Source organism: Nitrospira sp. (assembly GCA_015709715.1).
Classification (GTDB): domain Bacteria; phylum Nitrospirota; class Nitrospiria; order Nitrospirales; family Nitrospiraceae; genus Nitrospira_A.
The window spans coordinates 2572150-2629820 of the sequence record CP054184.1; the positions used below are offsets into that span (position 1 = coordinate 2572150).

General features: G+C 58.3%; 59 protein-coding genes, 1 tRNA gene and 1 pseudogene (1 of these 61 running past the window's edge). 48 read left to right on the forward strand and 13 right to left on the reverse strand.

Annotated features, from left to right (window positions below; all coding sequences use genetic code 11):
* From HRU82_12400 to rlmB, 11 genes are all read left to right on the forward strand, one after another.
* Positions 1-26 carry the end of a threonine synthase gene (locus HRU82_12400; protein QOJ35695.1) on the forward strand. 1033 nt of this gene lie to the left of the window's left edge, so the window shows 26 of its 1059 coding nt (coding positions 1034-1059); its start codon lies off the left edge, out of view; it ends in the stop codon at positions 24-26.
* Between the two features lie 18 nt (positions 27-44).
* Positions 45-1295, forward strand: coding sequence for a hypothetical protein (locus HRU82_12405; GenBank protein QOJ35696.1), 1251 nt, complete (start codon positions 45-47; stop codon positions 1293-1295).
* Between the two features lie 5 nt (positions 1296-1300).
* Complete coding sequence (locus HRU82_12410; protein ID QOJ35697.1) at positions 1301-2536, forward strand: aspartate kinase; 1236 nt, start codon at positions 1301-1303, stop codon at positions 2534-2536.
* A gap of 132 nt (positions 2537-2668) precedes the next feature.
* Positions 2669-4219 carry a citramalate synthase gene (locus HRU82_12415; GenBank protein ID QOJ37197.1) on the forward strand — a complete coding sequence of 517 codons (1551 nt, stop codon included), beginning with the start codon at positions 2669-2671 and terminating at the stop codon, positions 4217-4219.
* Between the two features lie 141 nt (positions 4220-4360).
* On the forward strand, positions 4361-4636 hold the full coding sequence (locus tag HRU82_12420; GenBank protein ID QOJ35698.1) for an integration host factor subunit alpha: 276 nt from the start codon (positions 4361-4363) through the stop codon (positions 4634-4636).
* 41 nt (positions 4637-4677) lie between these two features.
* Positions 4678-5028, forward strand: a complete 351-nt coding sequence (locus HRU82_12425) for a MerR family transcriptional regulator (GenBank protein QOJ35699.1) — start codon at positions 4678-4680, stop codon at positions 5026-5028.
* 62 nt (positions 5029-5090) lie between these two features.
* Positions 5091-5167 (forward strand) — tRNA-Pro (locus HRU82_12430).
* A gap of 75 nt (positions 5168-5242) precedes the next feature.
* Positions 5243-6082, forward strand: coding sequence for a 5'/3'-nucleotidase SurE (gene surE, locus HRU82_12435; protein QOJ35700.1), 840 nt, complete (start codon positions 5243-5245; stop codon positions 6080-6082).
* On the forward strand, positions 6079-6714 hold the full coding sequence (locus HRU82_12440) for a DedA family protein (GenBank protein ID QOJ35701.1): 636 nt from the start codon (positions 6079-6081) through the stop codon (positions 6712-6714). Before surE ends, HRU82_12440 begins: the two co-directional genes overlap by 4 nt.
* Positions 6715-6720: 6 nt before the next feature.
* A complete protein-coding gene (locus tag HRU82_12445; protein ID QOJ37198.1) occupies positions 6721-8184 on the forward strand; it encodes a cysteine--tRNA ligase in 1464 nt (487 codons plus the stop codon).
* Positions 8159-8941, forward strand: a complete 783-nt coding sequence (gene rlmB, locus HRU82_12450; GenBank protein QOJ35702.1) for a 23S rRNA (guanosine(2251)-2'-O)-methyltransferase RlmB — start codon at positions 8159-8161, stop codon at positions 8939-8941. Before HRU82_12445 ends, rlmB begins: the two co-directional genes overlap by 26 nt.
* A 14-nt stretch (positions 8942-8955) precedes the next feature.
* Here the strand turns inward: rlmB and HRU82_12455 are convergent, their stop codons facing one another.
* The gene (locus tag HRU82_12455; GenBank protein ID QOJ35703.1) at positions 8956-9246 is read right to left on the reverse strand and encodes a response regulator transcription factor; all 291 of its coding nucleotides are present in this window, start codon (positions 9244-9246) and stop codon (positions 8956-8958) included.
* A 215-nt stretch (positions 9247-9461) separates the two neighbouring features.
* Here HRU82_12455 and HRU82_12460 point away from each other — a divergent pair, with 215 nt between their 5' ends.
* The 21 genes from HRU82_12460 to HRU82_12560 all read left to right on the forward strand — a co-directional run bounded on the left by HRU82_12460 (position 9462) and on the right by HRU82_12560 (position 32333).
* Complete coding sequence (locus tag HRU82_12460) at positions 9462-10235, forward strand: prepilin peptidase (GenBank protein ID QOJ35704.1); 774 nt, start codon at positions 9462-9464, stop codon at positions 10233-10235.
* A 291-nt stretch (positions 10236-10526) separates the two neighbouring features.
* Positions 10527-10961, forward strand: a complete 435-nt coding sequence (locus tag HRU82_12465) for a type II transport protein GspH (GenBank protein ID QOJ35705.1) — start codon at positions 10527-10529, stop codon at positions 10959-10961.
* Positions 10958-11482, forward strand: a complete 525-nt coding sequence (locus HRU82_12470) for a hypothetical protein (protein ID QOJ35706.1) — start codon at positions 10958-10960, stop codon at positions 11480-11482. Before HRU82_12465 ends, HRU82_12470 begins: the two co-directional genes overlap by 4 nt.
* Before the next feature lie 11 nt (positions 11483-11493).
* Complete coding sequence (locus HRU82_12475; protein ID QOJ35707.1) at positions 11494-12006, forward strand: prepilin-type N-terminal cleavage/methylation domain-containing protein; 513 nt, start codon at positions 11494-11496, stop codon at positions 12004-12006.
* A 69-nt stretch (positions 12007-12075) separates the two neighbouring features.
* Positions 12076-12258 (forward strand): hypothetical protein, encoded by a 183-nt coding sequence (locus HRU82_12480; protein ID QOJ35708.1) that lies wholly within the window; start codon positions 12076-12078, stop codon positions 12256-12258.
* Positions 12259-12280: 22 nt separating this feature from the next.
* Positions 12281-13756, forward strand: coding sequence for a hypothetical protein (locus HRU82_12485; GenBank protein ID QOJ35709.1), 1476 nt, complete (start codon positions 12281-12283; stop codon positions 13754-13756).
* A 41-nt stretch (positions 13757-13797) separates the two neighbouring features.
* A complete protein-coding gene (locus tag HRU82_12490; GenBank protein QOJ35710.1) occupies positions 13798-15588 on the forward strand; it encodes a type II/IV secretion system protein in 1791 nt (596 codons plus the stop codon).
* A gap of 168 nt (positions 15589-15756) precedes the next feature.
* Positions 15757-16260 (forward strand): prepilin-type N-terminal cleavage/methylation domain-containing protein, encoded by a 504-nt coding sequence (locus HRU82_12495; protein ID QOJ35711.1) that lies wholly within the window; start codon positions 15757-15759, stop codon positions 16258-16260.
* Positions 16261-16312: 52 nt separating this feature from the next.
* Positions 16313-16792 carry a type IV pilus modification protein PilV gene (gene pilV, locus HRU82_12500; GenBank protein ID QOJ35712.1) on the forward strand — a complete coding sequence of 160 codons (480 nt, stop codon included), beginning with the start codon at positions 16313-16315 and terminating at the stop codon, positions 16790-16792.
* Between the two features lie 63 nt (positions 16793-16855).
* Entirely contained in the window at positions 16856-17917 is a 1062-nt protein-coding gene (locus HRU82_12505) for a PilW family protein (protein QOJ35713.1), read from the forward strand.
* A gap of 45 nt (positions 17918-17962) precedes the next feature.
* Complete coding sequence (locus HRU82_12510) at positions 17963-18547, forward strand: hypothetical protein (protein ID QOJ37199.1); 585 nt, start codon at positions 17963-17965, stop codon at positions 18545-18547.
* 25 nt (positions 18548-18572) lie between these two features.
* On the forward strand, positions 18573-18893 hold the full coding sequence (locus HRU82_12515; protein QOJ35714.1) for a hypothetical protein: 321 nt from the start codon (positions 18573-18575) through the stop codon (positions 18891-18893).
* 513 nt (positions 18894-19406) lie between these two features.
* The gene (locus HRU82_12520) at positions 19407-23375 is read left to right on the forward strand and encodes a hypothetical protein (protein QOJ35715.1); all 3969 of its coding nucleotides are present in this window, start codon (positions 19407-19409) and stop codon (positions 23373-23375) included.
* Between the two features lie 146 nt (positions 23376-23521).
* The gene (locus tag HRU82_12525; GenBank protein ID QOJ35716.1) at positions 23522-24397 is read left to right on the forward strand and encodes a hypothetical protein; all 876 of its coding nucleotides are present in this window, start codon (positions 23522-23524) and stop codon (positions 24395-24397) included.
* A gap of 114 nt (positions 24398-24511) precedes the next feature.
* Positions 24512-25567, forward strand: coding sequence for a PhoH family protein (locus HRU82_12530; GenBank protein ID QOJ35717.1), 1056 nt, complete (start codon positions 24512-24514; stop codon positions 25565-25567).
* 53 nt (positions 25568-25620) lie between these two features.
* Positions 25621-26082 (forward strand): rRNA maturation RNase YbeY, encoded by a 462-nt coding sequence (gene ybeY, locus HRU82_12535; protein QOJ37200.1) that lies wholly within the window; start codon positions 25621-25623, stop codon positions 26080-26082.
* Complete coding sequence (gene ftsY / locus HRU82_12540; GenBank protein QOJ37201.1) at positions 26066-26998, forward strand: signal recognition particle-docking protein FtsY; 933 nt, start codon at positions 26066-26068, stop codon at positions 26996-26998. The genes ybeY and ftsY overlap by 17 nt, the downstream gene beginning before the upstream one ends.
* A gap of 131 nt (positions 26999-27129) precedes the next feature.
* Entirely contained in the window at positions 27130-27915 is a 786-nt protein-coding gene (locus HRU82_12545; protein ID QOJ35718.1) for a response regulator, read from the forward strand.
* A gap of 386 nt (positions 27916-28301) precedes the next feature.
* Positions 28302-30140: a hypothetical protein gene (locus tag HRU82_12550; GenBank protein QOJ35719.1), complete on the forward strand. Its 1839-nt coding sequence runs from the start codon at positions 28302-28304 to the stop codon at positions 30138-30140.
* Entirely contained in the window at positions 30127-31251 is a 1125-nt protein-coding gene (locus HRU82_12555) for a PD40 domain-containing protein (GenBank protein ID QOJ35720.1), read from the forward strand. Before HRU82_12550 ends, HRU82_12555 begins: the two co-directional genes overlap by 14 nt.
* Positions 31248-32333: a phosphatase PAP2 family protein gene (locus tag HRU82_12560; GenBank protein ID QOJ35721.1), complete on the forward strand. Its 1086-nt coding sequence runs from the start codon at positions 31248-31250 to the stop codon at positions 32331-32333. Before HRU82_12555 ends, HRU82_12560 begins: the two co-directional genes overlap by 4 nt.
* Before the next feature lie 21 nt (positions 32334-32354).
* On the opposite strand, the gene HRU82_12565 is transcribed toward HRU82_12560, so the two are convergent.
* The 6 genes from HRU82_12565 to HRU82_12590 form a co-directional block, all read right to left on the reverse strand.
* A complete protein-coding gene (locus HRU82_12565; GenBank protein ID QOJ35722.1) occupies positions 32355-34151 on the reverse strand; it encodes a glycosyltransferase family 39 protein in 1797 nt (598 codons plus the stop codon).
* The gene (locus HRU82_12570; GenBank protein ID QOJ35723.1) at positions 34151-34450 is read right to left on the reverse strand and encodes a lipid-A-disaccharide synthase N-terminal domain-containing protein; all 300 of its coding nucleotides are present in this window, start codon (positions 34448-34450) and stop codon (positions 34151-34153) included. The genes HRU82_12565 and HRU82_12570 overlap by 1 nt, the downstream gene beginning before the upstream one ends.
* Complete coding sequence (locus HRU82_12575) at positions 34447-35220, reverse strand: glycosyltransferase family 2 protein (protein ID QOJ35724.1); 774 nt, start codon at positions 35218-35220, stop codon at positions 34447-34449. The genes HRU82_12570 and HRU82_12575 overlap by 4 nt, the downstream gene beginning before the upstream one ends.
* Before the next feature lie 117 nt (positions 35221-35337).
* The gene (locus HRU82_12580) at positions 35338-36921 is read right to left on the reverse strand and encodes an ABC transporter ATP-binding protein (GenBank protein QOJ37202.1); all 1584 of its coding nucleotides are present in this window, start codon (positions 36919-36921) and stop codon (positions 35338-35340) included.
* 313 nt (positions 36922-37234) lie between these two features.
* On the reverse strand, positions 37235-37963 hold the full coding sequence (locus tag HRU82_12585) for a hypothetical protein (GenBank protein ID QOJ35725.1): 729 nt from the start codon (positions 37961-37963) through the stop codon (positions 37235-37237).
* Positions 37964-37970: 7 nt separating this feature from the next.
* Complete coding sequence (locus tag HRU82_12590; protein ID QOJ35726.1) at positions 37971-38540, reverse strand: hypothetical protein; 570 nt, start codon at positions 38538-38540, stop codon at positions 37971-37973.
* Between the two features lie 128 nt (positions 38541-38668).
* Here HRU82_12590 and HRU82_12595 point away from each other — a divergent pair, with 128 nt between their 5' ends.
* From HRU82_12595 to HRU82_12620, 6 genes and pseudogenes are all read left to right on the forward strand, one after another.
* Positions 38669-40147, forward strand: a complete 1479-nt coding sequence (locus tag HRU82_12595) for a class I SAM-dependent methyltransferase (protein ID QOJ35727.1) — start codon at positions 38669-38671, stop codon at positions 40145-40147.
* A gap of 278 nt (positions 40148-40425) precedes the next feature.
* Positions 40426-40710, forward strand: coding sequence for a twin-arginine translocase TatA/TatE family subunit (gene tatA, locus HRU82_12600; protein ID QOJ35728.1), 285 nt, complete (start codon positions 40426-40428; stop codon positions 40708-40710).
* Between the two features lie 89 nt (positions 40711-40799).
* Positions 40800-41099, forward strand: a complete 300-nt coding sequence (locus tag HRU82_12605) for a twin-arginine translocase TatA/TatE family subunit (protein QOJ35729.1) — start codon at positions 40800-40802, stop codon at positions 41097-41099.
* 253 nt (positions 41100-41352) lie between these two features.
* Positions 41353-43023, forward strand: coding sequence for an alginate export family protein (locus HRU82_12610; GenBank protein ID QOJ35730.1), 1671 nt, complete (start codon positions 41353-41355; stop codon positions 43021-43023).
* A 74-nt stretch (positions 43024-43097) separates the two neighbouring features.
* On the forward strand, positions 43098-43526 hold the full coding sequence (locus HRU82_12615; protein QOJ35731.1) for a hypothetical protein: 429 nt from the start codon (positions 43098-43100) through the stop codon (positions 43524-43526).
* A gap of 211 nt (positions 43527-43737) precedes the next feature.
* Positions 43738-45243 (forward strand): annotated as a pseudogene (locus HRU82_12620) (ATP-dependent DNA helicase RecQ).
* A gap of 15 nt (positions 45244-45258) precedes the next feature.
* Here the strand turns inward: HRU82_12620 and thrH are convergent.
* Positions 45259-45879 (reverse strand): bifunctional phosphoserine phosphatase/homoserine phosphotransferase ThrH, encoded by a 621-nt coding sequence (gene thrH / locus HRU82_12625; GenBank protein ID QOJ35732.1) that lies wholly within the window; start codon positions 45877-45879, stop codon positions 45259-45261.
* A gap of 58 nt (positions 45880-45937) precedes the next feature.
* Entirely contained in the window at positions 45938-46732 is a 795-nt protein-coding gene (locus HRU82_12630) for a YkgJ family cysteine cluster protein (GenBank protein QOJ35733.1), read from the reverse strand.
* A 130-nt stretch (positions 46733-46862) separates the two neighbouring features.
* On the opposite strand from HRU82_12630, the gene HRU82_12635 reads away from it, so the two are divergent.
* Positions 46863-47234, forward strand: a complete 372-nt coding sequence (locus HRU82_12635; GenBank protein ID QOJ35734.1) for a hypothetical protein — start codon at positions 46863-46865, stop codon at positions 47232-47234.
* 45 nt (positions 47235-47279) lie between these two features.
* Here HRU82_12635 and HRU82_12640 read toward each other — a convergent pair whose 3' ends face one another.
* Complete coding sequence (locus tag HRU82_12640; protein ID QOJ35735.1) at positions 47280-48092, reverse strand: YdcF family protein; 813 nt, start codon at positions 48090-48092, stop codon at positions 47280-47282.
* A gap of 76 nt (positions 48093-48168) precedes the next feature.
* Between HRU82_12640 and HRU82_12645 the strand changes: the two genes are divergently transcribed.
* Positions 48169-48654 (forward strand): EVE domain-containing protein, encoded by a 486-nt coding sequence (locus tag HRU82_12645; protein ID QOJ35736.1) that lies wholly within the window; start codon positions 48169-48171, stop codon positions 48652-48654.
* Between the two features lie 4 nt (positions 48655-48658).
* Here HRU82_12645 and HRU82_12650 read toward each other — a convergent pair whose 3' ends face one another.
* Complete coding sequence (locus HRU82_12650; protein ID QOJ35737.1) at positions 48659-48904, reverse strand: ImmA/IrrE family metallo-endopeptidase; 246 nt, start codon at positions 48902-48904, stop codon at positions 48659-48661.
* A gap of 176 nt (positions 48905-49080) precedes the next feature.
* Here HRU82_12650 and HRU82_12655 point away from each other — a divergent pair, with 176 nt between their 5' ends.
* The 7 genes from HRU82_12655 to HRU82_12685 all read left to right on the forward strand — a co-directional run bounded on the left by HRU82_12655 (position 49081) and on the right by HRU82_12685 (position 55576).
* Complete coding sequence (locus HRU82_12655) at positions 49081-49833, forward strand: hypothetical protein (protein ID QOJ35738.1); 753 nt, start codon at positions 49081-49083, stop codon at positions 49831-49833.
* A gap of 81 nt (positions 49834-49914) precedes the next feature.
* A complete protein-coding gene (locus HRU82_12660) occupies positions 49915-51006 on the forward strand; it encodes a saccharopine dehydrogenase NADP-binding domain-containing protein (GenBank protein ID QOJ35739.1) in 1092 nt (363 codons plus the stop codon).
* A 7-nt stretch (positions 51007-51013) separates the two neighbouring features.
* Positions 51014-52570, forward strand: coding sequence for an aldehyde dehydrogenase family protein (locus HRU82_12665; protein ID QOJ35740.1), 1557 nt, complete (start codon positions 51014-51016; stop codon positions 52568-52570).
* A 10-nt stretch (positions 52571-52580) separates the two neighbouring features.
* The gene (locus HRU82_12670) at positions 52581-53153 is read left to right on the forward strand and encodes a VOC family protein (GenBank protein ID QOJ37203.1); all 573 of its coding nucleotides are present in this window, start codon (positions 52581-52583) and stop codon (positions 53151-53153) included.
* Between the two features lie 125 nt (positions 53154-53278).
* Entirely contained in the window at positions 53279-54349 is a 1071-nt protein-coding gene (locus HRU82_12675) for a c-type cytochrome (protein ID QOJ35741.1), read from the forward strand.
* Positions 54350-54522: 173 nt separating this feature from the next.
* Positions 54523-55041: a DUF1264 domain-containing protein gene (locus HRU82_12680; GenBank protein ID QOJ35742.1), complete on the forward strand. Its 519-nt coding sequence runs from the start codon at positions 54523-54525 to the stop codon at positions 55039-55041.
* A gap of 91 nt (positions 55042-55132) precedes the next feature.
* Positions 55133-55576, forward strand: a complete 444-nt coding sequence (locus tag HRU82_12685) for a cytochrome c (protein QOJ35743.1) — start codon at positions 55133-55135, stop codon at positions 55574-55576.
* A 68-nt stretch (positions 55577-55644) separates the two neighbouring features.
* On the opposite strand, the gene HRU82_12690 is transcribed toward HRU82_12685, so the two are convergent.
* Entirely contained in the window at positions 55645-56022 is a 378-nt protein-coding gene (locus HRU82_12690) for a PilZ domain-containing protein (GenBank protein QOJ35744.1), read from the reverse strand.
* A gap of 783 nt (positions 56023-56805) precedes the next feature.
* Here HRU82_12690 and HRU82_12695 point away from each other — a divergent pair.
* Positions 56806-56946, forward strand: coding sequence for a hypothetical protein (locus HRU82_12695; GenBank protein ID QOJ35745.1), 141 nt, complete (start codon positions 56806-56808; stop codon positions 56944-56946).
* Between the two features lie 47 nt (positions 56947-56993).
* Here the strand turns inward: HRU82_12695 and HRU82_12700 are convergent, their stop codons facing one another.
* Entirely contained in the window at positions 56994-57602 is a 609-nt protein-coding gene (locus HRU82_12700; GenBank protein ID QOJ35746.1) for a redoxin domain-containing protein, read from the reverse strand.
* Positions 57603-57671: the final 69 nt, after the last annotated feature.

Sequence of the window (57671 nt, forward strand, 5' to 3'; positions counted from 1 at the left end):
ATGTGGCCCGCCTCCTTGATGTGTGATTATCTCGAGACCATCGCATGAAATACGTCATTCTCCATGCCGACGGCATGGCTGATATTCCCTGTTCTGAACTCGGCGGAAAAACGCCGCTGGAGGCGGCTGCGACGCCACACCTGGATCGGATTGCGCAGAGCGGAGAATTCGGGCTGCTGAGTTTCCCGTTTGATACGGGTCCGGCGGCGAGCGAAGTTACAAGCGTGGCTATCCTAGGATATGATCCCCGGAAATACTATCCGGGACCTGGTCCGCTGGAAGCCGCCGGATTGGGCGTGACGGTCGGCGAGCAGGATGTGGTCTTTCGCTGCACGATGGTGACGGTGCGGGGCGAACACACGGCCGGTTCGAAGGATCGCGTTGCCGATATCAAGAAATTAGGGCCGCATGTAGTGATGGACGATGCCACAGCCGGTCTGATTGAGACAGAGCAGGCGCGTGAGTTATTGGAGGCGGTCAACGAGCAACTCGGTTCGGAATCGATTCAGTTCTATCCCGGCTCGGGCCATCGGCATTTGATGGTGTGGGTCGGGGGGAAAGCCCGTTCCCTCTGCGTCGATCCGCAGCAATTGGTCGGCGCGTCGATTGCCGATGCGCTGCCCGGCGGCGACGGGGCTGATGTCTTGCGCAAGATCATGGATGCCTCGCTGTTTATCCTGCGGGGTCATCCGGTCAACGACGAACGGGAACAGGAAGGGTTGAAACCGGCGAATTGTCTGTGGCTCTGGGGGCAGGGGCGCGCATCCCTCTGGCCGCCGCTTCCGGAGCGGTATGAGGTGACCGGCGCGGTCGTAGCGTTCAGCGATGTCCACCGGGGAGCCGGTGTCTGTGCTGGGTTGGAGCCGGTGGAACTTCCGAGCCATGACATGACGGAAGCGGAAAAATTTTCGGCCTGCGTCGAGGCGGCAGAGCGAGAGCTGGGGCGGAAGGATTTCGTCTATCTTCATGCGGGACTTTCCGATGACGTGCTCCATGCCCCTGATGTGCAGGACAAGGTGCGAGCGATCGAACGGTTCGATGCAGCGGTCGTGGGGCCGATACTTACGGCCTTGGCCGCCCATCCGTCTTACCGACTTTTGCTGGTCTGTGATCCCGGTTTGGCGAAGGCCAAGGGATCGGACGTTCCGCCGATTCTCTACGCCCTGTGCGATAAGGTGGCCCCGGCTCAAGCGGAGGCCGGTAAGCGATTCCATGAACGAGACGCGTCGGCTTCCGGAGCGGGGCCGCGCGATGCGACCAAATTGTTGGCGCGCCTGTTTCCTCGCGGAGCCTAACGGTCGTGGCATTGATCGTTCAGAAATACGGCGGGACCTCCGTCGGAACTATCGAACGGATTCACCGGGTGGCCGAGCGGGTTGAGCGGGCCCACAAAGACGGCCATGGTGTGGTAGTTGTGCTGTCGGCGATGAGCGGTGAGACGGATCGGCTCATCAAGCTGGCCCATGAGGTCACCGGCACGCCCGACGAGCGTGAAATGGACATGCTGCTCTCGACAGGGGAGCGGGTGACCATTGCGCTGTTGGCCATGGACTTGCGTGGGCGCGGAGTGAACGCCCGCTCCTTTACCGGTCGGCAGGTCGGCATCCATACCGACAGCGCCCATACCAAAGCCAGAATTTCCCGCGTGACCGCCGATCGTATTCGGAATGCGTTGGCGGAAGGTATTGTGCCTGTCGTGGCCGGGTTCCAGGGCATTAATGCCAGTTCGGATGTGACCACCCTGGGGCGCGGCGGGTCGGATTTGACTGCGGTCGCCCTTGCGGCGGCATTGAAGGCCGATCGATGCATCATTTACACGGATGTGGACGGCGTCTACACGGCCGATCCGAATATCGTGCCTGCCGCGCGGCGCCTCGAGAAGATTTCTTATGAAGAGATGCTCGAGATGGCGAGCCTCGGGGCCAAAGTATTACAGAGCCGATCGGTGGAGTTTGCGGCCAAGTATGCGGTGCCGGTCGAGGTCAATTCGAGTTTCAAGGAAGGAAAGGGAACGCTCGTGACACGTGAAGATGCCGATATGGAAGGGGTCATGGTATCCGGGGTCACGGGCGACCGTAATCAGGCCAAGATTACGATTGTCGGCGTGCCGGATCGTCCGGGCATCGCCGCGCGGGTGTTCGGCGCGGTGGCCGCAGCCAACATCGTGGTCGACATGATCATCCAGAACGTGAGTCAGGCCTCCATGACGGACATCTCGTTCACGGTCCCCAAGCCGGACTTGCGCAAGGCCGTCGACCTCGTACAGCAGTTGGCGCAGGAAGTTGGTGCTCGGTCGGTGGCGGTCACGGAAGCCATCGCCAAAGTTTCATTGATCGGCGTGGGGATGCGCTCTCACTCCGGCGTGGCGGCAAAAATGTTCGAGGTGTTGTCCCGCGAAGGCGTCAACATCATGATGATCAGTACGTCGGAGATCAAAATCTCCTGCGTGATCGAGGAAAAATATCTGGAGTTGGCGATGCGGACGCTCCATACGGCATTCGGGCTTGATCGGGTGTCGGCTCCTGCGTTGGGCTAGTCTCGACAGTTCGACCGCATCCCTGATACGCTCAGTACACTCATGACCACCCGGCGTACGAAACAACGGCCTCCCAAAGCCGAGCCTGTCACCGTACCGACCTTAACGGCTGCGCAGACTGCCACGCTCGAAATTTACGACACGACGTTGCGCGACGGTGCTCAGGCGGAAGACGTAAGTTTCTCCGTCGAAGACAAGATCCGTATCGCGCAGCAACTGGATGATCTTGGCGTACAGTACATCGAGGGGGGATGGCCGGGCGCCAATCCCAAGGACATCGAATTCTTTCGACAGATCAAAACCCTGCCATTTCGTCATGCGACGGTGGTCGCGTTCGGCTCGACGCGGAAGGCCAGCAACCCGGTTCGCCAGGACAGAAACCTCCAGGCGTTGCTTGCGTCCGAGATGCAGACCATTACGCTGTTCGGCAAGAGCTGGTCGTTTCAGGTAACGGATGCACTGAACATCTCGCTCGCCAAGAATCTGGAATTGATTGAGGACTCCATTCATTATTTGCGTTCGAAGGGGCGCCGCGTTTTCTATGACGCCGAGCATTTCTTCGACGGCTATAAGGCCAACCCGGAGTACGCCCTGCAGACCATACGGCGAGCCATCGCCGGTGGAGCCGAGCGCGTGGTCCTGTGCGATACCAACGGCGGCACCATGCCGTGGGAAATTCGCGAAATCTGTCGCGTGGTCAAGCAGGAGTGCCCGGTGCCGCTGGGGATTCACGCACACAATGACAGCGAAATGGCCGTCGCCAATTCGCTTGTGGCGGTCGAATCCGGCATCCTGCAGGTCCAAGGAACGATCAACGGCATCGGCGAACGCTGCGGGAACGCCAACCTGTGTTCGATCATCCCCAACTTGCAACTGAAGATGCAGCGTCCTGCGCTGGGGAAAAATCTTACGCGTCTCAAGGATGTCTCGGGGTTTGTCACGGAAATCGCCAATTTGATGCCCAACAAGCACCAGCCGTACGTGGGGGATGCGGCGTTCGCACACAAGGGTGGGGTGCATATCCATGCGGTGTTGAAGAACGCCGCCACCTATGAGCACATCGACCCGGAAGAAGTCGGGAACCGCCGAAGAATTCTCGTTTCGGATTATGCGGGACGGAGCGGACTGCTCCAAAAGGTGGAGGCCTACGGTATTTCCCTGGACAAGAATCACGCGAAGCTTCAGGAGCTGGTTGAAACGCTGAAGGAGCGAGAAAGTCAGGGCTATCAGTTCGAAGGCGCGGAAGGCTCGTTCGAACTGTTGATGCGCAAGGCGATGGGTCATCATCGTCCGTCGTTTGAGTTGCTGGGCTTTCGGGTCATCGTGGAGAAGAAGCAGGAACAGGGGCTGTTGTTGTCGGAAGCGACCGTGATGGTGAAGGTGGGTCATGTCGTGGAACACACAGCCGCCGTCGGGACCGGCCCTGTGAACGCACTCGACCATGCGCTGCGAAAGGCGTTGGAAAAGTTTTATCCGCAACTTCGCGAGGTGAAGCTGCTGGATTACAAGGTGCGGGTGTTGTCTGCCAGCGAAGGGACAGAATCCAAGGTGCGGGTCCTGATCGAATCGGGTGATCATAAAGAGAAATGGGGAACAGTCGGCGTGTCGGAGAACATTATGGAGGCCAGCTGGCAGGCCTTGGCTGACAGTATTGAGTATAAATTGTTGCTCGCGGATCGGTAGGTCTCGACCCCCGAGAGGTGCACATAGTCCTTGACAGGGCAGGTAACCTCACGTAACTTATGGGAAAATTCTTTTCTTGGACGCTCGACACCAAGAAAGACTTCCTAAGGAACGACTCTAGTGGACGGCGGGGGGAGAGGCATGAGAAAGGCGGATATTGCGAACGAAATCTTCAAACAGGTTGGCGTGTCCAAGAACGATGCGGCTGATATCGTCGAGCTCGTACTCAACCTGCTGAAGGAAGTGTTGCAGAAAGGCGATGCGGTCAAGATCGCCGGATTTGGAAATTTCGTGGTTCGGAGCAAAGGAGCCCGCAAGGGACGGAACCCCCGCACGGGTGAAGAGATCGGGATCACTCCTCGTCGAGTGGTGACCTTTCGGCCCAGTCAGGTCTTTAAGAAGTACGTCAATTCCTAGTTGCCACCTTGCCACGAGTCACCGCAGCATGAGGACCGGTCATGGGGAATGATCCCAGACTGGGAAGTAAGGTTTTTTATAAGATCGGAGAAGTCAGCAAGATTGCCAAATTGCCCGCGTATGTCCTGCGGTTTTGGGAGTCGGAGTTCAGTTTCTTAAAACCACGGAAGAGTCGCGGGAATCAGCGACTGTATGTGCAACGAGATGTGGAGACGGTGCTGGAGATCAAGCGGATGCTCTATGATGAGGGGCATACGCTGGCCGGAGTGAAACGGTACTGGGCCCGTCGAGGCCGGGTCAACCAGAAGCGCGGTTCACGGAAAGAGCTGGCGCAACGCGTTAGGGGAGATCTCCAGGCGATCATTCGGTTGATCGACTCATATCCGTCTTGAACCGTTCCAGTGATGCGGGCGGCTGCGTCCTCACCACGCAGGTACATCGATGTCGTGTATGTCGGGGCGTAGCGCAGCCTGGTAGCGCACTCGCTTGGGGTGCGAGTGGTCGTGGGTTCAAATCCCGCCGCCCCGACCATCGACATGATGAGGTTCCGCAATCGGTTCCGTCCTCCCTCCCTCAGCCCTACCCCGCCGAAGTCCCGTTCTCACAATGTTCTCGAGAGGAGAAGCGATTGTGGCACGTCCGCGCATCCTGGTGACCAACGATGACGGTATCACCTCCCCGGGCCTCCATGCGGTGGCAGGCGCGCTTCGTGCGCTCGGGGATGTGTGGGTAGTGGCACCTGATCGTGAGCGAACGGCGGTGGGGCATGCCGTGACCCTGCATAAACCGCTTCGGATTACCAAGCTCGCCCCGCGCGTCTTTGCGGTGAACGGGACGCCTGTGGACTGCGTCAACTTGGCGTTGGTCAAGGTTTTGCCGGCGTCGCCTGCCCTGATCGTGTCCGGCATCAACCGCGGTGTCAACCTTGGGGATGACGTCATGTACTCAGGCACCGTGTCGGCTGCGCTGGAGGGAGCAATCTTGGGCGTCCCTTCCATGGCCGTTTCACAGGAAGGCGACGAGACCTTTCGCTTCGAGGTGGGGGCTCTCTATGCGGCACGGGTAGCCCAAGAAGTTCTTACGGAGGGATTGCCGCCGGAAACCATTCTCAATGTGAATATTCCGAACCGGTCACTGGGGATGATCAAGGGGGTCAAGATCACGTGCCTGAGTCGGCGTCGATTTGAAAATCCCATCGTGGAAAAAGTCGACCCTAGAGGACGTACATATTATTGGATCGCCGGAACCCGCCAATCATGGGGTCGCCGGGAGAATGCCGACCATGAGGCCTTGGCGCGGCGGATGGTGTCGGTCACGCCGATTCATCTCGACACGACGCATTACGGCGTGCTGGATCGCTTCAAACGGTGGGAATCGGCCCTGTCGCGGCCGCCTGTGCGTCGCCGGGCCACCACTCGAAAGGTGCGAAAGAGAGGACGCGCATGACCGGCCTCATCGAATGGCTGATCGAGCAACTCGGCCGATTCGTCATCGCGACGATTTCGGCCTTTGGTTACACCGGCATTGCCATTACCATGGCGATTGAGAGTGCCTGCATTCCACTGCCCAGCGAAATCATCATGCCCTTCTCCGGCTACTTGGTGTCGACCGGCCAATTCTCGATGGTCGGAGTGACGCTGGCCGGGGCGATCGGCAACGTGTTGGGGTCACTGGTGGCCTATTATGTCGGCGTGTGGGGGGGGCGTCCCTTCGTGGAGCGCTACGGCCGGTATTTCCTGATCTCTCAGCATGATTTGGAAATGGCCGATCGGTGGTTTACGAAACATGGAGACGCGGCGGTGCTGGTCAGTCGCCTCCTGCCGGTCGTGCGAACCTTCATCTCGCTGCCGGCAGGAATCGCTCGGATGAATGTGACGAAGTTCGTAGTCTTTTCCTTCATCGGTGCCGTGCCCTGGTGTTATGCACTCGCCTACGTGGGGCTCAAAATGGGTGAGCACTGGAATCAGTTGCGGGAATACTTTCATCACGCCGATCTGGCGATCGGACTGGTCCTGGCTGCCGGGCTTGGGTACTTCCTATGGTCGCACTGGCCGAGGCGCCGAACCTCCATGGAGTAACCGTTCATCATGTTGCGTCTCTACAATACGTTGACTGGAAACAAGGACCAATTTGAACCTCTGGTGCCCGGAAGAGTGCGCATGTACGTTTGTGGCGTCACGGTCTATGATTACTGTCATCTGGGGCATGCCCGAAGCGCCCTCGTGTTCGATGTCCTCCGACGATTTTTGGAATATGCCGGGTATGCCGTCGAATTCGCGAAGAACTTCACTGATGTGGATGACAAGATCATCAAGCGGGCCAACGAGCAGGGGGTCAGCTGCGACCGGATCACGGCCACCTATATCGACGCGTACTATGAGGATATGGGCAAGCTTGGCGTGCGCCGGGCCACGGTGGAGCCGCGAGCAACCGAACACATCGGCGACATTGTCGCCCTGGTCGACCGCTTGGTATCGAAGGGCCTGGCCTATCGGGTCGATGGGGACGTGTATTTCCAGGTCGATCGTTATCCGATGTATGGTCGACTGTCCAAACGCAAACTGGAGGATTTGCAAGCGGGGGCACGAGTGGATGTGGATGAACGCAAACGGCATCCGATGGATTTTGCACTCTGGAAGGGCAGCAAACCCGGGGAGCCGGCTTGGGACAGTCCCTGGGGGCCGGGACGGCCAGGCTGGCACATCGAATGCTCGGCCATGGCTATGCGGCATCTCGGTGACACATTCGATATCCATGGCGGCGGCATGGATTTGATTTTTCCGCACCATGAAAATGAGATTGCCCAGTCGTGCGGAGCCACAGGAAAAGAGTTCGCACGTTATTGGGTTCACAATGGATTCGTGCAGACCAATCAGGAAAAGATGTCTAAGTCGTTGGGGAATTTCTTCACGATTCGCGACATCCTCAAGCAATCCGAATGGCCTGAGGCAATTACCGGCGAAATACTGCGGTACTTCCTCCTCTCCACGCATTACCGGAGTCCGCTGGAATTTTCGGATCAAAGTCTGCGGGAAGCCAAGTCTGCCTTGAATGGATTCTACGACCTGTTCGAGCGGCTGAAGGAGTCGACTCCGGCCCAAGGGGCTGCCGATAACCAGCTGCAGAAAGAAATCGTGCGGTTGCGACAGGAGTTCGTGGAGGCGATGGAAGATGATCTGAACACCCCTGCGGCGGTGGCGGCTCTCCAGAAGCTGCGTGGGGAGGCGAACAGGTGCCTTGAGGCGGGGGTGGGAGAAGAGGCGCGATCGGCGGTCCGCCAAGAGTTTTGCAAGCTAGGTGATGTGTTGGGGCTGTTGCAGATGCCCAACTGGCAATTTAAGAGTCAGGTTCCGCAAACGCCGGATGGACAGGGTGCGGAAGGGCACATGACCCTGTCGGACGAAGACATTGCAGCGCAAATCGCGGCGCGGATCGAGGCCAAGAAAGCGAAAGACTATGGCCGCGCCGATCGGATCAGGGCGGAATTGGCGTCCTTCGGCATCACGATCGAGGATCGGCCTGATGGCACGAGTCGATGGAAACGATAACGGCCCGGAATTGATCTACGGCCTCCATGCCGTTCGGGAAGCGTTGAGAGCAGGCGGCAGGCCTCTGCAGCGGCTGCTGGTGTTGGGGACCGATCGGCAATTCCGGGACATTGTCCAGCTCGCGAGGGAGAAGCGGGTGCCCGTGCATCTTGAGCCACGGTCGGCGTTCGATCGTTTGGTGCCTGCCGGCCGCCATCAAGGGGTTGTCGGAGTGGCGGCGGCCAAGGCCTATGCGGAGCCGGGTGCCATTCTGGAACGAGCGAAAGCGGAGGGGCAGGTGCCGCTTCTGGTTTTGCTGGATGGCGTCGAAGATCCGCACAATCTCGGCGCGATCCTGCGTACGGCTGAAGCTTCTGGTGCTCAGGGCCTGTTCATTCCCGAGCGACGGGCCGTCGGTCTGACCAGTGTCGTTGCAAAGGCTTCAGCCGGTGCGGTCGATTACATTCCGGTGGGGCGCGTGACCAACTTGACCCGCTTGATCGAGCGGTTGCAAGCCGAGGGCCTGTGGGTCTATGCCTTAGCCGCCGAAGCCCCCAAGCTTTACACGATGTTGGACCTCCGTGGGCCGGTTGCGCTGGTGTTGGGGGGGGAAGGGCAGGGGGTACGCCCGTCAGTGTTGAACGCCTGCGACGATGCCGCTCGCATTCCCATGATGGGGCACGTCGGTTCGCTGAACGTCTCGGCAGCGACGGCGGTCATTCTGTATGAAGCCCTGCGTCAGCGACGAGAGAACCAGCCTGGGGGGGAGCGAGCCTGAGTTCGAAAGGGAGGCTACCGCAGGCGCAGCAGCTTGCCTTGGATTGCGGCCTTCAGCAGCTGAGCGGTGTTGGAGACGCGGATTTTCTTCATCATGTTTGCTCGATGCGCTTCCACCGTCTTCACGCTGATTTTCAAGCGCTGGGCGATTTCCTTGTTCTTGAACCCGGTCCAGATCAGTTCGAGAATTTCCTGCTCCCGGGTGGTGAGCGTTTCCGGCCGCCGCTTGGGCAGCGAAGGGGCGACGTCCAATGGGGAGAGTTTTTTTCGGCTCTTGATGGTCTTGCCCGTTGTGGTCATGTGCATCTGGCTCCGCTACGAATCCGTCCAACCGTTCGGGTGAGCTCTGCGACGTTCGGCGTCAGAGTACGTACGAATTATACGCAGTTCTCCTAGCTTTTGCAAATAGGGCGCCGGAGAAAATATAGTCGTGAGAATGGTGAAAAACTAGTAGGCAATTATACATATGTTATATGCCGCCCATGCCGTCGGCGTGTGAAACGGGGCCGTCAGGAACGGAAATGACGTCGTATCTGATCATATTTCTGTTTGGAGCCGTGATCGGCAGTTTCCTCAATGTCTGTATCTATCGATTGCCTCGTGGAGAGTCGGTCGCGTGGCCGGCTTCGTCATGCCCTTCATGTAGGCAGGGAATCGCTTACTACGACAACATTCCGATTGCGAGCTACCTATGGCTTCGGGGGCGATGCCGCGTCTGCGAAGTCACCATCTCGCCTCAATACCCGGTGGTGGAAGCGGTGACCGCGTCGGCCTACGTCCTGCTGTTCTGGTGGTTCGGGTTTACAGCGGAGGCCTGGGCCTATGCCTTGCTGACTTCGGGCCTCATCGTGATCACCGGCACGGACCTCTCGCACACCATGATTCCGGATGTCGTCACGCTGCCGGGTATCGTGGCTGGGCTGCTCTGTGCCGCCATTGTCCTTCCCATCAGTGTCGTCGACTCGTTGCTGGGCCTCCTCGTAGGAGGGGGGATTCTGTGGTTTCTCGCGTGGATCAGCCCCTATCTCTTCGGAAAGGAAGGGATGGGCGGCGGTGACATCAAACTCATGGCTATGGTGGGGGCCTTCCTCGGCTGGCAACCGGTGTTGTTAGCTATCATGCTGGGCTCACTTCTGGGCTCGCTGGTCGGTGGGGGATTGATGATGTCTGGAGTATTACGTCGCGGTCAGTATATTCCGTTCGGACCGTTCCTCGCACTCGGATCACTGCTTGCCTTGTTTTTTCATCAGCCGCTGTTCACCTGGTACTGGACACTGCTCGACTTGCCGCAGTGAATTCCTGTAAACAGGCTGCCAGTAATGATTTGCAGCCACTCGTCTGTCGACTGACTGTATCCGAATGGATGAGCGGTTGTATCCGATTCGTGACAGTTCAGAAGTGTCCACTCCGCCGGTTGTGACCATCCGTCCGCATCTCCCGCTGACAGTCTGCCATATTCTCTCGACATCTCCATAGGTTTGCGGATCTCACGTCTGCGCGGTGCCGGTGATGGCCCTTGCCGCCTGGATAGAGCCGAACGGCATAGAAATTGGAAATGCCTTACGCGCCGACGAAAAGGAGCTTCTATGAATGAACGTGGTGTGAGTCTCATTGAATTGTGCGTGGTCACGGCCATGATCGCGATTGTGGTCGGCGTGAGCCTTCCGAGTTGGGCGACCTTGGTAGCCAAATATCAACACCGCGCGATTGAGTCGGAAATAGCCTCGGAGTTACGCATGGCTCGTCAGCTGGCGATCGTGCGCCGGGAGCGGATCCGGGTCGTCGTAGACGTCGATCGGTCGGAGTTGCGGACCGAGTGCGTGGACTGCGGCATGGGACCCCTCCGTCGGTATGACTTTTCTCGCAAGGGGACGGTGATCAGTTCCATGACGACGGGTCCTGAGGTCGTATTCCAGCCCAGTGGGCGGTCTGCTACCGCGACCACCATCATTCTCTTTGACCGAAATCAGACGCCTCATCGTCTGACGGTGAGCATGACCGGGCGGGTGGTCCTGTCATGATCGGGAAGAAGAAAGGGATCGGCCGGCCATGGAACGGTTGGAAGAAAGCCGACGGGTGTACCCTGGTGGAGAGTATGGTGGCGTTGGTGGTTCTTTCCATCGGTGTGATCGGAGGCATGGGAATGTGTGAGTGGGCGGAACAAGGGCTGCAGCGAGGCGTGCTGGCGAATCGGGCGTTGAGCGCCGCTGAATCGTGCTTGGAGGCGAAACGTAGCCTCCCATGGGAGGGGCTGTTGTGGGACGACCTGGATCAAGATGGAGTGCTGGAATCCAGGATGCACGACGACGGGTTGCAAGGCGATGAGATCGCCGGCGACGGTATCTTCACAGGCAGTCTTACGAAAGGCGATATGCGGTTGCTCTGGACGGTGGAGTTCAATCGCAGTGGGCAGGGTGCGTTTGCCAGCCTGGCGACGATCGAAGCGCGGGCCATGTTCACGACGATCCGTGGCCGCGAACATGCCATCAGACTGCGGACGATTGTGGCGAATCCACGTTACGTAGGAGCGTCTTCATTGTGAGGAATCAGGCCGTGAGCGGACAGAGTTCAACGGTCCTGCCTTCGCAACGGACCGTCGACATGGGGTGTCGCGGGTTCAGTCTGATCGAGCTGCTTATGGCGCTGACGATCGGGGGCGTCGCAGTAGCCGCGGCTCTTTATATGTTCTCGGCATATGGAGGGCGGTTTCATGCGCAGCAGTCGGCTATGGTGAGCAATCAAGAACTACGGCTCGCCATGGACGTACTCTGCAACGAGGTTCGTCTGGCGGGCGCCGGCGTGATGGGCGGTGACGTGCCGCTTACGACGATGAGGCCCGATGAAATGGAGTTTTTCGCGAATCTGAACGGCACCGCGACCGTGCTGACTCGCCTCGCCCTTCCGGGCGAGGCGGAGTTATCGGTGGAAAACGCTGCCGGTTGGTCCAAAGGAAAGCAGGTGCTGCTCTGTACGGCGGAGTCCTGCATGTGGAACCGTCTGGCTGCCGAGGGGCGAAAGCTGGCATTGCCGCTGACGACGCCCTTGGCTGCGGCTCTACCGGCGTGAAGTGCGGCGTTCCTTCTAAATCGAGTTCACTACTATCTGAAGGTCGACGAGGATGGGACCACGCGCTTGATGCGAGCGGTGGATGGCGGAGCCAGTACCTTGGTGGCCGACGTACGAGAATTTCATCTCCAGTATCTCGATCGGCACGGTCGCGAGACGGCAGCGGCCGATGAGGTGGTGCGCGTGCGCGTGCGTGCGCAAGTTGGAGTGTCAGGAACGCCGTTTACGCAGGACATTGCGATCAGGGCTTGAATGTAACAGAAGGAACAGAACGATGAGCAACAATCGAATGCGGTTCAGGTATGCAGAGAATGAACGCGGCGTGGCCTTATTGGCCGTGTTAATGGTGGTTTTCTTGATGACGCTGTTGGGGCTGACGTCCGCCCAGCTGGCGGGACAGGAAATGATCATCGCCGGCGCATTGCACGAGGAACGGCTCGCGCAGCATGCCGTCGATGCTGCCGTGGACGTTGTGACGGGGTGGTTCCACGATCCCGCACTCGTGCCGCACGACATCGCCTCGACGTTCTTGGCCAAACGTACTGCGAATGCGCAAGGCGCACCGTCCTATGTTGATGCCCAAGGCCGGTCACAATTCATCGGGACCGCGGAGCAGCCGGATCTGGTGTTCGACGCGGCTGTACCCGCCCAAGACCGCCTGCTCAATGATCCTCTCACCGGCTGGTTTCGGTCGCTCAAGGGCCTAGCCCGTATCCTGAAATTGCGTGTCTATGGTCCGACTAGGCCTGGGCTGCTCTGTACCGTCGAGGTGATGGCAGGGGCGGGGCGCGTGACGAAATCGGTGGCGATGGAATTGGGAGCCTATGCGATTCCGTCTCTCCATGCACCGATACAAACCGGCGCATTGGGCAGCGATGTCGAAGGATCGCGTCCCGGGTCGGTCACGGCCCATTGGGGTGATCTGGTTGTGCGCGGCCATGCGTATCTGTCTCGAGCCGATGAGATTCCAGCGAAAAGCTCCCTGGCGTCCGTGACGGGGCAATCCTATGCCGAAATGGGCTATCGGGAGGATCGATGGGTGGATCTCTGGATCGGTGGAGAGGTGTTTTTTTCTCAGGTCCCATCTGAGACTAAAACGGAGGTTCCGGCCAATGTACATGTACGACAGATGCCCGTTCCCGGTATCAAAATGGATCAGTGGGAGTATGAGGCACTGAAGCGGATGGCTAAGCAGTTTGGACGGTATTACGGAATAGATCGTGATGGCTTTCTCTATCTCGGTGGGGTGATTCAGCCGGGTTCGGGAATCCGAGCGGCCGAGGTGTTCGCCTCGTCCGGAGTCGGCAACCATCAAGGGCTGGTCTTTATCGACACGCTCGATGCCCAACCGCCACGTGCGGACAATTTGGGAACGATTGTGCTCGACCAGGAGTATGCGGAGGGCATGTTCGTGGTGAATGCTCATGTGCACTGGAGGGTACGGGAGAAAGGCCAATCTGTTCCGGCACTCAGTCCTCCGCCCGAAGGCGAGACATCCTTGGGCACCCGAGTGCCGGCGCAGCTGAGCGACATCCATCTGCAGGGCGTGCTGTATACGGCCGGTGATCTGCGGTATGCAGGGCACGTCAAAATTTACGGTGGCATTGCCGCCCAGGGAGCGCTTGTCGATGAGACGAACGGATTTGGTGCATTGGAGGTGTGGTTCAACCATGAATTGCGGGATGGGTTCGTGCAGGGAGTACCGGTGGTTTTCCAGGCACCGGGTAGTCGTCAGGTGCGAATAATGTAATGTGAGAGTGTCGGCGAGCGAATGGAAGAAAGGAAGAAAGCATGATTCGGGGAGCCGTATCGGGGAGTGAAGCGCTGCAGGGTGTCGCACGTGTGACGACAAGGGCGGTGACCGACGCCTATCACAAATTGGTCGACCAGGGCTTTCTTCGGAAGGAAGAATTGATGACTGCGAAAGGAGAGGCCGTTCGCCGAACGGTCGATCTCGCGACAGTGTTGATGGATCGGTATCGAATTCCTAAACCAGCGATCGGCGCAGTCCTAACCGAGTTTTACGGTTGTCCCTTTCAGCCCTATGACGAGCGCATCGTCATTGACCGGGGGTTGGTGAAGAATCTGAACGTAGACTATCTTCGCCTGAACCACTGGGTGCCTCTCGCACGTCATGGGTCTGTGGTCGAAATCCTCATCGATGATCCGCACAATTCGGAAAAGGTGCTCGATGTGCGTCGCGCCTTCCCCGGAGCGGTGCTGTCGTATCGAGTGGGATTGCCGCGCGATATCGAGCGGTTTCTCCTTATGGGGCAGGCCCGGCAACCGGATGACTTGATAACAGACATTTTGGGAGAGCTGGTCAGCGAGGCCCAAATCGAAGACCAACAAAATGCGACGATTGCCGCGATTACGGAAAATGACTCCGCGATTGTGCGTCTCGCCAACCAGGTTATCGCTGAGGCCTATCGACAGGGAGCTTCTGATATTCATATCGAGCCCTACTCCGACCGAAAGGAAACATCGGTACGTTTTCGGGTGGATGGCACGTGCTTTACCTACATGAAGATTCCGGCGGCGTATCGTCGGGCGATCGTGTCTCGCATCAAGATTATGGCGAACCTGGACATTGCGGAGCGACGCAAGCCACAGGACGGCAAGATTCGATTCAAACTGACGACGGGGCAAGAGATCGAGTTGCGAGTGGCGACGCTGCCGACAGCTGGGTTCAATGAAGATGTGGTGATTCGCCTGCTGGCAGGAAACGGTCCACGTCGTATGGAGGACTTGGACTTCAGCACAGAGACCCTGCAACTGCTGACCGAGTTGGCGCAGAAACCCCACGGGATTGTGTTGTGTGCCGGGCCAACCGGCTCGGGCAAGACCACGACACTGCACGCTCTCCTGGCGTCGATTAATAACGAGGAGCGAAAGATCTGGACGGCCGAGGATCCTATAGAGATCACCCATGATGGGTTGCGGCAGGTTCAGGTGCATCCCAAAATCGGTCTGACGTTTGCCGCGACTATGCGGGCATTCCTCCGAGCGGATCCGGACGTCATCATGATCGGAGAAATGCGTGATAAGGAAACGGCCGATATTGCGATCGAGGCGTCTCTCACCGGGCATTTGGTCTTCAGTACTATTCATACCAACAGTGCGGTGGAAACGGTGGTGCGGCTCCTGGATTTGGGGTGCGATCCCTTCAATTTTTCCGATGCCATGCGAGGAGTGTTGGCGATGCGTCTATGCAAACGGATCTGTCTCAACTGTCGAGAGTTTTATCAGCCGAATCAGGATGAGTGCGACGAGTTGGCCCGCGCGTACGGACGGCCGGAATGGGAATGTCTAGGCAAGGTGAATGGCCATCCCCTCCGACTCGCACGAGGCAGGGGCTGTCCGGCGTGTAATCAGACCGGTTATCGGGGACGGATTCCTATCCATGAGTTGATGGTCGGATCTGAACCTCTGAAAGAATTGATTCAAAGCCGGGCTCGAACCGCTGAACTGTTGAAGCAGGCCAAGCAAGATGGGATGAAAACGCTGTTGCAAGACGGAATAGAAAAGGTGGTTCGAGGTCTCACGACCTACAAACAGGTTCGCGCGGTGGCCATCAAGTGAAAGGCAAGCCGTTGTCGGCCCGTTATATATTCGTCGCTGGGAGTTCGCAGGGCGACAAAATTTGTCAATGTCAGGAGGTCTGAACGCTCGGAATTGTACTGCCCCTCGCCAGATCCCTAAGAAAAATATCAAAGAATTAGAGTGGGATAGGGAGACCATCATGACGGCATGGCATTTGCTCCCCTCCTGCTCGCCATGGAAGCGCCTGCGTGTTCGCGACAATCTCCTCTTGCCTTGAGGCAACAGGGTTTTACTCTGGTGGAGGTCATGATTGCGGTCGCCATCGTCAGCATTCTCACGATGGTGGCCATTCCGAATTACCTTCAGTGGAACGCCCGCTATCAACTCAAGCAGGCCACGACCGAACTGGCTGGAAGCCTGACCCTGGCTCGATTAGCGGCGATGAACAGAAACCTTACCGTTAGCGTTCAACTGACATTGGTTGCCGGGAGGGTCACAGTCGACTTCGGAGGCGCACTGGCTCCAGTGACCCTTCCGCCCCAAATTGTCTCCTTCGCCGGCGGCCCGACGATCCAATTTACGCCCCAAGGGTTAAGTGGAGCATCCACCACACAAACCGTGATCCTCACATCCGAACAGGGAACGATGTACGCGGTCGTCGTCACTCCGGCCGGCAAGGTGAATTGGTGTGCCAAGTCAACCTGCCCCTAAGTCGCGCATGAACGCTATGAGTTATGGTCGACCCACGTCAGTCGAAGGCCCTATGCATCAGCGGGGCTTTACTATTCTAGAAGCGATGGTGGCCGCTGGGGTGCTTTCGGTGGGGTTGTTGGGACTGGCAGGTCTTCAAGGAATGTCGCTCGGGAAAAATGTCGATGCGAATGATGTAACTCGCGTGACAAATCTCGCGGCCGACATGGCCGAGCGAATCCAAAACAATCGGCAGTACGTTTTGGATTACCACAACACGGATACTGGCGTTGCCTGCCCGCAGAATGTGAGCACGCAACGAATGGCTCTCGGAGATTGCGCCCAATGGCAGACGCTTGTGGCAAATTCCAGGCTTGCTGGAGCTCGTGGGGTCATCACGGTGACCAGTCTGGATCCAAACCCCACAGCGAATCCAGTCACAATGAACCGATTCTTGGTCACGATCACCGTAAGCTGGCAAACCATGCGTACTGATGTCAGTACAGCGCGAACCAAGACCGTGACCTTCACCAGTTTGGTTGCACCCGAATAATTGAAGAGGGTGGAAGTTATGAGAATGCGTCAATGCGCAGCGAGCGAGCATGGGTTTACGCTTGTGGAATTGATGATCGCCGTTCTGATCACGGTAGTCATTGTGGCGGCCACCCTGACGATGGTCGTCACATCGAATCGCGCCAATGTCGTCAATACTCAAGTTGCGGATGCGCAACAAAATGTTCGATTGGGCATTGATCTGATCGCGCGTGACATCAAGCTTGCCGGTTATAACTACAACGCCACCGATCCAGGGACAGCAGCTGTGGGTGCGTGTAACACTACGATCGGCGCTATCGTAAGGCCAGTCGGTTTGCTGCCTCAGGACCAGGCTCCGGCAGCCGCTGATACCGGCCCGGACGGTGTGTCCATGGTGCTTCCAATCAACGCGACCGGATGGACGCTGACTGCGGCGGTAGGGGGGACGCAGAATGCGCCTGCTCAGGACAATTCGATCACTCTCTCGAGCACGGCCATTGCCGAAATGAGTGCCCGCGGGCTTGGCGTCGGATCAACAATTTCGATCGGAGGGGCGCTGTCCAAGACTGTGGCATCTGTGGGCGCCACCTCAATCGGCTTTGGAACAAACAACTATGTCGATGGGAAGTTTCCCATCGGCACACCTATTTATCTCATGCAATGCGTTCGGTATCAAGTCGTAACCAACACGCCGGCGACGTGCGGGGGTGATGCGCCATGCCTGGTCAGAGACAATGTGCCGATAGTCGACGGGGTTGAAGATCTCCAAATTACCTATGCCTGCGATGGGTGCAATCAAACGGCTCCAAATCCACTTCTGCCAGATGGGGTTGTGGACAACCAAGACGGGTCGTCATCCATGGGATTGCCTACCTTCACCCAAGGAGATTTCATTTCGAACAACTCGTGGGCCGTCACTCCGTGGACGCCGGACAAGATTAAGATGGCGCAGGTCAGCCTCGTCGTTCGGCAAACCAAGGAGGACCAGGGGTTAAACGAAAGAGGCACGCGTGGTATTAACACCACCGGCCCCGTCGTGGTCGGCGACCACGACCCTTCTGCAGATCCCACCTATAACGAAACGACATATCAGCAGCAGCGACGGCGCGTCTTGGTCAGGACCATACAACCACGGAATCTGTAGCGGGCTGGCGTAATACGTGTGAAACACGAACGAATCGAGATTGGCATGCAGGATCAGCGTGGGATTGCCTTACTGACGGTGCTCTTGATGCTATTGATCCTCACCGTCTTGGGCATTGCTGCCATTACGGTGACGGGTTTGGAGAATCGCATGGCTGGGTTCTTTCGCGGCACTGAAGCCGTGGTTGCAGCGGCGGATTCGTGCGAAGGTCTTGCGGCAAACATTATTCAGCAGACGCTGGCCCCTCCTGGCGTGCTTCCGCCTTCCTTTGTTGCTCCGGCCGGTCCGGTTCCCACGGCCAATGCAGCTACGCTGTATGCGGAAATCTATGGGTATGACCTGCCTTCTCCGCCGGCTGCGTCGAACACGCCTGCCTATAACCACTCAGACACTGCCAGCATCACACCAAATTTTGTGATGGATAACCTGCCCGGATTTACGGTGAATGGCGACATTGATCTCCTCTACACCCATCAAAAGTACGGTCAAGGGGCAGGAGGGACAGGGTCTGTTGAAAAGGTCTACAGAATTACCTGCATGGCAAGCAACCCTGCGACCGGGTCGAATAGCACCGTCACGTCGGTGTATGGGTGCCTAGAGGGTGAAACGTGCGTGAAGAAAATCAACTAGGCGAACGGAATCAACGAGGTATGTCATGAGCCACCAAGGCATGGTGCTGCGAGTGGTCCTGACGATGGCGCTCGGCTGCCCGCTGATGGCAGTTGTCGTGTCGGCTCAGACAACAGAGGGCGTCCTGCCCTTTTCGACTGTCGGGTTCCAGTCCGGTGTTGTAGACGAACTACAGAGCGCAACGATCCGTATCGACGGGCGGAGTTATGTGTTGAAGCCTAACGTCCTGGTGATCGACCACGAGGGCCAGCCCTTGGAGTTGGCGCGAATCGTGCGCACCTCACTGGTGTACTTTCATCTCAAGGAAGGCCACATCGATAAGATGATGGTCAAGTTACCTCAATAGTGTTGGAAGGGGAAACTTATCTCACTCTCTGCCGAGTCTATGTGTGCGTGGTGTTGAGATGAGGAGGCCAATATGATGCGTCGTATAGTGGTCGCGTTCGCGTTGATGGCGGGAAGCAGCATGGTTGTCGCCCTGGGGACAAGCAGGTGGGCGGAGGGTGCGGTTTCCAATGCGGACTATACTGCGGTCCCTCCCTTCGTCTCCAGCGCTACGACTCCGAACATCATCGTGGTCATGGATAACTCCGGCAGTATGAGCAATCGAGCCTGTGAGTCGACCTCCTGTGGGACCTTAGCCGATGGGAGCACTTCTACAACCACGACGTTTACGGACACGACGAGATACTCCGGTTACTTCGATTCCTTGCGCTGTTATCTCTACGATACGGCAGATACTAGATTTGAAGAGGGGGCTGCGAAGACTGCGTTAAGTACACCATGTTCGGATACGGAATGGGACGGAAATTTTCTGAATTGGGCTACGTTGCGCCGGTTTGATGCTGTAAAGCGAGCAATGATCGGTGGCGACTGTTTTGCAGCAAGAGCGGCCGATGGAACGTGTCCAGCGACGGGTACTCCTGCGCTTAAAACGGTTCGTGCTCAAGCGAGCGGTGTGTCGAGAGAGACTGTCAGTGTGGCGTCTGGTAGCGGGGCAAACGGCTATGAAGGGCGAATTCCATTAGCTGATCGCGGGAGCAATCCAAACCCGATATACATTCACACCGATGCAGCCTACTTCTGCGTCGAAAATGACAACAGTTTTGATAGCAACTGTGGAGACAGCTTCAGTCTTCGAAAATATCTCCTGAAAATTGGGTATGCGACTGAACCGACGGGTGTCATCCAGCAGATCGGAAGCAAAGCACGATTTGGATTGGTCGAGTTCAAGTCCAGTAGTGAAGGGGCCAGAATGTTGGTCGGTGCAGGCTCACGTCAGTCCATTGACTGGTCTGGGAGCAGCGTCGAGACCTTCAATACCAACATGGCTGCGATGGTGGATGCCGTGCAGGAATCCTATCCTTCAACCTGGACTCCTCTGGCGGAATCGCTATATGAGACCGCTCGCTATGTGGCACAGATCCAGTCCACTTTCTCTTCTGGATATGTATATCCGATTGCCTTTTCTGGCGGTGTCTCCAATGGAGTGAACTTTGCGACGAGCGGGGCAGGATCCATCGGGATGAGCGAGATCAGTGCGCTAGGGGCGAGTGAGACGTGCCCGGCTGGTTATATAGCCAGTGCCTGCGGGCGCGACCCCTATTTCTTTGGAAAGAACCATACACCGCCGTGGGCCTCGACCTCTCAGGTTGTCAATTGTTGTCGAACATTCGTCATCATTTTCACGGATGGTGAGCCGACACAAGATCAAAATATCCCAGCTGCCATTCAAGACCATGGTCATGCGCATCACGGGCAGCACTGCACCGGTAGCGATAATCTCGCTCCTCCGCGACCGATCGACTCCACGTGCAACACGCACTCGTTGACCCCATTTAGTGATTTGCTCTCCGAACACAAGACCTCCTATGCGGACAGTGGCAGCCATTACTTGGATGATGTCGCCTATTGGGCCCACACAAACGATCTCCGTCCCTGTAACGGAACCGCTGATGGAACGATTGCGGGTCTTGGTGTGACAGGACATTGTTTGCCTGGGACCCAAAGCCTAACGGTATATTCATTCTTTGCGTTCGGCAATATCAACGGGCGAGGGATTTTGGCGCAAACCGCTCGATTGGGTGCGTTTGAGGATTCAAATGGGGACGGGATCCCACAAACCAATGAGTGGGACCGGGAGAATAACTACACCGGCGCCGCCGTACCGGACGGCATCCCCGACGCGTATTTCGAATCATCCAATGTTGATGACTTGCAGGATAAGCTCTTGGCCACGATCGCAAGTATTTTACGGCGTAGCTCGTCAGGCTCTTCGGTATCCGTGCTCGCCACTGCGTCCACAGGTGAAGGAGCCTTATACCAGTCGTACTTCTATCCGAGTACGATCGAACCGTCCACATTAAGCGATGTGAAATGGACGGGCTATACGCAGGCTCTCTTCATCGATACGTTTGGCAATACCCGTGAGGATACCAATCAGGACGGTCGCCAAGATTACAAGGTCGACAAAATCATTAAGACGCGATTCGATACGGTGTCCAACTCGGTCAAAGTCGATAAGTATGTCGACAGTGACGGCGATGGAATGCCGAACGATCAGAATGGGGACGGACAGATAACCGTTGCCGACTGTAATCCTTGCGGTCAGCTACTTAGTGATATTCTTCCTATTTGGGAAGCGGGGAAGCAGCTTGCCCTGAAAGATTCTTCGACTCGAACGATCTTGACTTGGGTGGACTCCGATCACGATGGTTTTGTCGATGCCGGTGAACAGATTCCGTTTACGACAGCGAATGAAGCGGTGCTGCGACCATACCTTCGTGCTGCGTCCAGCGCTGAGGGGACCAAGATCATCAACTTTGTGCGGGGGTGTGAACCAGCGACCTGCGCCGAGCAGGCCACCACCAGAGATCGGCGCTTGCAGGTGCCAGCTGGAAGCTCGGCCTTAAAGGTATGGAAATTAGGCGATATCATTCACTCGACTCCTACCGTGGTGGCGGCGCCGAAGGACCGTCATGACGCGGTATACGGAGACCAGAGTTACTCGGCCTTTTTGCAGCTGTACCACAACCGTCGTCAGGTCGCTTATGTGGGAGGAAACGACGGTATGCTGCACGCATTCAATGCTGGATTCTATCATCCTGGCGACGACACCGGCGCCTCAGCTCCCGCGAATACCACCGAGCATGGCTGGTTTACCAAAAATCCAAACGATAATTCGACGGGGCAACCACTTGGAGACGAGTTGTGGGGGTTTGTGCCATATGAACTGCTCCCACAATTAGAGTTCCTGTCGCGAGCTGACTATCAACACACCTACTATGTTGATTTGCCCTTGAAGGTTGCCGATGTCCGCATTTTTACACCGGATGCGGACCATCCAAACGGATGGGGCACGATCTTGATCGGTGGATTTAGGATGGGAGGCAGCTGCGGCGCATGCACGGCGGGAACCGGAGCGCCGCCCATGACAGTCAACATCGGCGGAACAGACTACACCTTTTTAAGTTCCTACTTTGCCCTAGACGTCACGAATCCCGAGGTTGCGCCGAAACTCCTCTGGTCATTCAGCAGTTCAAATCTGGGGTTGGCCACCAGTGTCCCGGCGATCGTTCGCGTCAATCCCGGAGCCGATGCAATGGCCAGTCATACGAATGCCAAGTGGTACATGGTCGCTGGATCTGGTCCGACCGGTTATGACGCGAGCGTGACCCAAAGCGCAAAGGTGTTCGTGGTCGATCTTGCGACCGGCCCGGGTACTTCCAACAGTCTCGTCACCACCTTCTCAGTAGGTAGTTGGAATTCATACATCGGTGATATCACCGCGTTCGATCGGAATTTGGACTATCGCCATGACGTGGTGTATTTCGGTCGCGTGATTCACGATGGCTCGCTTCCTTGGCGAGGCAAGATTTATCGGCTCACGATGGGCGCCGGTGGGGCGACGGCTCCATTTGGTACGGTCACAAATCCTAATCAGTGGGGGATTTTGTCGGGAGCTTCCCGTGTGCCCACCGAAATGTTGGATACTCTTCCATCTAGCGCTGAGATGGGACCGGTTGCATCCGCACCCTCGGTAACGGTGGATGATGCGGCCAACGTGTGGGTATTTGCGGGCAGTGGCCGGTATTACAGCGGGACGGATAAAACCGATCTCTCGACTCAATATTTCGTGGGCATGAAGGACTCCGTGCTGAATTCGGGATGTAATCAAACCGTCAGCGCTCTCAATTGCATGGAAAATAACCTCGTTGATGTCTCGAACGCGACCGTTTGTGTGGTCGGGGTGGGTGATTGCGGGTTACCGAGTGGTACGACGCAAGTGTCCGGTGTGACTGGCGCCACCAGTTTTACCCAGTTGATTGGGCTTGTCCAAAGTAAGGATGGCTGGTTCACGAAACTGGTCGAACCAGGCAGTCCTCCGTCGATTCCTCCATATGGGATTGGTGAGCGAGTGGTGAATAGCCCGACAGTGTTCGGAGGAGTCGTCTTTTTCCCAACGTTTACCCCTACGAATGATATTTGTGTGTCATCTGGGACGAGCCGACTGTGGGCGCTGTTTTACAAAACAGGCAGTGCCTATCAAGAGGCTATTATTGGAACGGCCACATCCGGAGCCAATCAGATAGTCAATAGGTTCGGCTCACTGGGCGAGGGGTTGGCCTTCGGAATTGTCGTCCATATGGGCTCTGGGAGGGATGGTGGGAGCCCATTTGGTCTATTGATCAACATGAGTCAAGGAAACTTTGGTGACTGCCCAACCTGTGGATTGGGAGGAAGCTCTGGAGGCCTTCCGAGTTCAAACATCGGGGCCAATGTAGCGGTCGACCCACGAAGTCGATTCTTCTCATGGACCAGTTTATGATAGCGAGCCGTGCAATCGCCGATGCGGGGAAGGTCCGGCTAGTTGGCTGCCTGACTTTCCCCCAGGCAGCACTCTCTGCAATCCTAACCCTCCTATTGGCGGCCCAGACCGGTTGCACATCATCACTCCAGGACGAGTCAGTCACAGTGGATCCTGCGAAATCTGGACAGCGCCCCGAAGTGCGTTTCGTCACAATTGTGCCGAATCCTCCGACTCTGGCGGCTCCAATTGGAGCTCATGTGGTTGTGAATAGTAGATCCGATGCGTCGCTGGTTAAGCATTTTCAGTGGATTGTGAATGGCACTCCACTCCTTGGTGCGACGGACTATGAACTCAAACAACAATATTTAAAGCGAGGCGATTCTATCGCCGTTGAGGTCGTTGTTGCGGATGGTGAGTTAGAAAGTCTTCCCTATCGTACTGAGCCTGTTGTTGTGACCAATACTCCACCTCTCGTCACGAGCGTGACTATTGAAGCAGATCCCGCCTTGCCAGCAAGTGGTCTTCTTGCAAAGGTCGACGTTGTCGATCCTGATCGCGACGACCTCCACTACCTGTATCGGTGGTTGCGCAATGGAAAATTGGTACAAGAGGGAGAGGAGAATAGACTCGACACTGCAGGATTTAGCCGAAAAGATACGGTGGCGGTGGAGGTGATTATTCGGGATGAGGAGGTCGCTACGTTACCAGTCCGAGCCGCGCCTATTGTGCTGGGGAACTCGCCCCCTCGTATTACTTCAACCCCCGCTGCAGTTGGTGGCCGAGAAGTATATGAGTATGTGGTGCAGGCGGATGATCCGGAGAGGGATGCAATCACCTTTGTGTTGGAAACAGCCCCGCCGGGCATGACTATTGATCGGAACTCCGGGCGTATCAGCTGGAGACTGATCCCTGGACCAGCTGGAACACATCGGGTTAAAGTCCTGGCGGATGATGGACAAGGAGGGATGGCTTGGCAAGAATTTGAACTCACTATCCCATCTGCTTCTGATCTTGCCGTAGCCCCAACCTCTCGGGGGTAGTCTTCGTACGGTAGCCATCGGAATTCTTGCAGGCTTTTTGCGGCCTTGTTCCGGGCTTTCCGGTTTTGCTACAATCCAGCTTCGAGTCTGCTGAAAGGAGTTCTCATCCCAGGCGTGCGCAAGATCAAATTACCTGAAGATACCAACACGGCTGTTCTCTTTGGGCACCATGATCGCCACCTCAAGCTCATTGAGGAAGAGTTCGGGGTGCGGCTGTCGGCTCGCGGCGAGGAAGTGACTTCAGAAGGGCCCATTGCCGAGGTAAAGCAAGCGGAACGCCTGCTTCACGAACTTGCTGGACTGGTTAACGAAGGTTACGACCTCAAGCCGGATGATATAACCCACGCCCTGACGGCTGTCCGCCACAATCAAGACGTTCCGCTCAAGGACATCCTCGCGAGTTCTTCTCCCATCGTCACAAGAAAACGGTACATTGCGCCCAAGACTCCGACGCAGAAAAAGTATATCGATGCAATTGAAAAGCACGATATCGTGATCGGAATTGGTCCAGCCGGAACAGGGAAGACGTATCTGGCGATGGCGATGGCGGTCAATGCGTTGCTGAGAAAGGATGTGAATCGCATCATTCTCGCCCGCCCGGCTGTGGAAGCAGGAGAGAAGCTGGGTTATCTGCCTGGCGATATGTACGCCAAGGTTAATCCGTACCTCCGGCCTCTCTACGATGCCTTGTTCGATATGATGGATATGGAACGAGCCAACCGTTTGATCGAGCGAGGAGATATTGAAATTGCACCGCTTGCGTTTATGAGAGGACGTACCCTGAACGATTCCTTTGTGATTTTGGATGAAGCACAGAATGCGACCGCCGAGCAAATGAAGATGTTCCTCACCCGGTTGGGATTTCACTCAAAAGCTGTCGTGACCGGAGACATTACGCAGATTGACCTGCCGTCGGACCGAGCGTCCGGGCTTATCGAAGTAAGAGAGATTCTCAAGGGTATTCCCGGCATCGAGTTTGTGTACTTCAACGAGCGAGATGTCGTGCGTCACCGCCTCGTTCAAGAGATCATCAAGGCATATGATCGGCATGAGGCGGGTCAGCCGCCCTCCTCCCAGGCGCGCACTCATGAGTCTCCCTTCCGTGGGCATCGGTCCTCTCCTAAGAGTGTCCGTCCTTCCTCGACAGGCTCAATAGGCCAGTCTCATTAATGGTCGTTTTCATCGGTATGCGGCTTCGGACATGGCGCTTGCAGAGGGGCGCGCTGCGGAAGCTTGCGTGTCACGTGTTGGAGGGAGTCGGTGAACCCCAGGCTCTGCTGAGTCTGGAGATTGTCGGCGACGATCGAATGCGGCGACTGAATCGGATGTTTCGACGTCGTGATAAGACGACGGATGTTCTGGCCTTCGCCAGCCGGGAAGCGCCGGGCCCTCCTACGAGGTTGCTCGGCGACGTGGTGATCTCGCTCCCGCAGGCGATCCGGCAAGCCAGACGCCATCAGCATGGCTGTGATCGCGAGTTCGCCCTGCTTCTGATTCACGGTATTCTGCATCTGTGTGGCTATGACCATGAGCGGAGCCAGGCAGAGGCACGACGAATGGCTCGGCGCGAACGGGATCTCCTCAGGCGGATCAGTCCGATTCCGCCACTGATTACGAAGAGGGTCGAAAAGATGCCCAATCCAGGTAAGACACCTATGGATTCGGGCGATAGGGGAAGAGGTTAAGGTGGGGTGGTTTCAGAAACTTAGTGCAGGGTTGTCAAAAACACGTGATGCGGTGACCGGTCAGTTGGATCGGTTGCTGGGGCGGGCGGCTGATCCAGCGTTGCTCGATGAGCTTGAGGCGGCCTTGATCGGCGCGGATCTTGGAATGCCGGCGGTCGGCCGAATTATGGACCAACTCCGCACACAGATGCGTGGTGGAAACTTTTCTTCTGCCGACCGGGTCAAAGAGTTATTGCGACAGTCTCTGTTAGACATTCTCCTTCCAATCCAATCCTCCTCGCTCGAGCATATGGTAGCCCATGGGCCTCGACCTTTTGTGATTCTGGCAGTCGGCGTAAATGGCGTTGGAAAGACGACCACTGTGGCAAAGCTGACTCAGCGTTTTCGCCGGCAGGGGAAAACCCCGCTTCTCGTTGCGGCCGATACGTTCAGAGCCGCGGCTATCGATCAACTTCAAGTGTGGGCTGACCGTGTTCAGGTGGATCTGATCCGCCATAGACCGGGGGCGGACCCCGCCGCCGTGGCCTATGATGGGATGACGGCAGCCAAGGCGCGCGGCTCGGACGTGGTACTTATTGATACTGCGGGACGACTCCATACCAAAACCAACCTGATGGATGAACTGCGCAAGATCAAACGAGTCGTCGCGCAGGAGTGCTCGGGGGCGCCTCATGAGGTGCTGCTGGTGCTGGATGCGACCGTCGGGCAAAATGCTCTTGCGCAGGCCAAACAGTTTCATGAAGCCGTGGGTGTGACTGGAATTGCCTTGACGAAATTGGACGGCACCGCCCGTGGCGGCATCGTAGTGGCTATTGCTGAAGCCTTGAAGCTGCCAGTTCGATTGATAGGGGTCGGAGAATCGGTCGAAGACCTTCAGGATTTCAACGCGAAAGCCTTCGTCGACGCCTTATTCTGATGCCATCCCGGGTTCACTCGAACCCGCTTCCTCCGGTATTCTTGCAATTCCTTCTCATCATCGTAGGCCCATGTTAGGCTCCTTGCACGTTCCAGTTCAGAGAGCCGCGACAGTTCTATCAAGGGACGGCCATGAATCGGTTGCTGGTAATCGACGATGATCGACTGCACTGCGACCTTTTGCAGTTGGCATTGGTTCGATACGGTTATCAGGTGACGACGGCGATCCGTGGCGCGGACGGGGTTGCCCTATTCCGGCAGCATCATCCGGTCGTCACTCTCCTCGACTTACGAATGCCGGAGATGGATGGATTGACTGTGCTGCGGGAGATCCGCGCACTCGATCCTTGTGCCGGGGTGATCCTCCTAGGAGGAGGTGCGACCGAGGAGGAGGAGAATCGCGCGCGTGAGTTGCAGGTCACCGAGTTTTTTCGGAAAGGGCTTTCCCTGGATGTGCTCATTGCGATGGTGCAGCGAGTCGCGCAACGAGCCGGGATGGAGACGAAGTCGATGACTGGTTCATCGATCGACGAGATGGGACAAGCCAACTCTGAGCGCATTTTGGTGGTTGACGACGATGTCATGGCGAGAGATCTCTTGGTACGTTTCCTCTCGCTAAGGGGATATGACGTTCGTGGGGCTTATGATGGGCGAGAGGCGTTGCGCTTGATCAACGAGTCGCCCCCCGACTTGATCATTCTGGATCTGGCCATGCCGGAAGTGAATGGGGTTGAAGTGTTGCGCCATCTTTCAGAGAGCGGATATTCCGGCGGAACGATCATCCTGAGTGGCCATCAGAGCGACGCGTTACTTGCGGACGCCTGGGCGTTGGGGCCCCACGAGGTATTAGACAAACCGCTGGACCTGGAACGGGCTCTGATGACCATCCAGCTTGTGATGGTCTGTCGGGAGTGCTAAGCTTCACCTCCACGTTCAGTGGTCGGTGAAGGGTGAATTCCGTACAGCGACTCCTTTGTGTCGGCTTTGTGGCAGGGCTGGCGGCCCCGGCCCTGGTGTGCGCAGATCCAACCTCCTCTCCTGTATCAATCCAGCATCATCAGCTCGCTCTGGAACTGGTTCCCGAGAGCCATGCCCTCGCGGCGGTCGACCGAATCACGCTTAGCGGTGGGCGGCCCGGCGAAAGCGTCGTTTTTTCACTCGCGCCGACTCTGCAAGTCGATCGTATCGAGGACGTCACGCAGTGCCAGGGGGCCTGTGAGGCTGCTCCCTCCGTGTTGTTCGAACGAAGTGAGGGGGATGATAGGTCTGGTCTGAGGCCCTTGATCGCCACATTGCCGACGACGATGTCCCAGAACGGCTCCATGCAGTTGCGCATCGTCTACCGCGGCACGATCAATGATCCCCCGCGTGATCCCCGCCATCTCCGCTTCGTCACGCCGAGCGAAACCTCCGGGCATATCGGTCCGGAAGGGGTGTACTTGAGCAGCGAAAGCCAGTGGTATCCGGATGTGGAGGGCTCATTGGCCACGTACGACGTGGCTATCACTGTGCCGGAGGGGTGGACGGCAGTTACCCAAGGCTCGCCCCAACCCGATTCGACCCAATGGGTAGTTGCCAGTCGAAGCGAAGCCTTAACGGTCGTGGCCAACCGGTTTGTCGTCAAGACCCGATCATGGCGTGCCGCGTCCGGCCAAGCAATACAACTCGCCACCTACCTGTTTCCTGAGGAGGCGGCGCTGTCCGACGAGTACCTCGATGCGTCAGCTCGCTATTTGGACGCATATATTCCGATCCTCGGACCGTACCCCTTCTCACAGTTTGCCGTCGTCGAGAATTTTTTTCCCAGCGGGCTCGGTATGCCGTCATTTACGCTATTGGGCAGCGGCGTGATCAAGCGTCATTACATACAGCCCTATGCCCTTGGGCATGAAATTGTGCACTCCTGGATTGGAAACGGGGTGTTCAATCGAGTGAACGAGGGAAATTGGGTGGAGGGGTTGACCACCTATTTGGCCAACTATTACTACCATGAGCTTACGGGGGATCAGGCGCAAGCTCGTGAACAGCGACGTCACATGCTGCTGGGATATTCCGTGTACATTCGATCGGGCGATGATTACCCTGTGGAACGTTTCAGTCAAAAGCATGATGAAAAGGACAACGCCATCGGCTATCAGAAATCTGCCATGGTGTTTCATCTGCTCCGGCAGGAATTGGGTGATGCCACGTTTTGGCGCGGCATCCGGCAGCTCTCGGATCGATACCTTGGGAAGGTGGCGGGATGGAAGGAACTGGAGCGCCTCTTTGAAGAGGTGGCAGGCCTGGATTTGCGATGGTTTTTTGCGCAATGGATAGAGCGGGCTGGTGCGCCGGAATTGGCGATTACTGGGCTACAGCTGTATCCCCTGCATGGGACTGCCGGAGATCCCCGAACGATCGAGGCTGTCGTTCAGGTGCAGCAGGCGGGCGATGCCTATCAGGCGCCGGTCGATCTGGAATTCGAATTGGCGGGGGGGCGACGCCATGTGGTTCGGGTCCGGGTGCGTGAGGGACAGGATAGATGGGTGGTTCCGCTGTCGGAACGTCCGTTGGCCGTCAGACTGGATCCAGACATTCATCTGTTTCGTCGCGTGGCTCGAAGCGACATGCCGCCTATGTTGAACCTCTATGTGACCGATGGGGTACGGACGGTCGTCCCCCCTTCGATGCCATCGACGGAGCACACCAGCCCGTTCACGGAGCTGGTGCAGCGGATCATGACGCAAGAGCAGGCCAAACCGAGTATCTCGCCGACGACCATCTTTCCGTCTGAGCGCCGAGAGGGCCAACTCCCTAATGGGTCAGTCCTGATGCTGGGCGGGCCGCTGGACAACGTGGTGGCGATGGACGCCTTGCGGGGGTGCGGGGAGCGCATTCGGGTCACCGAGAGCGGGTTTACGGTGCAGGGGAAAACTTATGATGGACCGGGTATGGCGCTGTTGGTTTCCTGTCGGCGTGACGACCAGCCGGACAGCGTGGTGACCATGCTTTACGGGACCTCACCTCAGGCGCTGGGGCGAGTCGCGCGGCTCTTGTTTTTTTACGGATGGCAGAGTTATGTGGTGTTCCAGGATGGTGCCGTCGTGGCACGGGGAGATTGGGAGGACAAGATGAGTCCAGAGGTGCGATTTGACCAGCCATAACGCAATTATCACGGGGATAGCGGGCCTGCTGCTGTGTACTCTGTCGATCACGGCAGAGGCAGCGGAAACCAAACAGCCCAAGGCGACGAAGCCCGCTGTTTCGGCAGAACGGCATCTGACCAATATCCGGCAGTTGACCTTCGGCCGCCAGAATGCCGAGGCATATTTTTCCTTCAATGGAACCAAGCTGATCTTTCAGTCCACCAACAACTGGATGAAAGACACCTTTGCGGCGGCAATGAAACCGGCCGACGAACCGCTCGGGTGCTATCAAATGTACGTCATGGATCTCGGGAGCGGTGCGATTCGCATGGTCAGCACCGGGGTAGGGGCGACGACCTGTGGATATTTCTTTCCTGGAGACCGGCGCGTCTTGTACTCGTCCACGCATTTGCGCGGACCGAATTGCCCTCCAAAACCTAAACGGGATGGGGCCTATCGGTGGGCGCTGGATGATTATGATCTCTTCTCGGTCCGTCTCGACGGGCAGGACCCGCAGCGCCTGACCACTACGCCGGGGTACGATGCGGAGGCAACGGTGTCCCCGGACGGCAAGACCATCGTGTGGACTTCGATGCGCGATGGTGACCTCGATATCTATGCCATGAATCTGGACGGCACGCACGCTCGGCGCCTGACCCAGGAAGTGGGCTATGACGGTGGTGCGTTTTTCTCCCCCGACAGCAAACGCATCGTCTATCGTGCGCAACATCCCGGCAATCAGGACGAGTTGGACCACTATCGGGCGCTACTAGCTCAGAACCTGGTGGAACCAGGACAGCTCGAACTGTTCATTATGAATGCCGACGGTTCCGGCAAGCAGCAGGTGACGAAAAACGGGGCGTCTAATTTTTCGCCGTATTTTCATCCGGACGGGCATCGCCTCATCTTTTCCTCCAACGTTGAGACGAGGAACGAAGGCGGGCGACCGGATTTCCACCTGTATTTGGTGAATGAGGATGGTTCCGGGTTGGAGCGCGTGACGTTCGAGGGATCGTTCAATAGCTTTCCCATGTTTGCGCCCGACGGAAAGAGCCTCGTATGGGTGTCCGATCGTGGGGCCAAAGAGCGTGGAGAGTTCAACGTCTTCCTCGCCGATTGGGTTCCATGACCGAAACAGGTGACGGGTCGGCTGCGCCCTGGGTGGCGCAGCCGATGCCCCCACCGGCCCGCCCCTCCGGGTGGGCCGTCCTCTTGTCCACGCTGGCCCTGCTCGGGTCCTTTGCCACGCTCCTGCACATCGACATTCCGATCCTCTGGTTTCTCCGCTCCCACAATCTGGCGGCCTGGCAGCGGGTGGGCGACCTTGGGGAGAAACTCGGCAATGGCGGAACGCTGGTGGCGATCAGTCTCGTGATCGGAGCCACGGGACTGTTGCTCAAACGGCAGGCGCTCACGCGGCTGGCCTTGGACAGTCTTCTGGCGCATGGGGTCGTCGCGCTCGTGGTCAATACGCTGAAACACGTCATCGGCCGGCCCAGACCTCGTCTCACGCATTCAGGCGGATGGCAGTGGTGGCCGTCTCTCGATTCGGGGTTGGATTCTTTCCCGTCAGGACATACTTCGGCGACAGTGGCAGTCGTCACTGTCTTGGCGCGAGCCCTTCCCCGCATGAAGTGGGTCCCCTTTGCCTTGGCTGCCTGGGTTGGAGCGAGCCGGATCTGGCGGGGGTCTCATTTCCTCAGCGACGTGGTGGCCGGTATGGTGACAGGCTTTATCATCGGCTCAGTCTTCAACGGTCCGTTGCGCTGGTGGGCACGGTCCTGTGTTGTCGCGCTGATCCGGATCGCACCGGCCGCTGTGGCGCTTGCCGCACTGTTTTGGATCTTGACGCATCGCATTGCCGACCCGGCGACCGATGCCGCTTTTCTTCTGTCAGGAACGGGCTTGGTGATCGGTGGCCTCGTCCTTCCGTGGGTCCGATCGCGCCGGATCGGAGCGAAAGGCAGCTCGATGTGGCAGTCCCAGGGGGACTGTCTAGTCTGGCTGGGGATGGGTTTCGCGTCCGGGGCGTCGGTGATTATCGGGTTGACCGGCCTGGTTTGCCTGGCCCGATGGATCTTTACTGCGTCCGGCGCGATGGAGGTTCCTGTCCCCGCGTACTCATGGCGCCGACAGTTTGTGTTTGGGGTGGGGGCAGGGGTGACGCTCGCACTGCTGCAATCGCTGAAGGGGCTTGTCCCTTTGCAATGAACAGGCGCTGCACAGGCCTGGCTAATGGCCGGGAATGCGGATCGGCGGCTGCTCGGCTTCCTCTGGCACGTTGATCATCTGTCGATTGGCTAACAGCACGTAGCCGAATCGTTCGAGCACGATCGGATAGTCCATCGTCTCGAACGGCAGCCTTCCCCGCAGGGCATTCGGAAGCAAGATCATCGTCCGCCCCGGTTGGGTCAGGTAGGGCTTGATGTTCGCCTCCTCATTCAAGGGAATCATGATGGCGTTCCGCTTGGCATAGAACACCAACGAGGGGCGAGGCTGACCATAAATGATCAATCGATCATCCGGGCCAAGGTTTGCTCCTGCGACCTCGGCTAGTCGTTGCGGCGGCTCAATGACAAAAAAGTTGACGATCGGGAACACCAGTTGTGTGACGGCCAGGACGACGAGAGCCAGTGATCCTCCGGCAGCCCAGAATGCGGCAGGACGTCTGGATTCGCTCAAGCCGAAGTAGGCGACGAGTCCCATCCCCAGCAGAAAGATGGATGCGATGGTGTAGGGACCGGGTCCGAGTCCCACTTGGCCTGCCAGGGGGAATTCGTTGGCGAGTTTGGGGGCAAACCGTGCGTACAGCGGAGGCAGTAATGCAAACGCGATCGCCAAGAGGCAGCCGACGGAGATCATGGTGTGCAGTGCGGCGCGGGCTCCAGGCGCATCAGGGTCGGTCACGCAGCGATGCCAGAAGGAGGCCGTCAAAATGGCTGCCGCAGGAAACAGCGGGGCGATGTAATGAGGGAGTCTGGTCGAGGAGAGGCTGAAGAAGATCAATCCGCCGATAAGCCAGACCGCAGCAAACCACTCCAACGCCCGTGGCGAGGCTGACATGGCCTCCGCAGAGGAGGCCTCGGCGAACAGCCCCTCGCGATTGGCGTTCCGCCAGCTCTTGTAGGCGTGATACCAGGCAAACGGCAGGAAGCCGCTCCAAGGGAAGAACCCGAGCAGGAAGATGGGCAGGTAGAACAGCGGTGTCCCGCCGTGGCCCTCCATAGCGCCGAAGAACCGACCGATCGTATCGCCTTGTGCGGAGGTCGTATAGCGCTCTCCGTGGATACTCCACATGGTCAGGTACCAGGGTAAGGTCAGCGTCAAGAGGACCAGCAGGCCGGCGATGGGGTGCCCACGCTCCCGGAACAGTGACCACGAGCGGGTCAACCACAAATAGCCGCCCGCCGCCAATATGGGGATCAAGAAGCCGATGGGCCCTTTGGTCAGGGTAGCGAAGGCCATGCCGACGTAGAAGAGCCATAGGGCATGACGTTCCCGCCCCGAGCCATAGAGGCCCAGCCAGAACCCGTAGAGTGCGAGGGTCGTGAAGAAATTCAGCACGCTGTCGGTCAGGGCCATGCGGCCGAGGCCGATGATTTCCAGGTTCAACAGCAGCATCGCTGCGCCGAACAGTCCCATTACCGGGCCTCGACAATGGGTCAGGAAGAGGTACTGAAGCAGAATCAGTCCGAGCCCGAAGAGGGCCGAGGGGAAGCGCGCGGCGAACTCAGTGACCCCGAAGGCGTGGTAGGAGAGGGTCATCAGCCAATAGACGAAGACCGGCTTGGCGAATCGTGGCTCATAGTTGAAGGTCGGACTGATGTAATCCCCTGTTTCGAACATCTCGCGTCCCGCCTCGGCGTTCCGTCCCTCATCGCGGTCCGTGAGTCCGAGCGAGCCGAGGCCGACGAAGAACAAGACGGCCGCCATGGCCAATAGGAGCAGCAAAGCCGGCGGTTGGATCGATCGATCCGCCGGCGTCGGCGCTGCGGGGGGGGCGGGTTGTCCGTTCAATTCCGGTTCCATCAGGATTTCGTCGCGGGCGAGGTTGCACCGGGATCGGCGTGACCAGGGCGGTGGATGAGCATGAGGTTCCGCAGATAGACGATACTACCGATGCTCTGGCCGGCAATGAAGACGGGATCCTCACGATAAATGGCGTAGGCGAGCGTGATCAGACCGCCGATCAGACTCATGTACCAAAAGGCCGTGGGGACCCGGCTTTCGGCGTGGCGTTCTGAGGCAATCCATTGGACGACCCAACGCATGAAGAAGATTCCCTGGCCAAGGAACCCGATGATGAGCCACAGGGTTTCGATGGTCATAGGGGTGTGGACGTCGGAATAGAGGGAGATGGCGTCGGAGCGGTGCGATAACGGTATCGGAGACAGCGATGTTGCATCCAGCGCACGGCGATCAAGTCGTAGAGTCCCTTGAACAGACGATTGCCGACACCATACTTCGACGTGCCGCGCGTGCGGGGGGAATGGCGCACCGGGACTTCTGTGACGGTAAATCCGTGCATCAAGGCGAGGGCCGGGAAAAATCGATGCATGCCCTCGAAAAGCTGCAGTTTATCTACCACCGTGCGGCGGAACAATTTGAGCGAGCAGCCCGTATCGTGGACGCGGTCTCCGGTGACCGCGCTGCGTACGGCGTTGGCGATACGAGACGACACCTTGCGCGTCAGGCTGTCATGCCGATTCTTCCGCCAGCCGCACACGAGATCGTACGTGTGAATGTAGGGGAGCAGCGTGGCGAGATCTGCCGGATCGTTCTGGAGATCTCCGTCGATGGTCATCACCAACTCTCCAGTCGATTGTTTGAACCCCGCATCGAAGGCGGCGGACTGGCCGTAGTTCCGATCGAAATGGAACACCTTCACTGGGGCATATTGGTTGGCCAAGCGATCCAAGAGATCCGAACTCCCGTCGGTGCTCCCATCGTCGATGAACAACAGCTCGAACGGAGCCGATCGCGACTCTTCCCGGCCATCCAGGACCTGCATGAGTTGCTCCGTCAAGGGAATCAAGTTGTCGTGTTCATCCTTGATGGGGATGACCACGGAAGCCCATGGGCGGGTCACCACAGTCATGGAGCGGGATCGGATCCTTCGCGCAGGGGTTCGTCGATCGTCACGGGCGACATTCTACAAAAGGCATGGAGGAGTGGTCAAACGGTGCCGGCCTCCGGGGCCGCTGACGGACAGCGCCTACTCGATCAACAGCCGCCGGTCCGTATAGTCGGCGATCTGCGGATCCTGCGAGAGGAAGAGGATCGACCAGAGTTCGTCTTTCGCGCAGAGCCGCCGGAGGATGGTCTCGCGCGTGGCCGGCAGCATGTTGTGAAGGGTGCCGTCGAAGATCAGCAGCTGCGGGCGAGTCACGATGGCGCGCGCCACCAGCAATCGCAGGGTTTGGCTCAACGACAGGGGCGACCGGTACCCTGAGATCCAGGTGTGCAACCCCTGCGGCAACGCGTCGATCTCCTTGTCGAGTTCCACGAAGTGAATCGCCCATTGCAGCTGCTCGTAGGCGATGTCCGCTCGGCCGAGGGTGATATTGTCTTCGACCGTGCCGTCCAAGAGCGTGGGGAGGGAATCCAGCACCACTCCTCGAACGCGACTGATCGATGCCCGCTGCACCTCGACCAAGTTCATCCCGTTGTACCGCACGAATCCGGCGGTCGGGGGGCGAAGGCCCGCCAACACCATCGCCAGTGCTGTCTTGGTATGGTTGGAGGCACAGAGCAGTGCGACCTTTTCCCCGGGTGCGACGTCCAGGCAAACGTTCTCAAAGAGGACGGCCCCGTCCGTCGCCTTGTCGGAGAGGTTGCGGCAGGTCAGGTGGATGCCGGATGAGCCGAACGCCGCTGCCGGCACCTCGGCCCTTGTTCCCTCATCCTCCGTGGGCAACGAAAAGACGGCCGCGATCTCACGGCAGGAGACAAACGCGAAAAACATCGCCACCATGCGCCGGGCCAGGGTGTCCATGTTCAGCAGGAGATTGCCCACCAGCACCTCGGCGGCGGCGAATTGTCCCACGGTCAATTGCCCGTCGACTACGAGCAGCCCCGCCGTGACGATGAGCCCGCTGTGGCCGGCGACCTGCCAAAGCGCTGCGGCCTTGTATTGACGGCCGGTCAACGTGTCGGACCGGCGCTGCCGGATCCTGGCGTAGATGCGCGTCAGTGCGTCGGTGCGCGTGAGCAGGTAGGGGCTCTCTCCTGCCGCCCGCAGATGGGGGAGGTTGTGAGCGATGTTTTGAATCCACCCGAAGATCTCATAATGCAGGCGCGACATCTCCAGCGTGATGAAGAAGCCTCCGCGGCCGAATATGGTGAGCAATCCCACGAATCCAAGCAACAGCACCAGGATATAGACCACGAAGAGCGGATGGAACAGGATGAGCATGGTGATACCGATGGTGCCGACCACGGCGACGTTGAAGAGGTCCGCCACCATGGCCACCAGTGCGCGCGTCAGCAGGTCCGCTTCCATGAAGCGATGGGCCTGTTGAGGGTGGAAGGTATCGTCGCGCAGGCGGGGCAGGAGCAGCGTGAAGGCGAGGGCAATGCGGGTATAGAGCCGTTGCTGGAATGTCTCTACGGCGCGCGCTTGGAGCACGCGAAACGCGGCCACGCCGGTCAGGGAACTGGCCACGAAGAGGGTCAACGTGAAGATCATGCGCGGCTCCATGGCGAAGGAGAACGTGCTGACCAATTCTTGAACGGCAATGGGTACGCAGAGGAGGAAAAGTCCGATGCCGACGGCATAGGTCGCAATGATGCCCAACATCTCTCGCTCAGCCTTCAGAAGGAAGCCGACGTGCGTTAGGATGTCGCGAAGGACGTCGACGAGACGGTATTGAGGGAAGGTATCGTGGTCTGAGGTAATGGTGGTGTTGGGAAGGGCCACGCAAGCACTCCTACTGTGCGATGTGCCAGTAGGAGTTATCAGCCGTCCATGTGCATCGTGGACCGGCGGTTCTCGGTGAACTCCATCACCTGTTGAAGCGGCTGTCGATGGCGGGAGTCTAGACCGAGTCTCGCCCGTCCGTCAACCAGACGAGAGTTTCCCGACGGCTCCCCTGGCGGACCGCTTCAGGTCGTTATAGGAACAGAGACTTTGCAATCAGCGCGAGGCCGGAGAAAAAGAGGAAGGTTGCAAAGCTGGTTCGGTACCGCGCGCTATCGAGGCGACCGTATAAAAAGCGATCGCTCAAGAGGAACGTGCCGACCCCCAGCGCCATGTAGGCCGTGGCTGTGGTGGACAGGATGGCGGCAGGGCCCAATGAGAGCCCCAAGGTGATGAGTTGGAACAAGGCGAAGGTGCCGTAAGCGGCGGCCGTCGTGGCGCGCGTGCGGTCCTTCTCATAGTGGCGAGTGTGGATGATGGCGGTCAAGAGCGAGCCGCCCAGGTTGGTCAGGCCGTGAACGATCCCCATTACCATGAAATAGATCCGTTCCCACCGGACGAACGATTCGATCCATTGATTGAACGGCCCGTAGACGCTCTTCAGCGCTGCGACAATCAAGAAGAGCCCGACCAAGCCGCCGATGTTCAAGCGGAACTTCGCCACCAACAGGAGGCACAGGATGACGCCCGGAATCGTAAGGGTAAGGATTTGCCGGTAGAAAGGCCGGTCCACATGCCGTGTGTCCTTCGCCACTTGCAGGATATTGATGGTGAGCGAGATCGGCAACAAGATCGTGAGGACCGTGAGGAACTCATGCCCCAGGACGAGCAGAATGGGGGTGCCGAACAAGAGCACCCCGACGCCGAAGAGCGACTGAATCGTCGCGGTGAGAAGGACGGTGGCCAGAATGTCCCACTGCATAAGGAGCCTAGCGGGGTGATTCAGAAACCGTGGCGTCCGCCGCCGCGATGGTAAAGCGCATGGTGCCCATCAGGCTCATCTCGTTAACCTCTTCGCCGGCGTGAATTTCGACCCTGTAGCGTCCCGGCCGCCAGTCACCCTGAGTGGGAAACAACTTCAGGTAGCCCGTGTGGTCCTCAAGGGCGATGAACATGGCGTCTTCCGCAACGAGGGCGGTGGTTTCAAGGCCGGCGACCTGCTCGGGGTAGCAGCGCCCGAAGATTTGGAAAGATTGGTAATGCTGGTGGAGTTCGAACACGATGAAGACCGGCTTGGAGCCGGACGGAAACCGTTGGGTGGGTTTGACCGGCACGATCTCATGGGTTCGCTGGAACCCCAGTTCCTCTTCGAATCCCTCCGCGAGCACGATGGAGCGAAACATCCCTTCCGGAGGCGCATCGAAGTTGTAGGGTTTGGTGTGCTCCGGGCGGTTCTGGTATTCCGGGATCGGGACATTACGGGTGAGCGGAAGGTCTTCCGCCTGAAGCAGAGAGGGAAGCAGCAGGAACACACACAGCAGCCCGCAGGGTGGCCTCATACCGCCTTGGTACACTCCCTCGATCAGGCCTGTCAAGAAACCCGTTTCGTCGGATCAGAGGCCCTAGTCGAGTTGCGGGGGAAATTTCCTTCCTGTTAGAATTTCGCCTTTCCTAGAGGGGGGATGGAATGGATCAACAACTCATGACGAAGCCCGATGACCTTGACGCCTTGCCCCAGCCGCTCGGGGAGTATAAGCCGGTCGATCACTGGCAGTCCCACATCAATGTCTTGTTCTATCAATTGCGAGGCGACCAGCAGCGTAATTTCTATCAGACCTTCGCTTCGGCCGACTATCGCCTCGCCCATGCGTTGGCTGCGGACTATTATGAGCAGGTCACCAAGCGCGACAAGAAAGTCGCCGCGAAACGAGCGTCGTCCCCCGCTGCCGAGCCCTCGAAGGAGCCGGCTTCGCCGCCTCAATTGACCGTGATGGAATGGGGGCCCACCAACGGGAACCTGGCCGCCTGTTTTCTGAGCCATCTTCAGTGTCTCGATCAGGGGGGCACGGTGTATCCGCGAGTGCGCTACGTGCTGGTGGATTCTCAGGCCCATGCGTTGGAACTGGCGCGTGCCCATCCGGACCTCGTTCCCCATATAGGCCGGGTCGAGACCCTCTGTGCCGATGTAAGCAATCTAGCTACAGTCGCGGACGGCACGGTGGATCGCATTTTCTGCAATGAGTTGTGGAACGAATTGTCGACGAAGCTGTTGGTCAAGAAGGCCGGTGAGTTTGAGGAGGAACATCTCCGCCCGAATCTCAGCGAACGCAAGGCGCTGTCGATCGCTGATTGGTCGGGATTTCTGCGGGCCTTCGAGGCTAAGGATGTCGAGCGACTCAAGCAGTTTCCGCCCTTTCTCGACGATCTGATCTGGGAGCGTGAATACCATAAGGTGGACTGGAAGGAGGTCCCCTATCGCAAGACGATCACCGAGTTCATGAAGGGCATCGACGACGAAGTCTTGATGCCGGTGAATCTAGGCGCCTGTGCCTCCATCAAGGAAGCGAAGCGGCTGCTGGCGTCCGACGCGGTGGGATTCAGCAGTTTCGACGCCGGAACGGCGGATATGCAGGTCCTCCAGGACCCGGACAAACCCTGTTATGGACAGTTCGGCGGCCAATACAGCTTCATGGTGAATCTGGCCTTGATCCAGGCTGTGGCCAAACACATGGGGATCAATACCTCCACGATCGAGACCCAGCGAGAGTTTGTGGGGAGCCGGCTGAACACCAACGTGATGACGCTCATGGATCTCTTGGCCTGTCATCCGATGGTCGGCTCCAAGGTCCAACCGTGGGAGTTGGATCGATTGACCCTGCAAACCATCCGTGCCCTCAACGAAACGTACGAGAGTCCCTACCAGCGCAAGATCGAGTTCCCGCTGCGCAGCGAAATGCCCGCAGAAGAGCGAGAAACGGCGCAGGGGATTCTCTTGTCGCTTAAGCCAAGCGGCATTCCTGACACCATTGCGTATGTGACCGAGGAGGAATTGAGTCAGGCGCAACCGGAGTTGGAAAAGCTAGGGTATGAACGCGAGGCATGGCTGATGGCACTCGGGGCGCCTCCCAGCCCCATCGAGTATTACCATTTCTCCTTCCGTCCGTAAGGCCTCCTGCCTAACGAACGGCGCGAAGGTGTCGCTCCCATGCCGCGGAAAATGCGGGAGAAAGAGCTTGACTAATCAAGTTCGTTTCTATAGCCTTTCCCGCGATTTCTGAAGGGAGACTCGTCGGCCGCCACCATGGCGTCGAAAGCGATGAGGTACGGTATCCCGGTCCCGGTCATCACAGACGCCTTTCTCCACGATAGCGGTTGCGGGGTGCAAGTGCCTGACCGTGCGTCGTGCGAATAATCGCACAGCTGTAACAAGGAGCATACAGTACCATGTTTGGTTCGTTCGGCTGGATGGAACTGCTGCTGATTCTCATCATCGTGCTGATCATTTTCGGTGCGGGCAAGATTCCGCAACTCGGCGAGGGATTGGGCAAAGCCATCAAGGGGTTCAAGAAGTCGGTGCATGAACCGGATGCCATCGATGTCACGGCGTCGGAGGCCGATTCGCCGACTCCCCAGCCGACGGCACAAATCCAGCAAGCCGGACAGCCGGCTGCACCGCCGCCTCCGCAGCAGGCTGCAGCGGCTCCACCGCCACGGGAGACGCAGGGGTAACTTGCGGGACTGAGAAAGCACACTGAAGACCGAGAGGCGCGGCAGCGGGTCGCCCCTCCTTCAGCAGAATCGTCTCAGCAGGAAACACCATGTTCGGTCTTGGCGCCGGCGAAATTCTCATCATTCTGGTGATCGCGTTTCTGTTGTTCGGGCCGAAACAGTTGCCCGAGATCGGTCGTCAGGTCGGGAAAGCCGTGAAGGGTTTCAAGGAAACGGCCGACGACCTCAAGAAGACGGTTGAGCCGGAGCTCAACATGATTCAGCAGGAAATGAAGATGGTGGAGCAGGATTTCGAGGCGTCGATGAAAGAAGCGGAAGAAGAAATCAACCACGCAACGTCGGGTGCGGAGCGCGCGGCAGAAGAATCGGGCCTGCCCAAGCAGGCCTAGGATCAGTTCATTGACCGCTCTGCGACTGTGAAGGGAGGTGAAGGCCGTAAGATGACAACATGCTTGGTGGGGTGGCGTTCGTCTCGGGATTGGGACGGGCAGCGGAGCCGGATGGTGGGCACCATCAGGTCTGGCCGACACCGCACCAGACAAGATTTGTAGCTTCATAGTGCAATAGCGGTTGGATGTACATGCGGCGCCCTGCGTGCATGGGTACACAACGGGTTGCCATCCAATTCACAGGAGGAACGCTATGAAACGCATCCATGGACGGATGAGATGGGGTCGATTGGCTGCCATCTTTGGCGCTGCAGTGGTTTCGGCGCTGCAGTGTCTGACGGTCCCGGCCTTTGCCGGATTTGAACTGCCCCCGGGCGAACGTATCACCAACCTTCCCGCCATTCCTCGCAACATGCCACAAAAGGAAGCGTACGAAATTTACGATCCGGTCATCGGACGCAATTTCGACGTGAAGAATCTCTGGATGCGCGCCGACCTGCGCGTGCGGCCGGAAATGCGGAACAACGGCTGCTTCGGTATGGCGATGAACGCCAACGGCTCCTGTAATACGTTCGGAACCAGGGGTAACGCCGCGGGTGGCGGAAACAAGGGTAACGACTTCTTCGTGCAGCAATGGATGCGCTTGGGCATTGGGTATGACCTGTCGCCGGATGTGAACTTCTACCTGGAAATCATCGACAGTGCTACCTGGGGCGGTAACGGTACCGCGACGAACGCGGGTAACGGCGGCGACCCCTTGAACCACAACTGTTCGGCCACCGCCACCGGTTCCTGCCGTCTGGGCGTGCGCGCGGCCTACATGTTGGTGAGGAACCTCGCCGATATTCAGGGCTTGAGCATGAAGGTCGGTCGTCAGTATGTGATATTCGGCAACCACTCGTTGTTCGGCCACTTCGACTGGGCGAACACCGGCTATTCCCATGACGGTGTGATGTTCGCCTACCAGACCAAGAATTGGGACAGCTACTTCGGTTGGTTCAGAAATTCTGAGTCTGATCTCAACCAGGCGGCGGCCGTGGGCAGCGGATCCGGAAACATCGCCGGCAATGCGAGCGGCAGTGATGCCAACCGCGATGCGGACATGTTCATTTTTTATAACCAGATCAAGGTGGTTCCGGGCATGATTATCGAGCCGTTCTATGTGTATTACAAGAACAACTACGGCTCTTCTGCCACGGCGGGTGTCGGGAATCAAGCGTTCGGCTTGGGCACCGCGAAGCATGCCAACCAGACTCGGCACATGATCGGTAACCGAATCGAGATCCGCAAGGGTGGATTCGACTTCAGCAACGAAATCGCCTGGCAGTTCGGTCAGATGGGACAGGCCGGAGCCTGCGCCGGAGACCAGAAGTGTTTGCACATCAATGCTTGGGCGACCAGGAACTGGATCGGCTATACGTTCTATGATACGGCTTGGAAGACGCGTATCGCGTTCAACTTCGACTACGCCTCCGGCGACGGTCGGAATAACACCTGCGGTGCGACCCCTGGGTCTTGTAGCACCGCCAACACGTTTGAAAACTTCTTCCCGACCAACCACATCCACATGGGGTATATGGATGTGCAGGCTTGGAAGAACATGCTATCTCCCTCGGTCAACCTGCAGGCCCGTCCAACGGCTCGCGACCACATTGAGCTGTGGTACACGAACTTGAACTTGGCCAGTTCGAAGGACTGCTGGTATCGAGGTGCGCAGGGCTGTTACGTGCTCTCCAACGCCAACAACACGAAGACCCACATCGGTGACGAAATCGACGTGGCCTACACCAGAATGTTCGCCGACGGCAAGGTGGCCCTGCAGGCCGCCTACGGCACGATTTTCAGCGGCGGCTATCTGACGAGCACGTTGAATCAGCAGGTCAACCAACACTGGGCCTACATGTCACTGTGGATGAACTTCTAAGCATGCGCGAAGCGTGACACGTCAGGCAACAAGGCGAGGCCGTTCCTGGCGATGAACAGAAAAGGAGACACGCAATGAAGACACTCATGTTCGTAACGCTGAGCGTGGCAGCGTTTGCGATCGGCAGCGGGCCGGTCGTGGCGCAGGCCCAGGTGGCGGATGCGATTCAAGCGGTGAACGATGCCATCGTCGAGTTGACCGACGCACCGGCACTCGGCAGGCGGACCACCGTCGATGTGACGAAGCGTTGGGGGGCTGATCGATCGGTCATCGACAGCGCCACGGCGAAATTGCAGGATGGACTCAGTAAAGCCCAGTCAGGCGGCGTCGGCGCCGATGCCATGCGTCAACTGAAGATGGCGGTGGATTACGGCAAGGCGCGCTTGCACAAGGAGGCTCGCTTGTCGGCCCAAGGCGCGCTGTATTATCTCTGTCAAGCCAATCAGAGCCAGGGGCCAGGCTGCGACACCGTGCCGAAGTACGGCAGCTACACTGCCCCATAGGCGATTCATTTCGGGTTCGTGAGGGGCAACCCCCGCACGTCCCACATGGGCCCCGCCGAGTGATCCTCGGCGGGGCTTCTTATTCCATGCCTCCGCTGGATCTCGCGCCGATGCCCCCACACGAGGCGAGTCCGATGTCTTGTCCGACGGAAGTCGCGCAGCATATACTCGCGCAACCGTGACTCACGACGACCTTCCTGCCGCCGTACGACTCCCCGCGGACGACCTCTCGCATCGCCTCACCCATACATTCGGATTTCCGACCTTCCGGCCAGGACAGCGTGACGTGATCACCGCCGTGATGGCTCGACGGGATGCGATGGCAGTGATGCCGACGGGCCAGGGAAAGTCCTTGTGTTACCAGCTGCCGGCGACGTTGCTGCCGGGATTGACGCTGGTCATTTCTCCTCTCATCGCCCTCATGCAGGACCAGGTTGCCGCCCTCACACAGCGGAAGGTCGCGGCGGCGGCCTTCCATTCCGGCTTGTCGGAGCAGGAGCGGGAGCGGGTGGTGCTCGATCTCAAGTTGCGGCGGCTGCGATTGCTCTATCTCGCTCCGGAGCGTATGCAGCACGAGCGGTTCCTTCGGTTATTGCGTTCGCTCTGGGTGTCGTTGCTGGTGGTGGATGAGGCCCATTGCATTTCGCAGTGGGGGCATGACTTCAGGCCCGACTATCTCAAGATCGGCCGACTGCGCCAGGAACTGATGCATCCGCCCTGCCTCGCTCTGACGGCAACGGCTACCGCGCGTGTTCAAGCGGATATCTGTGAACGGTTGTCGCTCCGAGACCCGCTCTGTCTGGTGACGGGCTTCCGGCGATCGAACCTCGCCCTGTCCGTGCGCCCCTGCAGGACTCGCCGGGAGAAACTCATGCAGTTGGAGGAACTGATCCGTGAACAGGAGGCCGGAGCGGTTCTCGTCTATTGCGCCACCCGACGTGCGGTCGAAGAGGTGGCGGCGTGGCTCGGACGGTCGCACTCCTCCGTTCTGTACTACCACGCCGGACTGTCGGATGACGATCGGCGGGCCGTGCATAACGCGTTCAGAACGGGAGCCATCCGGATTCTAGTGGCGACGAACGCCTTCGGGATGGGCATCGACAAGGCCGATGTGCGGCTCGTCGTCCACTTCGACATTCCCGGCAGTCTGGAGGCCTACTACCAGGAGGCGGGGCGAGCCGGCCGCGACGGCCACCCGGCCTCCTGCGTCTTGTTCTTTCATGAGTCGGACGTGACGACGCAAGAGTATTTTATCCGGCAGGCTTCAAGGGAAACCGGGCCGTCGGCGCGTGCCGACCGTATGAAGACGCTCCTCCAAGATGTGCTGGGGTATGTGTCGAGGACAAGCTGTCGGCAACTGGCAATCCTCGAGTATTTCAGCGATGAGGCCGAGCGGGCATTGGGACCCTGCGGCCTCTGTGATCGCTGTCGGCCGGAGCCCGCCTCATCCGGGTGGAGAGCGGCTTCCGTTTCAGCGCCTCCAGGGCCGGTCTCGGCCGATCCTCATCTGTTTGAGCAATTGCGTCGATTGCGCTTGGAGTTGGCGGAGGAGGAAGGTGTGGCCCCCTTCGTCATCTTTCACGACAAGACCCTGCGGACCCTCGCCGGCTTGAAACCTACCACCCTCTCGGCCCTGTCCGATATCCCCGGCATCGGCGACGTGAAGATCGAGCGGTATGGCCGCCGCGTCCTTGCGGTGCTGCGTGGCGACCGGTAGCGGATCTCGCGTTGCTTACGACCTGAACCCCCCTGCCTTCGAAAATTGCTGTTGGAGTTCGGTGTAAGTCTGCGTCACGGGGAATTGAGGAAACTCTTTGGGAAGGTGGGCTGGGGGGCGGAAAAAGAACCCTGCGTGAGCCTCACCCAACATCGCGGTATCGTTGTAGGCGTCACCTGCCGCCATGACCCGGAAATTGAGATTCTTCAGCGCCGCCACCGCGTGTTTCTTTTGGTTGGGCTGCCGCAGCTTATAGTTCACGATGCGGCCGTTCTCGCCGATCTCCAGCTGATTGCAGAAAATCGTCGGATACCCCAGTTGACGCATCAACGGCAGGGCGAATTCGTAGAAGGTGTCGGACAGGATGATGACCTGGGTCCGCTCGCGGAGCCAGGTCATGAACTCGGCGGCCCCCTCCAAGGGGCCCATGGCGTCGATGACAGCCTGAATGTCGGTCAAGGTGAAGCCATGTTGATCGAGGATGGCCAAGCGACGCTTCATGAGCGCGTCATAGTCAGGCATTTCGCGCGTCGTGATCTTGAGCTCTTCAATGCCGGTCTTGATGGCAAAGTTGACCCAAATTTCCGGTACAAGCACACCTTCGAGGTCGAGACAGACAATCAGGGGATTCTGCATGGAGTCTCCTTTAGACGGTTATGCGGGATGCAATGCGTTCGGTTCAGGCCTCGCCTGCTCAGCGGACCTTCTCTTGACTGAGGTACCGCCAGACCTTATCGAGAGCCTTTTCGAATAATTCAGTGCCGGCCCATCGACGGGCTCGTTCGGCTTCATGGCGTTTGGCCCAGTCGATGGCGAGTGGAAGTGGGATCAGTCTGGGGATAGTCCCGGTCAGCTCGGCCCAGAGCAGGCTCAAGGCCGTGCTCATCCGCACCGCGACCGGGACCGAAGCCACCTGCGGGCTGGTCATGTCCTGACAGGCCGTGGCGGGGGACGTGACGGCCAATTCGCGACAGGCGGCCGGGCGATGCTCATAGATGCTGCAGGCTTCGTTCTTCAGAAAGGGGCAGGGCATCCGGAGGGCGTAATAGGATCGGTTCAACGGCTCGATGGCTTCGTCGTTGAGGGGCTCTTGGGAGTCCGCCAACGAGGACAACTGCTTCAACAACCCCGCTTGGGCCAACCGTTGAGCCGCCAAATCGAGCCGTGCTTGGAGACGAGTCCGTTCGGGCAGGTCGAGACGCTCAAATGCTTCTGCCAGCGCAAAGGCTTCCGGTGCGGAGACGGGTACGAGCATGCGACAGCAGGCGGCGCAGCCCTTGCGACAAGAAATAGCCTGCCCTCCCTCCACGAGCCGTTGCTGTTCCAGGCGCTGCGATTCTTCGTCCAGGCCTCGCAGGAGGGGAAGGATCGATGCGACCGGCACAAAACTCGTCGGGACCGCCACCGCGGTCGTGACCTCGCCGCTGGGGGTTTGCAGGGAAATCTCAAAGTGTTCTACGACTGGTTGGTGACTCGCCGGCGTCGACATCGTTGCGGTTCGTGCATAGTGGGGTGGACAGTTCAGAACCTGTGGCTCAGGACGCTATCATAGAGAACCATGGAATCGGCGGTCAACCGAGCGCCTTGCAGGGGGAACCCGTTCTGAGTACTCTGTCTCCATGCAGATCTCAGGGCACCTCATCGGATTGCTGAAAAGTTACATGCAGGATCTGGTCGAGCAGGCAAGACAAGAGTCCCAAGCCCAGCAGGCGTTCGGCTTTTCGCCTCCGCCCTATCAGCCGGACCATGCCATCGCCGACCTGCTGGCGATTCTAGATGACCGCATCGAGTCGGAAGGGGTGCAAGTCGGGTTACCCCTTGAGTTTCTGCATGAGATGTGGGGGCGGTGCAATCAGGCGCGCGGTGAGATCGCCGACCGAGTCTGGCTTGAGACCAATGCCGGCTCCATCGCCCCATCCAAAGCCCTCATTCGCGAACTGACCTACGCCGCCCTCATCGATCGGCTTGAAGAGGGCATCTCGGGCGAGTGACAAGCAGGCGATCGGCCTCCCTGAACGGGAGCGCTGGCCATGCCCCTAATCCCTCCCGACAAGCCGGTAGAAGGCGATGCCCACCACCTCCTCAACCGCGTCAGTTGTTACGGAAAGGGCTTTGGAATTGGGTAGAAGGTCGAACAGGGTGAACTGCTCCCATGTCTGTCCGGGGGTATGGGTGGCCTTGTACCCGCAAGGCGCCGGCGTGACGGACAACCCTTGCTTGGCGAAGAACTCCACCGCGCGAGGCATGTGATAGGCATCGGTGACTAGGAGCACTCGGCTGTTTCCCAGGAGCGCGCGTGTCTGGATGGCGTTTTCATAGGTGGTCCTGGATCGATCTTCCAGAAGAATCGCCGATTCCGGCACGCCGAGTTCGATAGCCCACCATTTCATCTTGTGGGACTCCAGCACACCGGTTCGGCGGACGGTTGCATCGCCGCCTGACAGAAGCATCTTCGGCGCCAGGCCAGCCCGCCAGTAGGTGGCCCCACAGACCGTGCGCAGACGTGATGCATCCATGAGTTCATCGACCGGGCGGAGAGAACCCTTCGGGAGGATGCCTCCTGCCAGCACGACGATGGCATCGAACTTCCTGGAGGGGTCGGCCCGAAAGGGAGGATAGTGCCCTTCCAGCATGGCCATGTAGCTATTCGAAAACAGCGGCGTCGCGGTCAGAAAAATAAGTAGCACCGTGCCGAGGGCACACCATCTGAGCCACGCCGTGCGCCGTGGCGTGACCGGCAGGCAGGCGATGACGAGCGTCGCCATTGCGGCCATGACGATCCACGACAGTGGATAGATTGCGAACTTGGCGAGCTTGTAGACCCCGAACCAGGCAGGGCTAAGATCCATTCTACGCCTCTTTACCCGACGACGGCCGCAGCATACACTGAGCGGCGCAGGACACCAAGCGGTCAGGAGGGACGCGATGGCAGGGAAACGACAGTATTGGCTGATGAAATCGGAGCCGGATGTCTTTTCAATCGATGATCTGGCGCGTGCGCCGCGGCAGACTACGGCTTGGGATGGGGTCCGTAACTATCAAGCGCGTAACTTCATGCGGTCGATGCAGGTGGGAGATCAGGTCTTGTTTTATCACAGCAATGCGGATCCGCCCGCCGTGGCCGGGCTGGCTGAAGTGGTGAAGACTGCGTACCCCGATGCGACGCAGTTCGACAAGCGCGATCCCCACTATGATCCGGCCGTCGATCCGGCGCGGCCTCGATGGTATGTAGTCGATATTCGGTTTCTCCGGAGGTTCGAGGTCCCGCTGGCGCTGGATTTTCTGCGTAAACAAGGGGCGTTGAAGGACATGGAACTGCTCCGACGAGGATCGCGGCTTTCCGTGCAGCCGGTGCGCGAGTCGGAATGGCAGGAAATCCTTCGCTTGGCGCGCGGCCGGGCAGGTCAGTAGGGCCTCACGTGCGGGCCTTTCCATCGTCCAAATAGCGGTGTTGCCAATCCAGCCACGCATGGCCCAACTCATGGGCCAAGATATACCGCCGTCTCGTGACCGGAAGTCGTTTGCGGATATAGATGGTTTTGGTTTCGTTGTCCCAAATCCCGTCGGCGTTCGTGTCTCGCCGGTCCATCTCGGAGTCCGTGAGCTGTCGAACCGTGATGTGGTATCCGAAGGGGAGGACGACTTTATTCGGTATGCGCACGTGATCCTCGTCTGTTGGGCAATGGGCGACCGCTGTCCCCAAGCTTGCGAGTAGCCTACCATATTTCCTCGGTGCGCTTCCGCTGACGAACAGGCACCATATCAAAGACTTAGCTGAGAACAACGGGAGTGTGGAGAGGATTTCCTTTGAAAGAGCGGATAGTGTAAGATGCGCGCATGGTAGACGGACTCTTAGCTCACGAACTGGCTCAGCCCTATCCCGCCGTCGTCAGGGTCGTCGGAGTCAAGATCCGTGACCGCGGCGAAGTGAAGAAATTCGACGCGGGTAATGCATGCCTCCGGGTGGGGGACCGTGTGCTGCTCGACGTGGCCGGGGAACTGAGTTACGGAGTGGTCTATGGAGCCCCTCAGGTTGTGCCGTTCATTCCGCCGATGCGCGTGATGCAACCCATCACCAGAAAGGCGACCTCGGAGGATGATGCCACCATCGAGCGGTACGAGCGGCTCTCGATCGATGGCTGGAAGGCCTGCCGGGAGCAAGCGGCGGCGCTCGGCTTGAGGATGAAGCTGGTTGAAGTGTTTTGCTCGTTCCAACGCAGGCAGATGACGTTTGTGTACACAGCCGACGAGCGGATCGATTTTCGTGAATTGGTCCGACAGCTCGCCCGCCGATTCGGCGGGCGAATCGAAATGCGCCAGGTGGGGGTTCGTGACGAGGCGAGTCGGTTAGGCGGCATCGATACGTGCGGCTTGGTCCTCTGTTGCGCCAGTTTCCTCACCGAGGTCAAGCCCGTGACCGTCAAGCAAGCGCGCCTTTTGGGCCTTCCCGTGGATGACCCCAAGCTCTTGGGTGTGTGTGGACGACTCAAGTGCTGCCTGCTGTTTGAGGCCATGGACAATCGAACGCCGCCTACCAAGACTTCTTCTCCCTTGATCACACCCTCCCGCCTCCGTCAGGCCTCCTCGTAGCGACACCTTCGCAGTTTCTGTCCTCTCCGTTCCGCATCGTTCCTGCACACCTGAAGGAGTATAATGACCGTGAGGTGACGAATGCCTCAGGTATTGGTGCTCGGGGCGGGGAAAATCGGTTCTCTGGTCGCAGGGCTGCTGTCGGTCGAGGGACATTATGAAGTCCATCTTGCCGACCTGACTCTGGATGGCCCCAAGCGCCTGATCGATGAGTTGTCGCTGACGTCCGTGACCCCCTGCGCATTGGACGTGCGTCGAGCCGATTCCGTTGCAGCCTACGTCTCATCCCACCGATTCGATGCAGTGGTTTCCAGCCTGCCCTATTTTTGCAATCCTGCTGTGGCTGAAGTCGCACGCGCCCAGCGGCTTCATTATTTCGATTTGACGGAGGATGTAACCGTCACCGCTCGGGTACGAACGATCAGTGCGGGCTCCGACAGGGCATTTATTCCGCAATGCGGTCTCGCGCCCGGATTTATCAGCATTGTGGCTAACGATCTGATCGGGCATTTTGAATCGGTGGAGAGTGTGAAATTGCGGGTGGGGGCTTTGCCGGTTCACCCGAGCAATGCCCTGAAGTATTCCCTCACCTGGTCGACGGACGGGTTGATCAATGAATACGGGAATGTCTGCGTTGGGATCGAGGGGGGCCAGGAGGTTCGTCTGCAACCTTTGGAAGGGTATGAAACGATCGAATTGGACGGGCTGCTGTACGAAGCATTCAACACGTCGGGCGGGCTGGGCACGTTGGCCGATACGTACCGCGGCAGGGTCCGCACGATGAACTATAAGACCCTGCGCTATCCGGGACATTGCGAAAAAATTCAGTTCCTGATGAACGATCTCAAGCTGAACGACGATCGTGAGACGCTGAAGCGGATTCTGGAGCGGGCGATTCCCCAGACGCTGCAAGATGTGGTGTTGATCTATGCGGCTGTGACGGGCACGCGCCAAGGCGAATTGTTCGAAGAGACCTATGTGAAAAAAGTGTATCCGCAGGCGAGGCTTGGACGATTGTGGTCGGCCATTCAGGTCACCACGGCCTCTTCACTCTGTAGCGTTGTGGACTTGGTTCTGTGCAATCCTTCGGCCTATCGTGGGTTCGTGACGCAGGAATGTTTCCCGTTACGTTCTATCCTGGACAATCGATTTGGGATCTCTTTTCGATCGTAGGGATCAGATGAATATAGGGGCGCTTTTCGATCTTTTGGGATGGCGGCCGGAGCAGCGGGAGACTCCCCTTTCTTCAATGCCATGGGAACCCGTCGAGCCTGCCGGTCTGATTACGTCCCATAATCCCGCCACAGGAGCGCTGCTAGCGCGGGTTCGTTGTTGCACGCAGGCCGACTATGAGCGTTCAATGCGAGACTTGCAGCAGGTACAAGCGGTTTGGAAAATCGTCCCGGCTCCCAGACGCGGGGAGATTGTGCGCCGCATCGGTCAAACTTTGCGGGACAGGAAGGACGCGTTGAGCACCTTGGTATCGCTGGAAGTCGGCAAGATCAAGAGTGAAGGTGAGGGGGAAGTCCAGGAGATGATCGATATGGCGGACTTCGCCGTCGGGTTGTCCCGCATGTTGTATGGACAGACCATGCACTCTGAACGTCCCCGACATCGCATGTACGAGCAGTGGCATCCCCTTGGAGTGGTGGGCGTCATCACGGCGTTTAACTTTCCCGTGGCGGTGTGGGCGTGGAACGCGTTCATCGCAGCCGTCGCCGGCAATGCAGTGCTGTGGAAACCCTCGCCCAAAGCACCCCTCTGTGCCTTGGCCGTGCAGCGGCTGTGTCACCACGTCTTGCAGGAGGCGGGATATCCGGGGCTGTTCTCCCTGATGGTGACGAATGAAGTTGAAATGGCCGAGCGAATGGTGAGGGATGATCGGCTGCCGTTGATCTCCTTCACGGGGTCCGTGCCGGTTGGGCGTCGGGTTGCGGAGACAGTGGGGCGGCGCCTCGGCCGATCTTTGCTGGAGTTGAGCGGCAACAACGCAGTCATCGTGGACGAAACGGCTGATCTTGATCTGGCTACCAGGGCGATCCTCTTTGGCGCGGTAGGTACGGCGGGGCAGCGTTGCACCAGCACGCGGCGATTGATCGTCCATGAATCGCAATACGAGCAATTGATCGCGCGACTGGTCGCAGCCTATCGAGAGGTGAGGGTCGGCGACCCGTTGGAGCCGGGTGTCTTGATGGGGCCGCTCATCGATCGGGAAGCCGTGGAGCGATACCGGGAGGCGCTGGCGACGGTGATCCGGGAAGGAGGCGAAGTGCTATACGGCGGCCGGGTATTGACGCACCCCGGGCACTTTGTGGAACCGACGATCGTTCGGGCCGAGAACCACTGGGCGGTCGTTCAGGAGGAGACCTTTGCGCCGATTCTCTACGTGATGACGTACCGATCGTTTGATGACGCGATCTGGATGCAGAACGGGGTCCCGCAGGGCCTGTCCTCGTCTTTATTTACCCGCGATCTGAGAAGGAGCGAGGTGTTTCTGTCCGCCGCCGGCAGCGACTGTGGCATTGCTAATATCAACCTCGGCACGTCTGGGGCGGAGATCGGGGGGGCGTTTGGCGGCGAAAAAACGACAGGTGGGGGCCGCGAGGCCGGGTCCGATGCCTGGAAGGCCTATATGCGGCGGCAGACCAACACCATCAATTGGGGAACGGAATTGCCGCTGGCACAGGGCATCACGTTCGGGCGAACCGAAGGAGGGTATGATGGGGCAAGAGGCTGAACTAGAGGCCGTGCTGACTCGTATGACCGCCGACTTTCTCTCCCGAAACTACGCAGGCCGACTGGTGCAGGAATCTCTGGATGCGGTCGGAGTTGGCTTCGTGCCGGTGATCGATCATGTCACGATTCGCACGATGGATATCGATCTGCGCGCCCAGGAATTCGTATCTCTCGGCTACGCCTACGATGAGACTCTGCAGTATGACGACTGGTATGCCAAGGTGTATCGGCGGGCCGGATTCCCTGCCCTCTTCGTCGATCAGGCCTATCCGGATGAGCGTGGGAAGACCAGTATTATTCCCCGTTGGGTGCAGAAGTTCGGCGACCAGCTGTTCCACCACGTGGCGATTCGGGTGGAAGACATCGAGCAGGCGGTCGATCGCTTGAAAGCGCAGGGGATCGTCTTTGCCGGCGAAATCGTCGGGGCTCGAGGTGGGACCTTACGGCAGATCTTTACGGCGCCAGAAATGGTGGAAGGTCATCCGTTCTCCGTGCTGGAATTGGCCGAGCGTCATCAGGGCTATCAGGGGTTCCTTCCACCGCAAGCCGACAGCCTCATGCGATCGACTGTGCACGGCCATTGACCCGCTGGCGGTGGTCTGTCCACGCACGAGAGTCTCGACCTCGACCGTCATCCTGAGTAGAATGCCGCAGGTGCCAATTCTGCGACAATTGGCTGATCCAGGGATTGCAAGAGGAGGTGACAATTATGGTGCGACCCCGCTGCGCTCCGCGTACGGTCATGATGGGGGTGGTGTTGTGTATCGTCGGAGCTGGAACTGCTGTGGGCCAGGCCTCACCCTCCGCCCATGCTCCGCATCGGACGGTGACCCTCGACGGCATTACCGTCCCGGATATTGGGCCTCTCCCGTCGTCGGTTCCCATGCCTGGGACCAATTTAGGCTATGCTGCCAAGGTCGAATTGGGCAAGCAGCTCTATTTTGACGGACGCTTATCCAAGAACAATGCGATTTCCTGCGCGTTCTGCCACAACCCCGGAACAGGATTTGCCGATGCGCGCCAGACGTCGATCGGTGTGGGAGGCGGGATCGGCGGACGTCAGTCGCCGACGGTCTTCAATACGGCGTTCAATCCCTTTCAGTTTTGGGATGGCCGTGCGCGGTCGCTCGAAGAGCAGGCGATTGGGCCCATTCACAACCCGATTGAAATGGCGGAGACCCATGAACATGTCGTGGCCAAGCTGGGCAAGATTAAAGGATACCAGCAGCAGTTTCGTGTCGTGTTCGGCACCGATGTGAATTTGCAGGGCATCGCCGAGGCCCTTGCGGCCTATGAGCGCACGGTATTGTCGACCAATTCCGCGTTCGACAAGTATGTAGGTGGAGATCACCGCGCCATGAGCGACGCGGCGGTGCGGGGGATGGCGCTCTTCAAGGGCAAGGCTCGCTGCATTCTCTGTCATAACGGGCCAAACTTTACCGACAATCAGTTCCACAACCTCGGTGTCCCGCAGGTCGGGCCGTTGAAAGAAGATCTAGGCCGTTTCCTCGTAACCAAGGCAGAAAAGGATAAGGGCGCATTCAAGACGCCGACTCTGCGCAGCATTGCCGAAACTGCTCCGTACATGCACGATGGTGTGTACAAGACGTTGGAGGAGGTGGTGGAGTTTTTGGACCAAGGTGGCGAGGCCAACCCCAATTTGAGCCCGATGATAAGACCATTGGGGCTGACCGCGGAGGAAAAGGCCGACTTAATTGCATTTCTGCAGGCATTGACAGGAGAGCCCCTCAAAGTAGTCATGCCCAAATTGCCCCAGTGAGGCTTGCGCAGGTGCGGTGGTCGACCATTGGGGCTCGAGAAAAAACTTAGAGGAGAGGAAGTTTTGCGAATCGTTTCTCTGAAACGGGACTCTAAGCTAGAGGTGCGTGAGGAGCAGTCGGTTGCAGAGACCGGCTTCGGTAACCAACCAAACCATAGAGGAGGCCACCTGTGATGAAAAAAGGACTACTGGCTGTTTTGGCGGCAGCCACAATCGGATGCGCGGGAGTTGCTCCCCAAAAGGCCGTGAGCGGAGAACCGCAGTCTCCGGTTCAAGGTTTTGATATCCATGTGCAGGCCCCCCATCTCATGCCCAACGGGGAGCCGGGGGGCCCCTTCCATCACTACTGTAAGGGCATCTCAGACCAAATTCTGCAGTGTCTATTGTTCGATTCGCCGGATCCCAAAGCTAAATTGGTAGCGATCGAGTATTTCGTCTCGAAAGACCTCACCAGGAAATTGCCTCCGATTCAATGGCACCGGCACTTCCATGACCACAAGGTTGAAATTGCGACCGGTCGGGTGCAGGTGCTGGACCTTCCGCCGGACCAGGCAGCAAAGGTGGCGGAAGTGGCGGCGGGGACCGACGGCGTCATTTACCACCTCTGGCAGGCTGGGCAAGAGTTCCCCGATGGAACAGTCTCGTTCCCGCAGTCCCTGGGGCATAAATTCCCCGGGCACTCTGAGAAGTAAAGCCGTCTTGGGCCGGGCCTCATCCTGCTGGGATGGGGCCTGGCCTCAACCGACGTGGCAAGAAGAGACATGGCCGGGTGCGGGGAACGCTATGGTGCCAGAACGATGGAAGAGGCTGGTTTTCTGTTTTTTCATTCTTGGCGTTGGGGCGTGTCCAGCATTGGCAGCCGATCAAGCGGTCTTGAGGCCTCGCGTCCCGGCCGACAAAATCGACGAAGCGAAAGCCTGGGCGAATCCCGTCCCAGCGACAGCTGACAACATCGAAAAGGGGAAAGCGCTCTTTCAAGGAAAGGCGTTTTGTGCGACCTGCCATGGCAGGGACGGGAAGGGGCTGGCCGACATCGAAGGGCTGCGCGGGAAATTGCCGAGAAATTTTACCGACAAAGTATGGCAAACTGCGAGAAGCGATGGAGAACTATTCTGGATCCTGAAGAATGGAAGTCCAGGAACCGATATGGCCTCCTTCGTTCCGCTCGTGCTGACGGAAGAAGAGGCGTGGCAGGTGCTCTTGTATGTGCGCTCGTTCGGCCGTTGATGCGATCTGTATAGGTCGTGCCTCCGGAGTACTCCCCTGCGGCCCTCCTAGAATACTCAGTTCCAGTGTCACCTTCCCTGGAGCGACTTGAGAAATGTCGCCAGGCGAGACTGCTCCTGCTGGGGGAACCGCAGAAATTCTACGCCCATGCGATCGCCGTCAACCCAACGCACCGCCGCCAGCTCGACAATCAGGGAGCGATGGTGGTCAGGCAACAAGATTCTGAGGGGCATATAACTGCCCTGCAGGACCGCGCGGTCACACTCGAGTAGGCAACCGGCTTGCGAGAGGTTCCGCACGGTCCCTTCCGCAATGAAGAGTGTTCCGCTGAATAGAGCTGGGCATGTGATATTCAGCCGGTGATGCAGCCGGTCAAACGACAGTGTCGCTGTCGCATGGTCTGGCTTCTGATGTGCTGGAGCGGGTGGTGCGGCTTTGGGATGCATGGTGGGAGGATAGTGGTCGGACGGTTGAAACGGTATCCTGCATTGGAGGGGCGGCGTGCTGTGGTGACAGCGCTCGCTCGTTCGGCAATCACTCCTGCCACCACACCAACCGAATTAACCAAACTCCTGCCACATAGGTGCCAATGAGGACAATCATCACCAGCATGGTAGTACCCTCCCTTTTGACTTGGTGATCATGCGGCTGCTTAGCCCTATACCGGGAGAGGCAAGCAGCTAACATGCCAGCCATAAAATGGCTGATTTCGGTCAAAAAAGATGTGCCTAAGGGGATTGGGATTGGCCTGAGCGACTGCGAGGGCATAATGACTGTGTCTACTGTATCTGATGTGATACGGGTTGAATCGTTACGGATAAACGAAAAAATTGCGTCAAGGTCGGTTCAGGTGTGGGAGGCCGGTCTCGGCAGGGAGACGTGTGACGGCTTGGCACGTGCTTCAGCGGAAGGTAATTCGTGCCAAAGCAGCCGCAATCATCAAAAGGGACAGGATGAGGCTTACTGCTACAGATAAATTCTGTGGCAGTATGCGCTGGCCATGCTTCTTCGGAGTCATATCAGTCCCCATGACGTCCTCCGGTCATGATGCGTGAGACGGTAGGGGATGATTTTGCAGTCGCTGGTCCATCGCTAAGGCCAGTGCTGTGATCGCGTAATTGCATTGATGGCAGGACAGGAATCCGCCGGTCGGGACTAAGCTCTGTTGGTTACAGCGTGGACAATCGTAGATCTTCATCGAGGCTCTCCCTCTAGTGACAGGTGTGCGGATGGATTGCGGGGAATGGATCGATCTGCCGCTCATGCTGCGATTGCTTGTACTGAGCGAAGAGATGAGCGACGGCTTCCGCGAACGCGGTAAATTCAGCCGGCTCAAAATGGAATGTGACCGAATCGTAGCTGAAGTGTAATTTGCCGCAGCTGCACAAGGCGAGGGCTGTCCTGCTCCGTCTAGGGCTTAACGTACGCATGAAGTAAGAGCTCCTTTTGATCGCGGGACTTGGGGGAGGCGAGCCGGATGAACGGTTTGCGGTTGAGCGGCCGAGAGGACGATCTTCAATTCCTCAATTTCTCGCGCATTCAGGTCGTGGGTCAGGTGAAATCTGAGCGTGCCTGCTGGATCGACGAGTACGCTGCGGCAGCGCCCATCGGAGGGGTGTCGAGACAGATTGAGGGATCGATGGATGCGCATGAGGGGGTCAGCCAACATCGGGAGGCGCAGGGTGGGATAGAGTCGAATCCACTCAGCATGTAAGGTCGTGACCTCAGGGCAGAGCACGACGAGCCGCGCGCCGTCCCGTTCAAAGTCCTCCTGGTGACGGGCGAGAAAGGTGGCCTCGTGGAGGCCGAACGAGGGAATGGCGCAGAGAGCGAGCCACTGCCCTCGGAAACTGGACAAATCGCACAGCGTGAGGGTACCTCTCTTGAGCGCAGGCACGCGGAACGCGGGAATCTTCTGGCCGATTTCGATCATACGTTGGACCTCCTTGGTCGTGATATGGCGGGCATGCTCTGACTTGAAGTACGGTGAGGCAGCATTGTTGCTCACATGCAATAACTCTGGCATGGCGCGGGCCCTCCCTGTCGACGGTGGACGGAAAGCCACTGGAGGGGAGTGTGGACGGGGCTCTCCCCG

What these genes read in the sequence shown, in the direction of transcription:
- HRU82_12560 (QOJ35721.1), top strand. Translation starts at nt 31,248, where the DNA reads ATGACCGAAACAGGTGACGGGTCGGCTGCGCCCTGGGTGGCGCAGCCG.
- HRU82_12460 (QOJ35704.1), top strand. Translation starts at nt 9,462, where the DNA reads ATGACGTCGTATCTGATCATATTTCTGTTTGGAGCCGTGATCGGCAGT.
- HRU82_12490 (QOJ35710.1), top strand. Translation starts at nt 13,798, where the DNA reads ATGATTCGGGGAGCCGTATCGGGGAGTGAAGCGCTGCAGGGTGTCGCA.
- HRU82_12695 (QOJ35745.1), top strand. Translation starts at nt 56,806, where the DNA reads ATGGATTGCGGGGAATGGATCGATCTGCCGCTCATGCTGCGATTGCTT.
- HRU82_12470 (QOJ35706.1), top strand. Translation starts at nt 10,958, where the DNA reads ATGATCGGGAAGAAGAAAGGGATCGGCCGGCCATGGAACGGTTGGAAG.
- HRU82_12595 (QOJ35727.1), top strand. Translation starts at nt 38,669, where the DNA reads ATGGATCAACAACTCATGACGAAGCCCGATGACCTTGACGCCTTGCCC.
- HRU82_12640 (QOJ35735.1), bottom strand. Translation starts at nt 48,092, where the DNA reads ATGGATCTTAGCCCTGCCTGGTTCGGGGTCTACAAGCTCGCCAAGTTC.
- HRU82_12495 (QOJ35711.1), top strand. Translation starts at nt 15,757, where the DNA reads ATGGCATTTGCTCCCCTCCTGCTCGCCATGGAAGCGCCTGCGTGTTCG.
- HRU82_12685 (QOJ35743.1), top strand. Translation starts at nt 55,133, where the DNA reads ATGGTGCCAGAACGATGGAAGAGGCTGGTTTTCTGTTTTTTCATTCTT.
- HRU82_12635 (QOJ35734.1), top strand. Translation starts at nt 46,863, where the DNA reads ATGCAGATCTCAGGGCACCTCATCGGATTGCTGAAAAGTTACATGCAG.
- HRU82_12690 (QOJ35744.1), bottom strand. Translation starts at nt 56,022, where the DNA reads ATGCATCCCAAAGCCGCACCACCCGCTCCAGCACATCAGAAGCCAGAC.
- HRU82_12630 (QOJ35733.1), bottom strand. Translation starts at nt 46,732, where the DNA reads ATGTCGACGCCGGCGAGTCACCAACCAGTCGTAGAACACTTTGAGATT.
- thrH (QOJ35732.1), bottom strand. Translation starts at nt 45,879, where the DNA reads ATGCAGAATCCCCTGATTGTCTGTCTCGACCTCGAAGGTGTGCTTGTA.
- rlmB (QOJ35702.1), top strand. Translation starts at nt 8,159, where the DNA reads ATGGCACGAGTCGATGGAAACGATAACGGCCCGGAATTGATCTACGGC.
- HRU82_12565 (QOJ35722.1), bottom strand. Translation starts at nt 34,151, where the DNA reads ATGGAACCGGAATTGAACGGACAACCCGCCCCCCCCGCAGCGCCGACG.
- HRU82_12520 (QOJ35715.1), top strand. Translation starts at nt 19,407, where the DNA reads ATGATCGGTGGCGACTGTTTTGCAGCAAGAGCGGCCGATGGAACGTGT.
- HRU82_12610 (QOJ35730.1), top strand. Translation starts at nt 41,353, where the DNA reads ATGAAACGCATCCATGGACGGATGAGATGGGGTCGATTGGCTGCCATC.
- HRU82_12680 (QOJ35742.1), top strand. Translation starts at nt 54,523, where the DNA reads ATGAAAAAAGGACTACTGGCTGTTTTGGCGGCAGCCACAATCGGATGC.
- HRU82_12675 (QOJ35741.1), top strand. Translation starts at nt 53,279, where the DNA reads ATGGTGCGACCCCGCTGCGCTCCGCGTACGGTCATGATGGGGGTGGTG.
- HRU82_12515 (QOJ35714.1), top strand. Translation starts at nt 18,573, where the DNA reads ATGAGCCACCAAGGCATGGTGCTGCGAGTGGTCCTGACGATGGCGCTC.
- HRU82_12405 (QOJ35696.1), top strand. Translation starts at nt 45, where the DNA reads ATGAAATACGTCATTCTCCATGCCGACGGCATGGCTGATATTCCCTGT.
- HRU82_12455 (QOJ35703.1), bottom strand. Translation starts at nt 9,246, where the DNA reads ATGCACATGACCACAACGGGCAAGACCATCAAGAGCCGAAAAAAACTC.
- HRU82_12465 (QOJ35705.1), top strand. Translation starts at nt 10,527, where the DNA reads ATGAATGAACGTGGTGTGAGTCTCATTGAATTGTGCGTGGTCACGGCC.
- HRU82_12575 (QOJ35724.1), bottom strand. Translation starts at nt 35,220, where the DNA reads ATGACTGTGGTGACCCGCCCATGGGCTTCCGTGGTCATCCCCATCAAG.
- HRU82_12615 (QOJ35731.1), top strand. Translation starts at nt 43,098, where the DNA reads ATGAAGACACTCATGTTCGTAACGCTGAGCGTGGCAGCGTTTGCGATC.
- HRU82_12660 (QOJ35739.1), top strand. Translation starts at nt 49,915, where the DNA reads ATGCCTCAGGTATTGGTGCTCGGGGCGGGGAAAATCGGTTCTCTGGTC.
- HRU82_12605 (QOJ35729.1), top strand. Translation starts at nt 40,800, where the DNA reads ATGTTCGGTCTTGGCGCCGGCGAAATTCTCATCATTCTGGTGATCGCG.
- HRU82_12570 (QOJ35723.1), bottom strand. Translation starts at nt 34,450, where the DNA reads ATGACCATCGAAACCCTGTGGCTCATCATCGGGTTCCTTGGCCAGGGA.
- HRU82_12655 (QOJ35738.1), top strand. Translation starts at nt 49,081, where the DNA reads ATGGTAGACGGACTCTTAGCTCACGAACTGGCTCAGCCCTATCCCGCC.
- HRU82_12425 (QOJ35699.1), top strand. Translation starts at nt 4,678, where the DNA reads ATGGGGAATGATCCCAGACTGGGAAGTAAGGTTTTTTATAAGATCGGA.
- HRU82_12420 (QOJ35698.1), top strand. Translation starts at nt 4,361, where the DNA reads ATGAGAAAGGCGGATATTGCGAACGAAATCTTCAAACAGGTTGGCGTG.
- tatA (QOJ35728.1), top strand. Translation starts at nt 40,426, where the DNA reads ATGTTTGGTTCGTTCGGCTGGATGGAACTGCTGCTGATTCTCATCATC.
- HRU82_12550 (QOJ35719.1), top strand. Translation starts at nt 28,302, where the DNA reads ATGTCCCAGAACGGCTCCATGCAGTTGCGCATCGTCTACCGCGGCACG.
- HRU82_12665 (QOJ35740.1), top strand. Translation starts at nt 51,014, where the DNA reads ATGAATATAGGGGCGCTTTTCGATCTTTTGGGATGGCGGCCGGAGCAG.
- HRU82_12545 (QOJ35718.1), top strand. Translation starts at nt 27,130, where the DNA reads ATGAATCGGTTGCTGGTAATCGACGATGATCGACTGCACTGCGACCTT.
- HRU82_12585 (QOJ35725.1), bottom strand. Translation starts at nt 37,963, where the DNA reads ATGCAGTGGGACATTCTGGCCACCGTCCTTCTCACCGCGACGATTCAG.
- HRU82_12580 (QOJ37202.1), bottom strand. Translation starts at nt 36,921, where the DNA reads ATGTTGGGCATCATTGCGACCTATGCCGTCGGCATCGGACTTTTCCTC.
- HRU82_12485 (QOJ35709.1), top strand. Translation starts at nt 12,281, where the DNA reads ATGAGCAACAATCGAATGCGGTTCAGGTATGCAGAGAATGAACGCGGC.
- pilV (QOJ35712.1), top strand. Translation starts at nt 16,313, where the DNA reads ATGCATCAGCGGGGCTTTACTATTCTAGAAGCGATGGTGGCCGCTGGG.
- HRU82_12645 (QOJ35736.1), top strand. Translation starts at nt 48,169, where the DNA reads ATGGCAGGGAAACGACAGTATTGGCTGATGAAATCGGAGCCGGATGTC.
- HRU82_12590 (QOJ35726.1), bottom strand. Translation starts at nt 38,540, where the DNA reads ATGAGGCCACCCTGCGGGCTGCTGTGTGTGTTCCTGCTGCTTCCCTCT.
- surE (QOJ35700.1), top strand. Translation starts at nt 5,243, where the DNA reads ATGTTCTCGAGAGGAGAAGCGATTGTGGCACGTCCGCGCATCCTGGTG.
- HRU82_12480 (QOJ35708.1), top strand. Translation starts at nt 12,076, where the DNA reads ATGCGAGCGGTGGATGGCGGAGCCAGTACCTTGGTGGCCGACGTACGA.
- HRU82_12510 (QOJ37199.1), top strand. Translation starts at nt 17,963, where the DNA reads ATGCAGGATCAGCGTGGGATTGCCTTACTGACGGTGCTCTTGATGCTA.
- HRU82_12440 (QOJ35701.1), top strand. Translation starts at nt 6,079, where the DNA reads ATGACCGGCCTCATCGAATGGCTGATCGAGCAACTCGGCCGATTCGTC.
- HRU82_12700 (QOJ35746.1), bottom strand. Translation starts at nt 57,602, where the DNA reads ATGCCAGAGTTATTGCATGTGAGCAACAATGCTGCCTCACCGTACTTC.